This window comes from Streptomyces sp. NPDC031466 (assembly GCF_055581265.1).
In genome coordinates this window covers 464,211-521,292 of record NZ_JBVIJT010000006.1, presented here as the reverse complement: position 1 = coordinate 521,292, position 57,082 = coordinate 464,211, and the positions used below count along the sequence as shown (strand labels likewise).

Annotated in this window: 46 protein-coding genes and 1 tRNA gene (2 of these 47 only partly in view); 17 read left to right on the top strand and 30 right to left on the bottom strand. The window is 72.4% G+C overall.

Going from position 1 to position 57,082, the window contains the following annotated elements:
* From ACZ5GP_RS17570 to ACZ5GP_RS17560, 3 genes are all read right to left on the bottom strand, one after another.
* Positions 1-1,362: the 5' portion of a protein kinase domain-containing protein gene (locus tag ACZ5GP_RS17570; protein ID WP_468751788.1), read on the bottom strand. The gene continues 162 nt to the left of window position 1, outside the view; only the first 1,362 of its 1,524 coding nucleotides appear in the window; the start codon lies at positions 1,360-1,362; the stop codon falls past the left edge of the window.
* A 41-nt stretch (positions 1,363-1,403) separates the two neighbouring features.
* Positions 1,404-1,931 carry a hypothetical protein gene (locus ACZ5GP_RS17565; protein WP_468751685.1) on the bottom strand — a complete coding sequence of 176 codons (528 nt, stop codon included), beginning with the start codon at positions 1,929-1,931 and terminating at the stop codon, positions 1,404-1,406.
* Positions 1,932-2,053: 122 nt separating this feature from the next.
* Complete coding sequence (locus ACZ5GP_RS17560; RefSeq protein ID WP_468751787.1) at positions 2,054-4,108, bottom strand: N-6 DNA methylase; 2,055 nt, start codon at positions 4,106-4,108, stop codon at positions 2,054-2,056.
* A 195-nt stretch (positions 4,109-4,303) separates the two neighbouring features.
* Between ACZ5GP_RS17560 and ACZ5GP_RS17555 the strand changes: the two genes are divergently transcribed.
* Positions 4,304-5,041: a hypothetical protein gene (locus ACZ5GP_RS17555; RefSeq protein ID WP_468751786.1), complete on the top strand. Its 738-nt coding sequence runs from the start codon at positions 4,304-4,306 to the stop codon at positions 5,039-5,041.
* A 31-nt stretch (positions 5,042-5,072) separates the two neighbouring features.
* Here the strand turns inward: ACZ5GP_RS17555 and ACZ5GP_RS17550 are convergent, their stop codons facing one another.
* From ACZ5GP_RS17550 to mfd, 3 genes are all read right to left on the bottom strand, one after another.
* Positions 5,073-5,795: an HNH endonuclease family protein gene (locus ACZ5GP_RS17550; RefSeq protein ID WP_468751684.1), complete on the bottom strand. Its 723-nt coding sequence runs from the start codon at positions 5,793-5,795 to the stop codon at positions 5,073-5,075.
* Complete coding sequence (locus ACZ5GP_RS17545) at positions 5,792-6,493, bottom strand: MOSC domain-containing protein (RefSeq protein ID WP_468751683.1); 702 nt, start codon at positions 6,491-6,493, stop codon at positions 5,792-5,794. The genes ACZ5GP_RS17550 and ACZ5GP_RS17545 overlap by 4 nt, the downstream gene beginning before the upstream one ends.
* A 97-nt stretch (positions 6,494-6,590) precedes the next feature.
* Positions 6,591-10,121, bottom strand: coding sequence for a transcription-repair coupling factor (mfd, locus tag ACZ5GP_RS17540; RefSeq protein WP_468751682.1), 3,531 nt, complete (start codon positions 10,119-10,121; stop codon positions 6,591-6,593).
* 210 nt (positions 10,122-10,331) lie between these two features.
* Here mfd and ACZ5GP_RS17535 point away from each other — a divergent pair, with 210 nt between their 5' ends.
* Positions 10,332-11,792 (top strand): DUF2079 domain-containing protein, encoded by a 1,461-nt coding sequence (locus ACZ5GP_RS17535; protein WP_468751681.1) that lies wholly within the window; start codon positions 10,332-10,334, stop codon positions 11,790-11,792.
* Positions 11,793-11,903: 111 nt separating this feature from the next.
* On the opposite strand, the gene ACZ5GP_RS17530 is transcribed toward ACZ5GP_RS17535, so the two are convergent.
* Entirely contained in the window at positions 11,904-14,486 is a 2,583-nt protein-coding gene (locus tag ACZ5GP_RS17530) for an ABC transporter permease (RefSeq protein ID WP_468751680.1), read from the bottom strand.
* Positions 14,483-15,271, bottom strand: a complete 789-nt coding sequence (locus ACZ5GP_RS17525) for an ABC transporter ATP-binding protein (protein WP_468751679.1) — start codon at positions 15,269-15,271, stop codon at positions 14,483-14,485. Before ACZ5GP_RS17525 ends, ACZ5GP_RS17530 begins: the two co-directional genes overlap by 4 nt.
* Before the next feature lie 330 nt (positions 15,272-15,601).
* Here ACZ5GP_RS17525 and ACZ5GP_RS17520 point away from each other — a divergent pair, with 330 nt between their 5' ends.
* Positions 15,602-17,137 (top strand): MDR family MFS transporter, encoded by a 1,536-nt coding sequence (locus tag ACZ5GP_RS17520; RefSeq protein ID WP_468751785.1) that lies wholly within the window; start codon positions 15,602-15,604, stop codon positions 17,135-17,137.
* Positions 17,138-17,290: 153 nt separating this feature from the next.
* Here ACZ5GP_RS17520 and ACZ5GP_RS17515 read toward each other — a convergent pair whose 3' ends face one another.
* The 3 genes from ACZ5GP_RS17515 to ACZ5GP_RS17505 all read right to left on the bottom strand — a co-directional run bounded on the left by ACZ5GP_RS17515 (position 17,291) and on the right by ACZ5GP_RS17505 (position 22,490).
* Positions 17,291-18,193, bottom strand: a complete 903-nt coding sequence (locus ACZ5GP_RS17515; protein ID WP_468751678.1) for a cellulose-binding protein — start codon at positions 18,191-18,193, stop codon at positions 17,291-17,293.
* Positions 18,194-18,406: 213 nt separating this feature from the next.
* Positions 18,407-21,487, bottom strand: coding sequence for an SUKH-4 family immunity protein (locus ACZ5GP_RS17510; protein WP_468751677.1), 3,081 nt, complete (start codon positions 21,485-21,487; stop codon positions 18,407-18,409).
* 7 nt (positions 21,488-21,494) lie between these two features.
* Positions 21,495-22,490, bottom strand: coding sequence for an SMI1/KNR4 family protein (locus ACZ5GP_RS17505; RefSeq protein ID WP_468751676.1), 996 nt, complete (start codon positions 22,488-22,490; stop codon positions 21,495-21,497).
* A 316-nt stretch (positions 22,491-22,806) separates the two neighbouring features.
* Here ACZ5GP_RS17505 and ACZ5GP_RS17500 point away from each other — a divergent pair, with 316 nt between their 5' ends.
* Together ACZ5GP_RS17500 and ACZ5GP_RS17495 are read left to right on the top strand one after the other, a co-directional pair.
* A complete protein-coding gene (locus ACZ5GP_RS17500) occupies positions 22,807-23,370 on the top strand; it encodes a YwqJ-related putative deaminase (protein WP_468751784.1) in 564 nt (187 codons plus the stop codon).
* Positions 23,371-23,426: 56 nt separating this feature from the next.
* On the top strand, positions 23,427-23,939 hold the full coding sequence (locus ACZ5GP_RS17495) for an SUKH-3 domain-containing protein (protein WP_468751675.1): 513 nt from the start codon (positions 23,427-23,429) through the stop codon (positions 23,937-23,939).
* A gap of 56 nt (positions 23,940-23,995) precedes the next feature.
* Here the strand turns inward: ACZ5GP_RS17495 and ACZ5GP_RS17490 are convergent, their stop codons facing one another.
* Positions 23,996-25,318, bottom strand: coding sequence for a sensor histidine kinase (locus tag ACZ5GP_RS17490; protein WP_468751674.1), 1,323 nt, complete (start codon positions 25,316-25,318; stop codon positions 23,996-23,998).
* Positions 25,319-25,460: 142 nt separating this feature from the next.
* Here ACZ5GP_RS17490 and ACZ5GP_RS17485 point away from each other — a divergent pair.
* The 5 genes from ACZ5GP_RS17485 to pth all read left to right on the top strand — a co-directional run bounded on the left by ACZ5GP_RS17485 (position 25,461) and on the right by pth (position 29,624).
* Positions 25,461-25,532 (top strand) — tRNA-Gln (locus tag ACZ5GP_RS17485).
* A 126-nt stretch (positions 25,533-25,658) separates the two neighbouring features.
* Positions 25,659-27,101 (top strand): bifunctional UDP-N-acetylglucosamine diphosphorylase/glucosamine-1-phosphate N-acetyltransferase GlmU, encoded by a 1,443-nt coding sequence (gene glmU, locus ACZ5GP_RS17480; RefSeq protein ID WP_468751673.1) that lies wholly within the window; start codon positions 25,659-25,661, stop codon positions 27,099-27,101.
* Between the two features lie 116 nt (positions 27,102-27,217).
* On the top strand, positions 27,218-28,192 hold the full coding sequence (locus ACZ5GP_RS17475; RefSeq protein ID WP_127909859.1) for a ribose-phosphate diphosphokinase: 975 nt from the start codon (positions 27,218-27,220) through the stop codon (positions 28,190-28,192).
* A 162-nt stretch (positions 28,193-28,354) separates the two neighbouring features.
* Entirely contained in the window at positions 28,355-28,948 is a 594-nt protein-coding gene (locus ACZ5GP_RS17470) for a 50S ribosomal protein L25/general stress protein Ctc (protein WP_358697380.1), read from the top strand.
* Positions 28,949-29,027: 79 nt separating this feature from the next.
* On the top strand, positions 29,028-29,624 hold the full coding sequence (gene pth / locus ACZ5GP_RS17465) for an aminoacyl-tRNA hydrolase (RefSeq protein ID WP_468751672.1): 597 nt from the start codon (positions 29,028-29,030) through the stop codon (positions 29,622-29,624).
* Between the two features lie 84 nt (positions 29,625-29,708).
* Here pth and ppc read toward each other — a convergent pair whose 3' ends face one another.
* A complete protein-coding gene (gene ppc / locus ACZ5GP_RS17460; RefSeq protein ID WP_468751671.1) occupies positions 29,709-32,453 on the bottom strand; it encodes a phosphoenolpyruvate carboxylase in 2,745 nt (914 codons plus the stop codon).
* Positions 32,454-32,706: 253 nt separating this feature from the next.
* On the opposite strand from ppc, the gene ACZ5GP_RS17455 reads away from it, so the two are divergent.
* Positions 32,707-33,717 (top strand): acyl-CoA desaturase, encoded by a 1,011-nt coding sequence (locus tag ACZ5GP_RS17455; RefSeq protein WP_468751670.1) that lies wholly within the window; start codon positions 32,707-32,709, stop codon positions 33,715-33,717.
* Positions 33,714-34,400, top strand: coding sequence for a TetR/AcrR family transcriptional regulator (locus tag ACZ5GP_RS17450; protein ID WP_468751669.1), 687 nt, complete (start codon positions 33,714-33,716; stop codon positions 34,398-34,400). The genes ACZ5GP_RS17455 and ACZ5GP_RS17450 overlap by 4 nt, the downstream gene beginning before the upstream one ends.
* A gap of 24 nt (positions 34,401-34,424) precedes the next feature.
* Here the strand turns inward: ACZ5GP_RS17450 and ACZ5GP_RS17445 are convergent, their stop codons facing one another.
* Together ACZ5GP_RS17445 and ACZ5GP_RS17440 are read right to left on the bottom strand one after the other, a co-directional pair.
* Positions 34,425-35,045 (bottom strand): Uma2 family endonuclease, encoded by a 621-nt coding sequence (locus ACZ5GP_RS17445; RefSeq protein ID WP_468751668.1) that lies wholly within the window; start codon positions 35,043-35,045, stop codon positions 34,425-34,427.
* Positions 35,046-35,208: 163 nt separating this feature from the next.
* Entirely contained in the window at positions 35,209-36,045 is an 837-nt protein-coding gene (locus ACZ5GP_RS17440; protein ID WP_468751667.1) for a trans-aconitate 2-methyltransferase, read from the bottom strand.
* Positions 36,046-36,162: 117 nt separating this feature from the next.
* On the opposite strand from ACZ5GP_RS17440, the gene tamR reads away from it, so the two are divergent.
* Positions 36,163-36,660 (top strand): MarR family transcriptional regulator TamR, encoded by a 498-nt coding sequence (gene tamR, locus ACZ5GP_RS17435; protein WP_468751666.1) that lies wholly within the window; start codon positions 36,163-36,165, stop codon positions 36,658-36,660.
* On the opposite strand, the gene ACZ5GP_RS17430 is transcribed toward tamR, so the two are convergent.
* Positions 36,619-37,395, bottom strand: coding sequence for a LuxR C-terminal-related transcriptional regulator (locus tag ACZ5GP_RS17430; RefSeq protein ID WP_468751665.1), 777 nt, complete (start codon positions 37,393-37,395; stop codon positions 36,619-36,621). The two genes, tamR and ACZ5GP_RS17430, sit on opposite strands and share 42 nt — an antisense overlap.
* A 271-nt stretch (positions 37,396-37,666) precedes the next feature.
* Between ACZ5GP_RS17430 and ACZ5GP_RS17425 the strand changes: the two genes are divergently transcribed.
* Positions 37,667-38,122 carry a GNAT family N-acetyltransferase gene (locus ACZ5GP_RS17425; RefSeq protein WP_468751664.1) on the top strand — a complete coding sequence of 152 codons (456 nt, stop codon included), beginning with the start codon at positions 37,667-37,669 and terminating at the stop codon, positions 38,120-38,122.
* Here the strand turns inward: ACZ5GP_RS17425 and ACZ5GP_RS17420 are convergent.
* The 4 genes from ACZ5GP_RS17420 to galT form a co-directional block, all read right to left on the bottom strand.
* A complete protein-coding gene (locus tag ACZ5GP_RS17420; protein ID WP_468751663.1) occupies positions 38,103-38,453 on the bottom strand; it encodes a DoxX family protein in 351 nt (116 codons plus the stop codon). The genes ACZ5GP_RS17425 and ACZ5GP_RS17420 overlap by 20 nt on opposite strands.
* A gap of 121 nt (positions 38,454-38,574) precedes the next feature.
* The gene (gene galK, locus ACZ5GP_RS17415; RefSeq protein WP_468751662.1) at positions 38,575-39,729 is read right to left on the bottom strand and encodes a galactokinase; all 1,155 of its coding nucleotides are present in this window, start codon (positions 39,727-39,729) and stop codon (positions 38,575-38,577) included.
* Between the two features lie 3 nt (positions 39,730-39,732).
* On the bottom strand, positions 39,733-40,692 hold the full coding sequence (gene galE, locus ACZ5GP_RS17410) for a UDP-glucose 4-epimerase GalE (protein ID WP_468751661.1): 960 nt from the start codon (positions 40,690-40,692) through the stop codon (positions 39,733-39,735).
* Positions 40,689-41,750, bottom strand: a complete 1,062-nt coding sequence (galT, locus tag ACZ5GP_RS17405; RefSeq protein ID WP_468751660.1) for a galactose-1-phosphate uridylyltransferase — start codon at positions 41,748-41,750, stop codon at positions 40,689-40,691. Before galT ends, galE begins: the two co-directional genes overlap by 4 nt.
* Before the next feature lie 227 nt (positions 41,751-41,977).
* Between galT and ACZ5GP_RS17400 the strand changes: the two genes are divergently transcribed.
* Both ACZ5GP_RS17400 and ACZ5GP_RS17395 read left to right on the top strand, forming a co-directional pair.
* Complete coding sequence (locus tag ACZ5GP_RS17400) at positions 41,978-43,663, top strand: sodium:solute symporter family protein (protein WP_468751659.1); 1,686 nt, start codon at positions 41,978-41,980, stop codon at positions 43,661-43,663.
* 23 nt (positions 43,664-43,686) lie between these two features.
* Positions 43,687-43,971 carry a hypothetical protein gene (locus ACZ5GP_RS17395; RefSeq protein ID WP_468751658.1) on the top strand — a complete coding sequence of 95 codons (285 nt, stop codon included), beginning with the start codon at positions 43,687-43,689 and terminating at the stop codon, positions 43,969-43,971.
* A gap of 22 nt (positions 43,972-43,993) precedes the next feature.
* Here the strand turns inward: ACZ5GP_RS17395 and ACZ5GP_RS17390 are convergent, their stop codons facing one another.
* The 4 genes from ACZ5GP_RS17390 to ACZ5GP_RS17375 all read right to left on the bottom strand — a co-directional run bounded on the left by ACZ5GP_RS17390 (position 43,994) and on the right by ACZ5GP_RS17375 (position 50,638).
* Positions 43,994-44,725, bottom strand: coding sequence for a helix-turn-helix transcriptional regulator (locus ACZ5GP_RS17390; RefSeq protein WP_468751657.1), 732 nt, complete (start codon positions 44,723-44,725; stop codon positions 43,994-43,996).
* Between the two features lie 224 nt (positions 44,726-44,949).
* The gene (locus ACZ5GP_RS17385; protein ID WP_468751656.1) at positions 44,950-46,848 is read right to left on the bottom strand and encodes an outer membrane protein assembly factor BamB family protein; all 1,899 of its coding nucleotides are present in this window, start codon (positions 46,846-46,848) and stop codon (positions 44,950-44,952) included.
* Between the two features lie 61 nt (positions 46,849-46,909).
* Complete coding sequence (locus ACZ5GP_RS17380) at positions 46,910-48,670, bottom strand: outer membrane protein assembly factor BamB family protein (protein ID WP_468751655.1); 1,761 nt, start codon at positions 48,668-48,670, stop codon at positions 46,910-46,912.
* Between the two features lie 156 nt (positions 48,671-48,826).
* Entirely contained in the window at positions 48,827-50,638 is a 1,812-nt protein-coding gene (locus tag ACZ5GP_RS17375; protein ID WP_468751654.1) for an ABC-F family ATP-binding cassette domain-containing protein, read from the bottom strand.
* Positions 50,639-50,807: 169 nt separating this feature from the next.
* Between ACZ5GP_RS17375 and ACZ5GP_RS17370 the strand changes: the two genes are divergently transcribed.
* The gene (locus tag ACZ5GP_RS17370; RefSeq protein WP_468751653.1) at positions 50,808-51,401 is read left to right on the top strand and encodes a Uma2 family endonuclease; all 594 of its coding nucleotides are present in this window, start codon (positions 50,808-50,810) and stop codon (positions 51,399-51,401) included.
* On the opposite strand, the gene ACZ5GP_RS17365 is transcribed toward ACZ5GP_RS17370, so the two are convergent.
* The 6 genes from ACZ5GP_RS17365 to ACZ5GP_RS17340 form a co-directional block, all read right to left on the bottom strand.
* The gene (locus ACZ5GP_RS17365; RefSeq protein ID WP_468751652.1) at positions 51,379-52,731 is read right to left on the bottom strand and encodes an acyltransferase family protein; all 1,353 of its coding nucleotides are present in this window, start codon (positions 52,729-52,731) and stop codon (positions 51,379-51,381) included. The two genes, ACZ5GP_RS17370 and ACZ5GP_RS17365, sit on opposite strands and share 23 nt — an antisense overlap.
* Positions 52,732-52,834: 103 nt before the next feature.
* Positions 52,835-53,728, bottom strand: a complete 894-nt coding sequence (locus ACZ5GP_RS17360; RefSeq protein WP_468751651.1) for a 4-(cytidine 5'-diphospho)-2-C-methyl-D-erythritol kinase — start codon at positions 53,726-53,728, stop codon at positions 52,835-52,837.
* Positions 53,725-54,591, bottom strand: coding sequence for a 16S rRNA (adenine(1518)-N(6)/adenine(1519)-N(6))-dimethyltransferase RsmA (rsmA, locus tag ACZ5GP_RS17355; protein WP_468751650.1), 867 nt, complete (start codon positions 54,589-54,591; stop codon positions 53,725-53,727). The genes ACZ5GP_RS17360 and rsmA overlap by 4 nt, the downstream gene beginning before the upstream one ends.
* 74 nt (positions 54,592-54,665) lie before the next feature.
* A complete protein-coding gene (locus tag ACZ5GP_RS17350) occupies positions 54,666-56,015 on the bottom strand; it encodes a ubiquitin-like domain-containing protein (RefSeq protein ID WP_468751649.1) in 1,350 nt (449 codons plus the stop codon).
* 98 nt (positions 56,016-56,113) lie between these two features.
* Positions 56,114-56,989, bottom strand: coding sequence for a TatD family hydrolase (locus tag ACZ5GP_RS17345; protein WP_468751648.1), 876 nt, complete (start codon positions 56,987-56,989; stop codon positions 56,114-56,116).
* Between the two features lie 38 nt (positions 56,990-57,027).
* Positions 57,028-57,082, bottom strand: partial view of a hypothetical protein gene (locus ACZ5GP_RS17340; RefSeq protein ID WP_468751647.1) — the final stretch only. 353 nt of this gene lie beyond the right edge of the window; 55 of the gene's 408 nt are visible here — the last part of the coding sequence; its start codon lies beyond the right edge, outside the window; it ends in the stop codon at positions 57,028-57,030.

The window sequence follows — 57,082 nt, the reverse complement described above, 5'->3', positions numbered from 1 at the left end:
GCGGATCTCCAGGGACTGGCGCCGGTCGTCGGTCGCGTACTGGTTCTCGTAATAGGGGAGCAGCGCGCGGTACTCGGCGAGGGCCGCGGCCGGTTCACCGAGCTGCTCCAGGCACTGCGCGGCCTCGTAGCGGAACTGGAGCGAGTGCGGGTCGGCGTGGCCGGACTCGGCGGCCCGCTCGTCGGCCAGGCGCCGCAGCTCGGGCAGGGCGCGGCGGTACTGGCCGTCGTCCATGAGCGTGGCGGCGTACTGCTTGCGCAGCGTGCGTACGACGGGTGAGTGCTCGCCGTGTTCGGCGGCCGCGGCCGGCAGGATCGCGCCGAGGATGTCGACGGCCTGGGTGATGTGGCCCTGGCCGAGGAGCCGCTTGACGTCCTCGACGGCCCGGACGACGTCCTGGCGCGGCGGCGCGCCGGGCGGCCGCGGTGGTATGCCGGGGGTGGGCGCGGGCGTCGCGGCGCGGTCCGGCCAGGGCGCGTGCGGGCGCAGGAAGGGCCGGGTGGGGTCGAGGGGGCGGCCCGAGGGGGTGCCGCGGGCGGGCAGCAGCGGCGCCAGTTCCTCGTAGACCTGCTGGGCGCTGCCGGGCCGGTGCTGGGGGTCCTTGGCGAGCAGCCGCAGGACCAGGGCCTCCAGTGCCTCGGGCACCTCGGGGCGCAGCCGGCGCACGGGCAGCGGCGGCTCGTAGAGGTGGCGGTGCAGGACGCCGAGGGCGGTGGAGCCGGCGAAGGGCACCTCGCCGCTGAGGAGTTCGTGCATGAGGACGCCGAGCGCGTAGAGGTCGGTGTACGGGCCGACGGCACCGCCCATCGCCTGCTCGGGCGCCATGTACGCGGGGCTGCCGATCGGCGAGCCGGTGTGGGTGAGGCGGGTGGTGTCGGTGTCCATGACGGAGGCGATGCCGAGGTCCAGGACGCTGATCGTGCCGTCCTGTTTGACCATCACGTTCCGCGGCTTGAGGTCCCGGTGCACGATCGGCACCGCGTGCACGGCGGAGAGCACGGCACACAGCTGCGCGGCGACGGCGACCGTCCACTGCCAGGGGTAGGGGTCGTGTTCGGCGAGGTGGTCGCCGAGGTCCGCGCCGTCGACGTACTGCATGACGAGGAAGAGGGCCCCGTCCTCGGAGGGCTCGCTGCCCGCGTCGTGCACGGTGACCAGGCCGGGGTGGTCGACCTGCGCGGTGACGCGGCACTCGCGCACGAAGCGGCGGCGCAGCTCCTCGGCCTCGGCGCCCGCGACCCGGTCGGGGCGCAGCAGCTTCACGGCGACCCGGCGGTCCAGGCGCTGGTCGTAGGCCGTCCAGACCTGGCCCATGCCGCCCTGGCCGATGAGCGTGGAGAGTTCGTAGCGTCCCGCGACCACCCGGCCGCCGCGGCCGGCGGCCCCTGTCCCCTGCGTCACGGTCAGCGGCCGCCCTGCTGCTTGCGCAGGTAGTCGCTGAGCTCGTCCAGCTCGGCGCGGACCTGGTGGATGCGGACGGGCGCGGGCGACGCGGGCGGGGGCGGGGTGTCCTGGACGGGCGGCGCCTGCGGATAGCCGTACGCGGGCTGGACCGGGGGCGGCGCGTAACCGGTGAAGGCCGGCTGCCGGAGGCGGCCGAAGTGGCGTATCTCCGCGAAGAGGTAGTAGGCGACGGCGGCCATCAGCGTGCAGAGCAGGACAATCATGCCCGCGTTGCCCGGCCCCTGGAACTCGTCCTCGCCGGGGTCCACGCCGATCAGCACGAGCGCGGTGACGTCGAGTGCCGTCGCAAGGGCGAAGACGCCCCAGTCGTGTGCCTTGCGGGTCATGATCGCGAGCCGCAGCAGCGGCGCCCACGCGAGCAGACCGCAGGTCATGACGGCGAGCACGACGAACATCACGCGCAGCGTCAACTGCGAACCCCCCGCCGCGGGCGGCGGTTGCTGCGGCGCGTAGCCGTGGCCGTGCATGGCTGCTCCTGGTACCTGAAGGACGAACGAACGCGGATCGAGCGTATAGGCCGACTCCGGGAAGCGGTCCCGGGTTGTACCGAACCGTTGTCGTACTGCTCACGCGGGTGCAGGGCAGGGCCTCACTCCGGGGGCAGCGCGTCCTCCGTCAGTCCGTCGTGCATGCCGCGCACCAGCCGCTCCCCGAACCGGCCCACGAGGCGCAGCGCGTCCTCGAAGGCGGCCAGTTCGCGGAACCGCTCGCTGTACGCGCGCTGCCCGGCGAGCGGCAGCCGGGGCAGTTGCAGGCGGCGCACGTCGAGCCGGGCGGCGGTGGAGGCGTAGCTGCTGGCACGGCGGTGGCCCGCGGTGCCGCGCAGGAAGCCCGCGAGGAACCACGGGTCGAGGGCGGCCGGGTCGGGGCGCAGCAGGGTGAGGCCGCGGCCGAGCGCCGCGCCCGCGGTGGCCTCGTCGACGACGAGGGCCGCGGCGCCGCCGCCGAAGACGGGGACGACGACGTCGCCGGGCTCGGTGCGCACGACGGTGTCGTCCGGCGTGCCGTCGAGGGCGGCCCCGGAGGGCGCGCCGCCGGTCAGGACGTCGTGGTCGGTGAGCACGGGCGTGCCGGCGCTTCCCGCGCCGGTGCCGGTGTGCAGGGTGAGGGCTCCCGCGCGGGCCAGTTCGCCGACGGTGGTCACCGGTGGGTGCGGGGTGCCCGCCGCCTCCTTCGGGGTGAGCGGCGGAGTGAGGTCCGCGGCGCGGCGCAGTGCCTCGCCGAGGCTCTCCCGCACGGTCGCCAGCTCCGGGGCGTCGCCGCCGGCGGTGGCGGGCGGCAACCGGCGGGCGGGGGCCAGGTCGACCTCGTCGTCGAGGAGTTCGAGGACCGGCACCGAGCGGGCGAGGCCGGGCCGCTCCTCGGCGGTGCCGTGCCGGTCGAAGTGGTGCCAGACGTCGAGCACGGCGTCCCGCACGGCGGGCCAGGGCTGCTTGTCGCGGCCGTCGGCGGCCAGGACCCCGGCGGCCTCCACGAGCAGCAGCTCGGGCGCGGGCCGCGTGGCGGGGCCGGGTCTGCGCAGCACCCAGATGTGCAGGGGGAGGTTGTACGGGGGAGCCGCGCCGGCGGGCAGCGCGATGACCGCGCGCAGGGCGCCGCGGCGCAGCAGGTCGGCGCGGATGCGGCGGCCCGAGCGGCGGGAGGCGGCGGCGGGCGGCATCAGCAGGACGGCGGTGCCGCCGTCGACGAGGCGGGCCAGCGCGTGCTGGACCCAGGCCAGTTCGGATTCGGCGCGGGCCGGGAAGCCGTACTCCCAGCGGGCGTCGTAGGCCAGTTCGTCGTGGCCCCAGTTGCGGTCGTTGAACGGGGGGTGGCAGAGCACGGCGTCGGCCCTGCGGTCGTCATAGGCGTCGGCGCGCAGGGTGTCGGCGGCCATGGTGCGCACGCTCGCGTCGGAGTGCAGGGCGAGGCGCAGGGCGGTGAGGGCGGCGAGTTCGGGCGCGCTGTCCTGCCCGTACAGGTGCCGGCCGGGGCGCTGGGGCACGGCGCGCAGCAGGGCGCCGGCGCCGCAGGCCGGGTCGAGGACGGTGCGGGCGGGGCCGGCGAGTTCGGCCATGAGGGCAGCGGGGCCCGGGGGCGTGAGGGTGTACTGGCGGGGGTTGGCGTCGGTCTGCCGGCCCAGCAGGAACTCGTAGGTCTGCTGGGCTCCCAGTTCGGCGGCGAGTTCGGCGACGGCGCGCAACAGCGGTGCGGAGGGCAGGAGTTCGGTGGGGCCGGGGACGCGGACCGCCCGTTCGCGGCGGGTCCCGAGGCGCGCGGTGACGACGTCTTCGAGTTCGCCGGGCAGCAGCCGCGCCAGCCGTTCGTCCGACACGGCGGCGAGTGCGAGCCAGGCGGGCGGTCTGTCGCGGATCAGGAGCAGGGCGCAGCCCGCGTGCAGGAGCGCGGTGACGGGCCCGGCGGGGTGTCCGGCGAGTTGCTGCCAGACGCGTTCGCGCAGGGGGACCTGGACGAGCTTGCCCTGGGCGCGCAGCCACCGCTCGACGTCGGCGAGGGCGAAGGAGGGGCTGGTCTCCGTGCCGCCGACGGGTTTGGGGAAGTCCCCGTGTCGGCGGCGCCAGTTGCTGACGGCGGCGCGGCCCACCCCGGCCAGCCGGGCGATCCCGGCGGCGGTCACCTCGGTCACGTCGTCCCGCGGCTTCATCCAGCAGCTCCCCTCGTCGCGCGGGGTCAGTCGCGCGCCGTCGAGCATACCCAGACGATCACCGGCACGGACGGTTTCACGACTGTTAACCATCGACCTCCATGGCGCCGTGTTGACTCGGTTCACACGAATCTGTTGTGATGTCTCCATCAACCGACTTCCCCGGGGGGAACTCCCATGCGTCACCACCCGCGTCTGCGCCGTACCGCGATCGCCGCCGTCTGCCTCGCCACCGCCGCCACGGCGGGCCTCACGGCCTGCGGCAGCGAGAACGACAAGGCCGACGCCCCGAAGGGCCCCTTCGCCGGGCTGTCCGGCGGCGAGATCGCCGACAAGGCCGTCAAGGCGACCTCGGGCGCCACGTCCCTGCGCATCAAGGGCGACGTCCCGGACGGCGAGGCCGGTCTGATCTCGCTGGACATGGCCATGGACACCAAGGGCAAGTGCGCGGGCACCATGGGCATGAACAAGGAGGGCTCGATCGAACTGATCGTCCCGGGCAAGACCGTGTACATGAAGTACGACGAGAAGTTCCTGCGCGCGCAGAGCAAGGGAGAGTCCAAGGCCGACGTACAGGCCTCGGTGGACATGCTCGCGAACCGCTGGGTGAAGACGAAGGCGACGAGCGACGACGCGAAGGAGATCGCCGCGTTCTGCGACCTCGACGTCGTCCTCGCCGACTTCAAGGACGTCAGCTCCGACGCCCGCAGGGGCGGGACGACCAAGGTCGACGGCACCCCCGCCATCAAGCTCACGGAGACCGACGGCAAGGAGAAGTACACCCTCTACGTCGCCACCGAGGGCAAGCCCTACCTGCTGCGGATCGACACCCACAAGGGCGGCAAGGTCGACACCCTGCAGTTCACCGACTACGACAAGCCGGTGAAGGCGACGCCGCCCACCGGTGACGTCCTCGACCTCGACAAGCTGTAAGGCCCGCGGCCCGTCACCGGCGGCGTCGCCGTCAGCGGGCGTGGAAGCGGTCCGGGGCCCTCGTCGGGGCCGGACCGGTCGGCAGCTTCTTGTCGGGGCAGGTGGACAGCACCTTCCTCATCGCGTCCCGCTCGGCCGCCGTCACCCACACCCCGTACTTCTTCTTCACCCCGACCTGACCGGCCACGTATGTGCAGCGGTAAGCCTTGTTCGGCGGCAGCCAGGTCGCCGTGTCGCCGTCGCCCTTGCCGCGGTTGGGGCCGGCGTCGACGGCGAGGAGGTTCAGCGGGTCGTTGGCGAAGGCGATGCGCTTGCTCGGCTCCCACCGGGCCGCGCCCTTCTGCCAGGCGTCCGACAGCGCGACCAGGTGGTCGATGTCGACCTGGCTGCGACCGCGCCGGAACGTCACCTCCCGGCCGGTGTAGGGGTCGGGCGCGAGCTTGCCGGCGGCGACCTGGCAGTCCTTCCCCCGGTACACGACGTCCTTCAGGTCCCGCTTGAGTATGTCGTCCCGGGTCGGGCAGCCGTTGGAGTCCGTGTCGGCCCACGCGCTGCCGAACCGGCTCCGGTCGTACCCGGTCTTCGGCGCCCGGCCCTTGACGGTGAGCGTGTCGACGGACGCCAGCGCGGAGCCCGCCCCGGCGTCCGGCCCCGCGGCGCCCCCGCCGCCCTCCCCGATGCCGGCCCCGCAGCCGGTGAGCAGCGCGGGGACGGCGGCCAGCGCGAGCAGCGCGGAGGTCGTACGGCGGTTCATCGGGCGGCCACCTTCGCGCCGAGGGCCAGCGGGGCGGGGGTGAGGACCTCGGCGTACACGCCCGCGCACATGCCGCGGGCCTCGGCGAGAGTCTTCAGGACGCGTTCGTCGGCGGGCAGTCCGCGCTGGGCCTGGGTGACCATGACGCAGCGCTTGACGCGTCCGTCCACGCGCAGCCGCAGCGGCTCCCCCGAGCCGTCGCCGAGGGTGATCTCGCCGCCCACCCAGCTCTCCTCGATCCAGGGTTCGTCCGTCTCGACGACGATGTTCTTGCGCAGCCGCCGTACGTCGAGGGGGACGGCGTCCCCGAGCAGGTCGCCGATCGCGCGCAGCGAGGCGGTGCCGACGAGGGAGACCCCGGCGGCGTCCTGGTGGCCGACCTCGCCCTCACGCGCCAGCTCGACGCCCTCGCCGAACAGTTCGGGGACCCGGGGGTCGCCGGGGCGCAGCGTCGTGCCGTCCGGGGCCGTGACCTCGGGGGTGCCGTCGGCGTCGTACACGGCGCGGTACTTCATGAGGTCCGCGGCGCGGCGGAAGCGCCGGCTGTTCTTGCCGCTGCCCAGCTTGCCGTCCGGGTACCGAAGGGCCCACAACCGGTCGCCGACGACGCCGCGCGCGTCGAGGTCGAGGCGCTCGTGGTCCTCCCCGAGCATCGACTTCACCGGAAAACGGGCCAGACCGACAACCGTGAGCGACACGGCGCTCTCCCTCCCCTGGGCTGATTTCCCGGCCCCCACCGTAGCGGCGGCCGCCACCGTGGCGGCGGCCCGGCCCTCTCCCACCCCCGGACCCGCGCTACGACCCCAGGATCGTCGTCAGGAATTCCCCGACCCACCCGAGGAGTTCGCGGCCGACCAGCGGCTTGCCGCCGACCTTCGCGGTCTTGGGGCGCGGCACCAGGATCTGGTGGGCGTTCGCCCTGATGACCGTGCCCGGGTAGAGGCGCTTGAGCCGCAGCTCCTGGGACTCGCGCAACTCCACCGGCGCGAAGCGGATGTTGTTGCCCTGGAGGACGATCTCGCCGACCTCGCAGGCCCGCGCGAGCATCCGCAGGCCCGCGACGAGCAGGAGGTTCTCCACCGGCTCCGGCAGCTTGCCGTAGCGGTCGGTCAGCTCCTCGCGCACCGCCTTGACGTCCTCCTCCGTGGTGGCGGAGGCGATGGCCCGGTAGGCCTGCAGGCGCAGCCGCTCGCCGGGGGCGTAGTCGTGCGGGACGTGCGCGTCCACCGGCAGCTCGATCTTGACCTCCAGGGGCGGCTCCTCCTCCACCCCGCCCTCCAGCGAGGCGCGGTAGTCGGCCACCGCCTCGCCGACCATGCGGACGTACAGGTCGAAGCCGACGCCCGCGATGTGCCCGGACTGCTCGCCGCCGAGCAGATTTCCGGCGCCGCGGATCTCCAGGTCCTTCATCGCCACATACATGCCCGCGCCCATCTCCGTGTGCTGGGCGATGGTCGCCAGGCGCTCGTGGGCGGTCTCGGTGAGGGGCTTCTCCGGCGGGTAGAGGAAGTAGGCGTAGCCGCGGTCGCGGCCCCGGCCGACGCGGCCGCGCAGCTGGTGGAGCTGGGAGAGGCCGAAGTTGTCGCCGCGCTCCACGATCAGGGTGTTGGCGTTGGAGATGTCGATGCCGGACTCGACGATCGTCGTGGAGACGAGCACGTCGAACTTCTTCTCCCAGAAGTCCACGACGACCTGCTCCAGGGCCTGTTCGCTCATCTGGCCGTGGGCGATCGCGATCCGCGCCTCGGGCACGATGTCGCGCAGCCGGGCCGCCGCGCGGTCGATGGACTCGACGCGGTTGTGGATGTAGAAGACCTGGCCCTCGCGCAGCAGTTCACGGCGGATGGCCGCGCCGATCTGCCTCTCCTCGTAGGGGCCCACGAAGGTCAGGACCGGGTGGCGCTCCTCGGGCGGGGTGGTGATCGTGGACATCTCACGGATGCCGGTGACCGCCATTTCGAGCGTACGGGGGATGGGGGTGGCCGACATGGTGAGCACGTCGACGTTGGCCCGCAGCTTCTTCAGCTGCTCCTTGTGCTCGACGCCGAAGCGCTGCTCCTCGTCGACGATGACCAGGCCGAGGTCCTTGAACTTGGTCTCGGAGGAGAACAGGCGGTGCGTGCCGATGACGATGTCCACCGAGCCGTCGCGCAGCCCCTCCAGGGTCGCCTTGGACTCGGTCTCCGTCTGGAAGCGGCTGAGCGCCTTCACGTTGACGGGGAACTGGGAGTAGCGCTCGGAGAACGTGCCGAAGTGCTGCTGCACCAGGAGCGTGGTGGGCACGAGGACGGCGACCTGCTTGCCGTCCTGCACCGCCTTGAAGGCCGCGCGCACCGCGATCTCCGTCTTGCCATAGCCGACGTCGCCGCAGATCAGGCGGTCCATCGGGACCGTCTTCTCCATGTCCTCCTTGACCTCGGCGATCGTGGTCAGCTGGTCGGGCGTCTCCGCGTACGGGAAGGCGTCCTCCAGCTCGCGCTGCCAGGGCGTGTCGGGGCCGAAGGCGTGGCCGGGCGCGGCCATGCGGGCGGAGTACAGCTTGATGAGGTCGGCGGCGATCTCCTTGACGGCCTTCTTCGCGCGCGCCTTGGTCTTGGTCCAGTCGGCGCCGCCGAGGCGGTGCAGGGTCGGCGCCTCACCGCCGACGTACTTGGTGATCTGCTCCAGCTGGTCGGTGGGGATGTACAGCCGGTCGCCGGGCTGACCGCGCTTGGCGGGGGCGTACTCCACGACGAGGTACTCGCGGGTCGCGCCCTGGACGGTGCGCTGCACCATCTCGATGTAGCGGCCCACGCCGTGCTGCTCGTGGACGATGTAGTCGCCGGCCTCCAGGGTCAGCGGGTCGATCGTCTTGCGGCGGCGCGCGGGCATGCGCCGGCCGTCCTTGCCGGCCGCCTTCTGGCCCGACAGGTCGGTCTCGGTGAGGACGGCGAGCTTGAGCGCGGGGTCGACGAAGCCGAAGTCGATCGAGCCGCAGGAGACGTGCACCAGCGACGGCGTCAGCTCGGTGAGGTCGCCGTCCAGACGGGCCGCGATGCCCTCGCCGCCGAGGACCTCCACGGTGCGGGCGGCGGGGCCGTGGCCCTCGGTGACGTAGACGGTGCGCCAGCCGTCGGCGAGCCAGCCCTTGGTGTCGGCCAGCGCCTTCGCGGTGTCGCCGCGGTAGGACTCCGGGGCGTGCATGCCGAGCTTGAGGGTGTCCGCGTCCAGTTCCTCGTCGGCGGCGAAGGGGCTCACCGACCACCACATCATGCCGAGGTCGCGCGCGTGGTCCCGGACGTCCGCGATGCCCCACAGGGAGGCCGCGCCCACGTCGATCGGCGCCTCGCCGCCACCGGCCGTCGCCGCCCAGCTGGCCTGGAGAAACTCCTGCGAGGTCGCCACCAGGTCGGCCGCGCGCGTGCGCACCCGCTCCGGGTCGCAGACCACCGCCATGCTGTTCTTCGGCATGACGTCGAGCAGCAGCTCCATCTCGTCCACCAGGACCGGGGCGAGGGACTCCATGCCCTCGACGGCGATGCCCTCGGCGATCTTGCCGAGCAGCTCGCCCAGCTCCGGGTGGCGCTCGGCGAGGGCCGCGGCCCGCTGCCGTACGTCGTCGGTGAGCAGCAGCTCACGGCAGGGCGGCGCCCACAGGCCGTGCTCGGCGACCTCCAGGGAACGCTGGTCGGCGACCTTGAAGTAGCGGATCTCCTCGACGTCGTCGCCCCAGAACTCCACGCGCAGCGGGTGTTCCTCGGTCGGCGGGAAGACGTCGAGGATGCCGCCGCGCACGGCGAACTCCCCGCGCTTCTCGACCAGCTCGACCCGCGCGTACGCGGCCGCCGCGAGCGCGCCGACGACCTCGCCCAGGTCAGCGCTCTGCCCGGCGCGCAGGGCCACGGGCTCCAGGTCGCCCAGGCCCTTGACCTGCGGTTGGAGCACCGAGCGGACGGGCGCGACGATGACGGAGACCGGGCCGGTCTCGGGGTCGTCCGGGCGGGGGTGGGCGAGGCGGCGCAGGACCGCGAGGCGGCGGCCGACCGTGTCGGAGCGGGGCGAGAGGCGTTCGTGCGGCAGCGTCTCCCAGGAGGGGTAGTCCACGACGCCGTCCGGCGGCAGGATCGTGCGCAGCGCGGCGGCCAGGTCCTCCGCCTCGCGGCCCGTGGCCGTCACGGCGAGGACGGGGCGGCCGCTCTCGCGGGCCAGCGCCGCCACGGCGAAGGGGCGCGCCGCGGGCGGCCCGACCAGATCGACGTGCGAGCGGTGGCCGTCGGTGGCGGCCTTGACCGCCTCGGCGAGTGCCGCGTCCTTGACGACAGCGTCGAGCAGACCGTGCAGGCTCATGGAAGGCTTTCTCTCGGGCCGGGGGGCCTCCAGCCTACGACTCCGGGTCGGCCGGTGCGGGTCCTCGGCGCGGGGCGCCCGGTGGGGTGGGGCCGTGCCTGGCGCACAATGTTGCGACAACGGGATGGGAAGGCCCCCGCCACGGGGCTCCGCCCCGGACCCCGCTCCTCGAACGCCGGAGGGGCCGAATCTGACCAGGAAGTCACCCCCATGCCCGGAGCACAGCCCGACGCCCCCGCGCAGGAGCGCGGCGACGAGCTCATACCGTCGCGGGACCAGGCCCGTCCCGGCCCCCGCCCAGGGCGGCCCCGCGGCGTCTGGGACCGCGTCCCGCATCTCCTCGCCGCCGCGCTGTTCCTCGCATACGCCGTCGTGTCCGTCGGGCGCTACCGGCGCCTGGAGACCCGCTCCTGGGACCTCGGGATCTTCGAGCAGGCCGTGCGGGCCTACGCGCGTCTCCAGGCGCCGGTCGCCGACCTCAAGGGGCCCGGCGCCAACATCCTCGGCGACCACTTCAGCCCCGTCACCGCGCTCCTCGCGCCCGCCTACCGGCTCTTCCCCTCGCCCGTCACCCTGCTCGTCGCCCAGGCGCTGCTCCTCGCCGTCTCCGCGATCCCCGTCACGCGGGCCGCGACCCGGCTGCTCGGGCGGGTCTCGGGGCTCGCCGTCGGCGTCGCCTACGGCCTGTCCTGGGGCCTCCAGCGCGCCGCCGACTTCGACTTCCACGAGATCTGCTTCGCCGTACCGCTGATCGCGTTCTCCCTGGAGGCCCTGTTGCGGCAGCGGTGGCGGGCCGCGCTGCTGTGGGCGCTGCCGCTGATCGTCGTGAAGGAGGACCTCGGGCTCACGCTCGCCGCGATCGCGCTCGTCGTCGCGTTCCGCGCGCACCGGCGCGGCCACGCGAAGGCGGTGCCCGAGGCCCTCGCCGTCGCCGCCTTCGGCGCGGTCGCCACCCTGGTCACGCTCACCCTGGTCATTCCCGCGTTCAACTCGGGCGGCGCGTACGACTACTGGGACAAGGTCGGGGAGGGCGGCGCGGCCTCCGGGGCGTTCGAGGGGCTCGGCACGAAACTGCGCACCCTCGCCTGGCTGCTGATCCCCACCACCGGGCTGCTCGCCCTGCGCTCGCCGCTGCTGCTGGTCGCGCTGCCCACGCTCGGCTGGCGCTTCCTGTCCGGCGACGACCACTACTGGGGCACCGACTGGCACTACAGCGCCGTCCTGATGCCGGTGCTGCTGCTCGCCCTCGTCGACGCCGTGGACATCTCCCGCCGCAGCGGGCGGCCGTGGCTGCGCCAGTACGCCGACCGGCTGCCGGCCTGTGTCGCGGCCGCCGCGCTCGCCCTGACGACGTCCCTGCCGCTGGCGGGTCTCACCGAGGCGGGCACCTACCGCAAGAGCCGGGAGGTGGTGGCGGTGGAGCGGATGCTGGAGCGGGTGCCGGACAACGCCACCGTGGAGGCGAACATCGGGCCCATCAGCCGGCTCACCTCCCGCGCCCGCGTCTTCTGGGTGGGCGCGGCCCGCCCGGTCGTCCCCCGGTACGTGGCCCTCGACATCCGCTCGGGCTGGACGAAGGACCCGGTCGCGTACGCCGAGAAGCTGCACCCCGGCACCCATTACGTGGCGGAGGACGCCGCGTACGGGTACGTCCTGCTGCGCAGGGTCTGAGGCAAGGACCTCGCGCGGGGCACGGGCGGGGGCGCGGACGGCAGACGGCCCCGGCGGACGCGCGTCGCGCATCCGCCGGGGCCGGTCTCCCCCGCACCCCCGTGGCGGAGGCTATTCGGTGGCGATCGCGTTCAGGACGTTCATCCGGCCGGCCCGGAAGGCCGGGACCAGCGCGGCGAACAGGCCCACGAACGCCGACCCGATGAAGACCGCAATGATCGTCGGCCACGGGATCTCCAGGACCTTCAGCCCCTCCAGGGCGAGGAGCTTCTGGGCCGTCGCCCCCCAGCCCATGCCGAGCCCGAGGCCCAGCAGCGCGCCGAAGAGGGCGATGACCACCGACTCCAGGCGGATCATGCGGCGCAGCTGGCGGCGCGAGAGGCCGATCGCCCGCATCAGGCCGATCTCGCGGGTGCGCTCGACCACCGAGAGGGCCAGGGTGTTCACCACGCCGAGGATGGCGACGATGATCGCGAGGCCGAGCAGGCCGTAGACCATGTTCAACATCTGGCCGACCTGGTTCTTCAGGTCTTCCTTGAAGTCCGTCTGGTCCATGACCTTGTACTGGGGGTAGGTGGCCAGGGACTCCTTCAGGGACTTGTAGGCGGCGTCCTGTCGGCCCTTGTCGGCCGTGGCGAACATGATCGAGTTCTGCGGCATCCGGTCCGCCGGGAGGTACTTCTCCACGGTCGTGATGTTCGTGTACATCGCGCCCTTGTCGACGGAGCCTTCGTCCGAGGTGATCGCCGCGAGCCTCAGCTCGGCCGTCTTCCCGTGCTCGAAGGCGATCTTCAGCTCGTCGCCGACCTTCAGCTTGTACTTCTTCGCGAAGTCGCCGCCGACCGACATGGCGTTCTCGCCGTACGCGGCGGACAGTTCGCCGGCGACCGTCTCGCGGCGCAGGTCCTCGGCGTACGTCGGGTCGGCGGCGCTGAGGCCGATGCCGTCCGCCGTCCTGCCGCCGGGCGTGGTCAGGTCCGCCTCGACCTCCTTGTAGCGGGTGATGTGGCCGATGTGGTCGGCCTTCTCCAGGGCCGCGGCGGCCTTCTCCGTGATGAAGCCGCCGGGCTGGGTGGACTGCACGATGAAGTCCGCGCCGACGGACTTGTCCAGCTCGTCCGTGGCGGAGGCGACCATCGAGGAGCCGACCACCGAGAGGCAGGCGACCAGCGCGAGGCCGATCATCAGGGCCGCGCCGGTGGCGCCGGTGCGGCGCGGGTTGCGCAGGGCGTTGCGTTCGGCCATCCGGCCGACCGGGCCGAAGGCCCGCAGCAGGACCGCGCTGAGGACCCGGACGACACCGGAGGCGAGCACCGGGCCGATGACGACGAAGCCGATGAGGGTCAGGACGACGCCGCCGCCGAGGAAGAGCGAGCCTTCCTTGGCCTCGTCGGCCCGCGCGGCGGTGTAGAGGCCGAGGACGCCGACGCCGGTGAGGGCCAGGCCGATGACGGCGCGCAGCGCGCTCGCCCTGCCGTCGGCCGGGGTGCCCGCGTCGCGCAGGGCGGCCATCGGGGAGACCTTGCCGGCCCGGCGCGCGGGGAGGTAGGCGGCGAGGACGGTGACGACGACGCCGAGGACCATGCCGACCACGGGGGTCGTCCAGTTGACGGTGAGGTCGCCGGTGGACAGTTCCATGCCGATGCCGGACATGAGCTTCATCAGTCCGACGGCGAGGCCGATGCCCGCGCCGACGCCGAGGACGGAGCCGAACACGCCGAGCAGCAGGGCCTCGACGAGCACGGAGCGGTTGACCTGCTTGCGGCTGGAGCCGATGGCGCGCATCAGGCCGATCTCGCGGGTGCGCTGGGCGACCAGCATCGAGAACGTATTGATGATCAAGAAGATGCCGACGAGGAAGGCGATCCCGGCGAAGCCGAGCATCGCGTACTTCATGACGTCCAGGAAGCTGCTGACGGACTTGCGGTTGTCGTCCGCGGTCTCCTTCTGCGTCTTGATGTCGTAGGCGCTCTTGTCCACGGTGGCCGCCACGTTCGCCTTCAGCCGGGTGTCGCTGACGCCTGCGGCGGCGGTGAGGTTGAGGTGGGTGAACCGGCCGGTGGCGCCCAGGAGTTCGCGCTGGGCGGTGGCGGTGTCGAAGTAGACGATCGCGGCGCCGGGGTTGGTGACCTTGAAGGTGGTGATGCCGGAGATCTTCGCGGTGTGCTCGCCGGTGGCGGCGATGGTGCGCAGCTTGTCGCCGATCTTCAGGTCGTGCTTGTCGGCGGTGTCGGCGTCGACCATCATCTCGGTGGGTCCGCGCGGGGCGTGGCCCGAGGTGATGTCCATCGAACGCAGTTCGTTGCGCGTCCAGTTGCCGGCGATGGTCGGGCCGCCGTTGCTCGGGCCCAGGTTCTTGTTGGCGGAGTCGACGACGGTCACGCTCTGGCTGACGACCGCGCCCTCGGCGGCCCGGACGCCGTCGGCCTTCTTCACCTCGGTGAGGACGGAGGCGGCCATCGACTCCGGTCTGCCGCTGCGCGGGGCCTCGTTCGGGTCCTCGGCGGACTTGGGGGAGACCGTGACATCGGCGGACGTCGCCGCGAAGAGCTTGTCGAAGGTGGTGCCCATGGTGTCGGAGAAGACGAGCGTGCCGCACACGAACGCCACCGACAGGACCACGGCCACCGCGGAGAGCGCCATACGGCCCTTGTGCGTGAAGAAGTTGCGCATCGAGGTCTTGAGGACGGTCATGACGTGCGCCCCCGGGCGTCGAAGGACTTCATGCGGTCCAGGACCTGGTCGGCGGTCGGGTGGTGCATCTCGTCCACGATCCGGCCGTCGGCGAGGTACAGCACCCGGTCCGCGTACGAGGCGGCGACCGGGTCGTGCGTGACCATCACGATGGTCTGGCCCAGGTCGGTCACCGAGCGGCGCAGGAAGCCCAACACCTCGGCACCGGCACGGGAGTCGAGGTTCCCGGTCGGCTCGTCACCGAAGATGATCTCCGGCCGGGAGGCGAGCGCGCGGGCCACCGCGACGCGCTGCTGCTGGCCGCCGGACAGCTCGGTCGGGCGGTGCTTGAGCCGCCCGGCGAGGCCCACGGTCTCCACGACCTGGTCGAGCCAGGCACGGTCGGGCTTGCGGCCGGCTATGTCCATGGGGAGCGTGATGTTCTCCAGCGCGTTGAGCGTCGGGAGCAGGTTGAACGCCTGGAAGATGAAGCCGATCCGGTCCCGGCGCAGCTGCGTGAGCTTCTTGTCCTTCAAACCGGTGATCTCGGTCTCGTCCAGGTGGATCTGCCCGGAGGTGACGGTGTCGAGACCGGCGAGGCAGTGCATCAGGGTGGACTTGCCTGAGCCGGAGGGGCCCATGATCGCGGTGAACTGCCCGCGGGCGATGTCCACGTCGATGTGGTCGAGCGCGACCACCCGGGTCTCCCCCGAGCCGTACGCCTTCACGACCTGGCGTGCCCGTGCCGCCACGGCCGTACGCCCTCCAGTGCCCCCGTGCCTGGGTGTGGTCACAGCCGTTGTCACGGTACGTCTCCTATGTCGGTCATGCGGTGTAGCGGATGTCGTGAAGTCTTCGCCGTACGAAGAAGTCTGGCGTCCCCGAGTGGTCCGGCGCGCTGGTGCTCGGCCCCGTCTTTTGCGGGGGAAAACCCCACCCCTGCGGGTGCGGTGCGCCATAAAGCCAATCTAAGGACCGGCCGGGGCCCGCTCATCCTCCGGCAGTACGAACCCTCCCCGGTCCGAAGTACGGAGGTTCCCCTAGGGGATCTCCACCCGCTGGTGGAGATCGACTCAGGGTTCGCTCCACCCTGCCCTCCACCCCCCACGGGTGAGAAGGTGGCCCGCAGCAACTGGGTGCAGGGGGAAGGGATCGCCGTGGACGCGCAGCACGCGATACGCAACCGGGGGGCGGTCGTCGCCGCGCTGATGCTGGCCATGGCGCTGACCGCGGTCGACGCCACCATCGTGTCGACCGCCGTCCCCCAGATCGTGGGCTCGCTCGGCGGCTTCCCGATCTTCTCCTGGCTCTTCTCCGGTTACCTCCTGGCCGCCACGGTCACCCTGCCCGTGTACGGCAAGCTCTCCGACACCTTCGGCCGCAAGCCCGTCCTCCTCACGGGCTGCGTGCTGTTCCTGCTCGGCTCGGCCCTGTGCGCGCTCGCCTGGAACATGGAGTCGCTCATCGCCTTCCGCGTCGTGCAGGGCCTCGGCGGCGGCGCCATCCAGGGCACCGTCCAGACGCTCGCCGCGGACCTGTACCCGTTGAAGGAACGCCCCAGGATCCAGGCGCGGTTGTCGACCGTGTGGGCCGCCTCGTCGGTCGCGGGCCCGGCCCTCGGCGGCGTCATCGCCTCCTCGGCGGACTGGCGCTGGATCTTCCTCGTCAATCTGCCGATCGGGGCGCTCGCCCTCTGGCTGATCGCGCGTCATCTGCACGAGCCGGCCAGGGAGGCGATGGCGCGGGGCCGCGTCGACTGGCCCGGCGCGCTCGCCGTCTTCGCCTGTGGCGGCGTACTGCTGACCGCGCTCGTACAGGGCGGCGTCGCCTGGCCGTGGCTGTCGGCGCCCTCGCTCGCGCTGTTCGCCGCCGGGCTCGCGCTGGTGGCCGTCGTCGTCCTCGTCGAGCGGCGGGCCGCGGAGCCGATCATCCCCGGCTGGGTGTGGCGGCGGCGCACCATCGCGGCGGTGAACCTCGCGCTCGGCGCGCTCGGCCTGCTGATGGTCGCTCCCACCGTCTTCCTGCCCGCCTACGCCCAGTCCGTGCTCGGACTCGCCCCGGTCGCCGCCGGGTTCGTGCTCTCCGTTATGACCCTGAGCTGGCCGGTCTCCGCCGCGTTCAGCCAGCACGTGTACCGCAGGATCGGCTTCCGGGACACCGCGGTCGCCGGCATCCTCGCGGCGGCCCTGATCCTGTGCGCCTTCCCCCTGCTCCCCTACCCCGGCAGCGCCTGGCAGCCCGCCCTGGTCATGCTGCTCCTCGGCGCGGCGCTCGGCCTCTTCCAGCTGCCGCTGATCGTCGGCGTCCAGTCCACCGTCGGCTGGGCCGAGCGCGGCACCGCCACCGCGTCCGTCCTGTTCTGCCGCCAGATCGGCCAGACCCTCGGCGCCGCCCTCTTCGGCGCGGTGGCCAACGGCGTGCTGAGCGCACGGCTGGGCGGCTCCGGCTCGCTCGACTCGGTGGCCCGCGCCCTGGAGGACCCCGGCTCCGTCGCCGACCCGGAGCGGCTGCGCCGGGCGGTGGACGCGGCGGTCGACGCCGTCTACATGGGCGCGGCCTGCGCGGCCGCCCTCGCCCTGCTCGCCCTGCTCCTCGTCGCCCCGCGCCGCTTCCCGGTCCTCAAGGACCCCCGGTCACAAAAGGACCTCCAGCACCGAAGCAGCACGGGGTGAAGGGGCGGGCGGGGGGTTGACCGGGGCGCACGGGCGGGCGCGGGGCGGAGGGGCGAGCAGGGGCGCACGGGCCGGCACGGGGTGGACGGGCGAGCGGGCCGGGCGGCGGAGGCATTCGCCGCCCGGCAACGGGGCGGCCCCGCGCCGGACGGACTACGGCGTCTCCTCCGCCGGGGCCCGCCCCGTGAGGGCCGCGAGACTGCTCCGTACGTGATCCATGTGCGCCCGCACCTCGTCCCACCTCTCCCCGTGCTCCCGCAGCACCCGCTCCGTCTCCCGGATGATCCGCTCCTCCCGCAGCCGCGCCTGGGCGACGATCTCCGCGCCCCGCGCCTGCGCGTCCTCCTCCCCGTGCCGCGCGGCCTCCTCCGTCTCGGCGAAGGCCCGCTTGGCCGCGGCCAGCCGTGCCTCGGCGGCGGCGATCCGCTCCGTGTCCCGCGCGTCCGCCGCCGTCTCCCGCTCGGCGATCTCCCGCTCGGCCGCCTCCCACCGCTCGGCCTGTTCCTTCTCCCGCTCGGCAAGCAGCCCCTCGCACCGCTGCCGCGTCTCCCGCAGCGCGGCCAGCGCCTCGCCGCGCCACTCCTTGACGTCCCGCCGGGCGGAGATCCGGGCGTCGTCGGCCGTGGCCCGGTCCTCCAGGAGCCGCCGCCTGACCCACTCGTCGGCGTCGGCGGTCACCTCGTCGGCGTACGCGCGGGCCGCCTCCCGCACCTCGCGCCCCTCGGCGTCGGCCTCCTCCGTCTCGGCCCGCGCCTGTGCCCGCGCCGCCTCCCCCACGGCGGCCGCCTCCGCCTCCGCGAGCGCCAGGATCTGCCGGGCCCGCTCGCCGAGCGTCTCGTACGTCTGCGGGGCGAGCCGCGACACCGCGTCCCGCAGCTGCTCGGCCCGGGCCTCCATGTCCTTGGCCAGTACGGTCAGCCGGGCGGCGCGCTCCCACGCCTCGTCCCGCTCCTGGGAAAGACCGGCGGCGTACGCCTCCACCTGCCGGGGCCGGTAGCCGCGCCCACGCACGGTGGTGAAGCCGTGCGGCGACGGCGATGCACCGCTGCTGCTCATCCTGGGAACCCCTCTCCGACGTACCTCACGCGTACAGCGCGATTGGCGCACATCTTGATGGATCAAGCGGAAGCGCTCATAACGCGACACTCCGCCCGCTCCACCCGGTCAAGGATGCGGTAATCGCCCCGGAAACCCGAAAGCCCCGGCACGCGAAGGCGCCCGGCCCGTCGTACGGGCCGAGCGCCTTGTGCAGTCTTCGCGCGCCCCGGGCTACAGCAGCCCGTCCCACATCTGTTCCAGGAGCACCGACCACCAGCTCTCCGGTGACGCGAGCGCCGCCGGGTCCAGGGCGGCCAGCTGGTCCTGGAAGTCGACGGTCCAGCGGCCCGCCTGCTCCTGGTTGAGACCGAAGCGCAGTCGCCACATCCGGCCGAGCAGCGCCATGCAGCGCGCGAACTCGGGCAGGCCCGTGTTCACGAACTGCGGCGGCACGGGGGCGCCGCCGGGACCGGCCTCCACCGGCACGGCCACGATGTTCGCCGTGCCGTACTGGACGCAGAGCGCGCGTCCGAAGTCGCTGCCCATCACCAGGTACGAGCCCGCGTCCGACGCCGGCCGCACGCCCCGCTCCTGCGCCAGCTCCGCCAGCGTCGGCACCGGCCGGCCCGGCTGGGCCTGCGCCCAGAAGAACGGCCCGAAGTCGACGGGCAGCCCCGCCACCACGAGGGTGTGCGCCACGATGTCCGGCACGCCCTGCCGGGACACCGCCCGCTGGTCGAAGCGGAAGATGCCCGGGCCGAAGGCCGCGGCCAGCTCCTGCGCGACGCCCTCCGGCGGGATCGCCGGAACGTGCGGCAGCTGCCGCACCGGCGCCCGCACCGGCGCCGGGCGGGCCGGGCCGTCCGCCACCTGGTGCAACTCGCCCTGGTGCGCGAGGAGTTCCCGCATGCCCTGCTGACGGGACGCGTGGTCCCTGCCGTACGGGGCGATGGAGGTGATCCGCGCCTGCGGCCACGTCTCCCGGATCATGCGGGCGCAGTACGCGCCCGGCAGCTCGCAGGACTCCAGTTCGGTGTGGAGTTCGAGCACTTGCTGCGGCGGCACGTTCATGCCGCGCAGCTCGTGCAGGATCTGCCACTCCGGGTGCGGGGTGCCGGGTGCCGAGCGGCGGATGAGCTGCTGCTCGGAGCCGTCGGCCGCGCGATAGCGCAGCACGGCCTGGTAGCCGGGGCCCACGGTGGGCCGGCCGACGGGCGGCTGCGGATAGCCGTACGGCTGTCCGGGCGGCCCGGGCCGTACCGGCGCCGGCGGAGGCGGCATCCCCGGCCCGCCCGGGCCGCCGACGGCGGGCCCGGCGAGCATCGTCGCCGCGTGGTGGACGCCGCCGCCGGGGGGCGGCGGAGTGCCGGGGGCGCCGGGGGGCCCGGGGGGCTGGGGCGCGCCGGGAACTCCGGGCGGCCCGGGGGGCCCGGGCGGCTGGGGAGCGCCGGGCGGCTTGATCCCGCCGGGTCCACCGAGGCTCGGGTCAGCGAACATCGTCGCGGCGTGATGCACACCGCCCGGAGGCGTACCGGGCGGCCCGGGCGGTCCCGGAGGCTGCGGTGCGCCGGGAGCGCCGGGAGCGCCGGGCGGCCCGGGCGGCTGCGGGGCGCCGGGCGGCTTGATCCCGCCGGGTCCACCGAGGCTCGGGTCAGCGAACATCGTCGCGGCATGGTGCACACCGCCCGGAGGCGTACCGGGGGGCTGCGGGGCGGCGGGCGGCTTGGGCCCCTCGGGGCCGAGCGAGGAGACGAGCTGCGTCGGGACGTAGCCGCCGGCGGGAGTACCGGGAGCGCCGGGCCCCGAAGGCGGCGGCGTCGCTCCAGCAGGCCGGGGCTCCTCCTGCGCCGTGCCGGAACCGGCGCCGTCGCCGCCCTGCGGATACCCGTACGCGGAGGCATCCGGCGCGGGCGGCACGGACGAACCCGACGCCGCCTGCGGCCCCTTGCCCCCACCCGCGACCGGCCCCTGCGGGTACCCGTACGCGGAAGCATCCGGCACTCCAGGCGGCGGAGGCGGAAGAGGCGGCCCGGCGGGCCCGTGCGACCCGGCCGGCCCACCCGCACCCTGCGCCGCCGACGAACCCGACCCACCCGCCACCGGGCCCTGCGGATATCCGTACGCCGAAGCATCCGGCACCCCGGGCGGAGGCGGAAGAGGCGGCCCAGCGGGCCCCTGCGACCCGGCCGCCCCACCCGCACCCTGCGCCACCGACGAACTCGACCCACCCGCGACGGGGCCCTGCGGGTACCCGTACGCCGAAGCGTCCGACGGCTGCGGCGGCGCGGCGGCGTCGCCCGTGGCCGGGCTTCGGCCCTGTCCCGGGCCCTGCGGGTATCCGTACGCGGACGCCTCCCCGGGGGACGAGGCGTCCAGCGCCGGGGCGATCGCCGTCGGCGGGAGGTGGCTGCCGCCGTGCATCAGGGCCGTCTTGGCGTCCGGTGCCACGCCCCGCGGCCTGGCCTCGTCCTCGTCCTCGGCTACCAGCGGCGGCGCGAACACCGTCGCGGGCGCCGGTACCGAGAAGTCGTCGCCGGAATCGGCGTTGGTGTCCGTACCGGCCCACGGGGTCGCCCCCATGGGCACGCCCGGCGACGTCACGGGCAGGTCGTCCTGGCGGGCGGGCTCGCTGTCCTCGTCCGGGGCGGCCGCCGCCGGCCACGGCGTGCCGCCCTCCGGCACGGAAGCAGCGGCGGAGGCAGCGGCGGGCGCCGCCTCGGGAGCCGGATGCCCGGCGTCGGCGGGCAGGGAGTCGCCGGACCCGACGTCGCCCGGCGCGGAGCCGGCGGACGCGGAGTCGGAGGCCGCGGAGTCGGAGGTCGCGGAGTCGGAGGTCGCGGAGTCGGAGGTCGCGGAGTCGCCCGGCGCCACCGCCTCGGAGCCGGGGTCCGCGGACGACGCCCCCGCGTCCGACCCGGCCGAGCGCCGGTCGGGGATGCCCATCTTGTCCGCCGCCTCCTGGAGCCACTCCGGCGGAGTCAGCAGGAACGACGTCTGATTGAGGTCGACCCGCGCCGGCGGCGGCACGACCGCGTCCTGCGGCGCCACGTCCGGCAGGCCGTACTCCTCCTCGTACCTGCGGATCACCTCGCCCACGGGAAGCGCGGGCCACAGCGTGGCCTCGCCGCTGTCGCGGGCGATGACGAGCCGCTGGTCGCCGCCGTCGGACACCGGACCGTTCTCCCGGTCCTGCGCCCACACCACGAACCCGAGGTCGAACTCCCGGACCCGCACCTCCCGGTGCTGATGGCCCGGCACATCGCCGTTGATCCACTCTTCGGCGCGCTCCTGCGCCTGCGCGAAGGTCACCATCGCCTAGTCACTCTCCAGCCGAGGACACGGGAACGGCGCGCGCGAAGCCGCCGTCCACCATCAGGTTCGCCACGGTCTCCAGCTCCGGCGGATTGCCCGCGAGCCGCGACAGGAACGCGTCGAAGTCGTCGCCGCACGGCAGCAGCAGCCGCCGCACCCGCTCGGCGGGCGGCCACCCGGCCGCTTCCGAGACGTCCCGCGCGTCGTCGTACGCGCAGAACCACACGGAACCGACCCGCTCGCCCTTCACCTTGACGGCGAGCAGCCCGCCCTGCACGAAGCCGACCCCCAGGTAGTCCTTGGTGAGATGGTCGCGCAGGCACTTGTTGACGTACACCAGGTCGTTGACCGCGGCCACGTCCCGCACCGTGAAGAACGGCTGGTCCACCAGCAGTCCCAGCTCTGCGTCGAGCGCCGCGCCCACCGGCGCGCAGCCGCCCGCCGCCTTGAGGAAGGAGCGGTAGGCACCCGGCAGCCGGTGGCCGAGGTCCTCCTCCACGCCCTGCACCTGCTGTTCGCTCACCGCGACCGCCGCCTTCGGCAGACCGAAGTGTGCGGGCCGCGTCTCCTGGAGCGGGCGCGTGCCCCGCTTGTCGTGGTCCACGGCCGTCGTCGCGATCCCGCCGTGGTGCCGCAGCAGCGCCTTCACCTCGACCGGCACCAGCTCCAGGCGGCGGCCGCCCGGCACGTGGTGCCAGGTCCAGCCGTGCGGGGTGGCCACCGGGGGAATCGTGTCCCACAGCTCGTGGCCCTCCGCCGCGAGCGCCGCGTTCGCCGACACGTAGTCCGTCAGGCGCAGTTCGTCCACGCCGAAACCCTCGGGGGGCTCCGCGATCTCGGCGGCGGCCCGGGCGTAGGGCGAGAAGTCCGGATAGCCCCGCTCGTCCACGCGCACCCCTCTGGGGTGGCGGGCGGCACGGACCGGGTCCGGGAAGTGCACGACCTGCCCGGCGTAGGCCGCGTTCGGCGGCGCGGACTGCTGCCCCAGCCGACCTGTCGTCATGGCGGTTGCCCCCTGCGGCACGGTGAAAAGTTCTGATTCTGCCGATTTCGAGCCGTGGATCCTGGTTCCCTCGGCCCCTGGTACTGCGGATGTCGACACAGCCTATGCGCAAGGGCCGCACCGGTCACCGGGCCTCCGCTTCCATGACCAGCAGCCACCAGGCCGTCACCGTGCGACGAAACCCGGGGCGGGGCAGGCGTGTCGCAGAGCCCCAGCTTCCGCACCACCCGCCCCATTTGACAGGCTGTCCCCCGCGGCGCGGGGGCGTGGCACACCCGCGGGGACGACCGCGAGCAAGGGGGAGGGGCACAGCATGATGCACACGGCACAGAGCGAGACGACCGGCCGCACGCCGGCCACGACCGGACAGGCCACGGCGGAGGCGGTGCCCGGCACCGTCTCCGGCGACCCACGCATCGGCTGGAGCAGCACCGCCGCGCACGCCCCGATCCTGCGCCAGCGCCGCGACGGCATCCTGCCGACGGTGGCCGCCGCGCTCTCCGTACGCGGCCAGACCACCCTCACCTGCACCCCGGGGCGCGGCGAGGAGCCGCCCGCGCTGCACCCGCTCGTCCAGGACTTCCTCGACACCCTCACCAGCGGTCAGCGCGAACGCTTCACCGGCCGCTGCGCGGAGACCATCCTCATCTCCCGGCATCTCACGGCGGCCGACGCGAGCCGCTCCAAGCGGGCCTCGCGCAGACCCATGACCAACGGCGAGGCCCGCAAGGCCCTCAAGCACGCGAAGCTCACCACCCGCCGCATCCGCGAGGACGGCGACCCCCTGCACGGCTCCTTCGCCGAGCTGTGCCGCTCCTGTACCGCCCTCACGGCGCACTTCGGCGTACGAGTGGTGGACCCGACGCCCGCCGACCACTGACCGCCGCCCGTCCTGCCGCCCGCACCTTTGCCCGCCGCCGACCGAACAAGGGCCCCATGCACGCCGACCACACCGCCCCCGCCGCCCGCGCGGGCGCCGCCCCGCTGCCCGTCCCCGTCGACGCCGCCCTGCTCGCGGCCGGCTGGCGCCCCGGGCGCTGGGACATCAAGCAGGCCGAGATCTGGGCCGACGCGCTGCGCCGGCACACCTCACCGGCCGGGCACCGGCACTCCGTCTTCCCGGCCGCCGTGGAGGCCTGGGCCGAATTCGGCGGGCTGCACATCACCCCGCAGGGCCCCGGCCGCCAGATAGCGCCCGCCACCGTGCACCTCGACCCGATGTACGGCCTGCACCTGGCCCGCACCCTCGGCGACCTCGGCCGGGCCCTCGGCACCCAGGTGTGCCCCATCGGCGAGGAGACGGACACCCAGGCGCTACTCGCCATCGACGCCCAGGGCCGGGTCTACAGCCTGGACCACAGCGGTGACTGGTTCCTCGGCGCCCGCCTCGACCAGGCCCTCGCCACGCTCGTCACCGGCGTCCGGCCGACCCGGCTGACGGCGAGCTGACCGGCGTACGCGCGCGGCGAGGTCAGTACGCGCGCCAGGCCGGCACGCGCGCGAGGTCAGCCGGCCGGGGCGGCGGCGGGCAGGACCGCCGAGACACGGAAGCCGCCGCCGTCCGTCGGGCCCGACACGAAGACGCCGCCGAGTCCCGTGACCCGCTCCTTCATGCCCACCAGGCCATTGCCGCCGCTGGGCAGTCGCGCGTCCGTCGAACCGGCCTTCGGCGGCGGCTCGTTCTCCACCTGCATCGCGATCTCCGCCCCGCGGTGCGCGAGCCGTACGTACGTCTTGGCGCCCGCCGCGTGCTTGTGCACGTTCGTCAGCGCCTCCTGGACCACGCGGTACGCGGTCTGCTCCACGTCGGCGGCGTAGTCCCGCGGCTCCCCCTCGACCGTCAGGTCCACCGCCATGCCGGCGGCCCGCGACTGGCCCACCAGTTCCTCCAGCTCCGCGAGGCAGGGCCCGTCCTCGTCCACCGCGCGCGAGGCGGCCACGGCCGCCGCGTACCCCACGGCGGCCAGCGGCACCGGCTCCGCCGGCCGCGCGCCCCTCGTCCCGTCGCCGGTGCGCAGCACGCCGAGCATCTCCCGCAGCTCGGTCAGCGCCTGGCGGCCCATGTCACCGACCAGCGCCGCGTTCTTCACGGCCTTCTCCGGATCCTTGCGCGCCACCGCCTGCAACGCCGCCGCGTGCACCACCATCAGGCTCACCCGGTGCGCCACCACGTCGTGCATCTCGCGGGCGATCCGCGTGCGCTCCTCGCCCCGCGCCCACTCCGCGCGCTCCTCCGCGCGCTCGGCGAGCAGCTGGAGTTCGCGCTCCAGGTCGTCCGCGCGCTCCCGCAGGCTCTCCATCAGCCGCCGCCGCGCCCCCACATACAGTCCGAGCAGCACCGGCGGCGCCGTCACGCCGATCGCCGCGGCGACGGCGAAGAACGGCACGAACTCACTGCCTATGGGCGGGTGCGCCCCTTCCTCCGCCAGGTCCCGGCTCGCCCGCACCAGCGCGACGATGAGCGTCCCCGCCATCGACATGCCCGCGAGCGCGCCGGTGACGCGGCGCGGCAGCTCCGAGGCCGCCAGCGTGTAGAGGCCGACGATCGTCAGCAAGAAACCCATCTGGGCGGGCGTGATGGCGATGGAGACGAGCACCACGGCGACCGGCCAGCGCCGCCGGAACAGCAGCGACGCCCCCGCGAGGGAGCCGAAACAGATCCCCACCGCCGTCGGCAGCCCCGCGTCCCGGGCGAAGGCCACCCCCTCTGCGCCGCACTCCACCGCGGACACCACCGCGAGCCCCACGTCCAACGCGGCCCCGCGCCGCCTCTCCCACCACCACGGCCCGGTCATGGCCGCGGTGTGGTCGTCCCCCGTCATGGTCATGTGTCTCAGCGTACGGGCGTTCCTCGCCGCTTTTCCGGTGAGTTTCCGGTGCCCCCTGGCGTCGCACGCGGGGCCCTCGGTGCGGCATAGTGTTGGGTGCCGATCCGGCGGACCGGGCAGATGTCCGGTCCAGACGGATTGTTCCCCCGTGGTGTAATTGGCAGCACTGTGGCTTTTGGTGCCATCTGTCCGGGTTCGAGTCCTGGCGGGGGAGCCGCACCGTACGGGTCCCGACCTCCGAGGTCGGGACCCGCCGCCGTTTCCACCCCCCTACGCCCCGGTATCCTGCGGATGTCCACCCCACAGAGGCACCAGCCATCCGAAGCCGAAGGGCATCCCCGTGAGCGCAACCCGCCCGGCCGTCATCGTCCTCGCAGCGGGTGAGGGCACCCGTATGAAGTCGGACCTTCCCAAGGTCCTGCACGAGATCTGCGGCCGGTCCCTCATCGGGCACGTGCTCCACGCCGCCTCCGCGCTCTCCCCCGAGCGGCTCGTCACCGTCGTCGGCTTCCAGAGCGAGCAGGTCCGCGAGCACCTCGGCGCCGTCGCGCCGCAGGTCCGCACCGCCTACCAGGCCGAGCAGAACGGCACCGGCCACGCCGTGCGCATCGGCCTGGAGGAGCTGGGCGCGGTCGAGGGCACCGTCGTCGTCGTCTGCGGCGACACCCCGCTGCTGACCGGCGCCACGCTCCAGCAGCTCGCCGCCACCCACACCGCCGACGGCAACGCCGTGACGGTGCTGACCGCCGAGGTGCCGGACGCGACCGGCTACGGCCGCATCGTGCGCGACGGCGAGAGCGGCGCGGTCACCGCGATCGTCGAGCACAAGGACGCCACCGAGGCGCAGCGCGCGATCCGCGAGATCAACTCCGGGGTGTTCGCCTTCGACGGCCGGCTGCTGGCCGAAGCGCTCGGCAAGCTGCGCACGGACAACAGCCAGGGCGAGGAGTACCTGACGGACGTGCTGGGCATCCTGCGCGAGGCCGGCCACCGCGTGGGCGCCTCCGTCGCCGGGGACCACGAGGAGATCGCGGGCATCAACAACCGCGTCCAACTGGCGCAGGCGCGCAAGACGTTGAACGACCGGCTGCTGACGGCGGCCATGCTCGACGGGGTGACCGTCGTCGACCCCGCCGCCACCTGGATCGACGCCACGGTGACCTTCGAGCGGGACGCGGTGCTCCACCCGGGGACCCAGCTCCACGGCGCCACGCACGTGGCCAAGGGCGCCGAGGTGGGCCCCAACACCCGGCTGCGGGACACGACGGTGGGCCCCGGGGCGCGGGTGGACAACAGCGTGGCCGACCGCGCGGAGATCGGGGAGCGGGCGAGCGTCGGCCCGTTCGCGTATCTGCGCCCGGGAACCCGGCTTGGGACCGGTTCAAAGGCGGGTACGTATGTGGAGATGAAGAACGCCACGATCGGCGCCGGTTCGAAGGTGCCGCATCTGTCGTACGTGGGCGACGCGACGATCGGCGAGTTCTCCAACATCGGCGCGGCCAGCGTCTTCGTGAACTACGACGGCGAGGCGAAGCACCACACGACGGTGGGCTCCCACTGCCGCACCGGCTCGGACAACATGTTTGTGGCTCCTGTCACGGTGGGGGACGGCGCCTACACCGCCGCCGGCTCCGTGATCACCAAGGACGTGCCGGCGGGTTCGCTGGCCGTCGCCCGGGGCCAGCAGCGGAATATCGAGGGTTGGGTGGCCCGGAAGCGTCCGGGGAGCGCGGCCGCGAAGGCGGCCGAGGCGGCTGCCCGGGAGGCGGACGGCGCAAGCTGACCGGAAACAGGTGCGTCTGACACGGCGTACCGTGATAGGTGCACACATTCGGCCGACTCGACGCACCGGGACGCGTGAGTACGGCAGCGGGAAGAACTCTCTGAGGAGACAGTGCTGTGACCGGGATCAAGACGACCGGCGAGAAGAAGTTGATGCTCTTCTCCGGCCGCGCCCACCCCGAGTTGGCCGAGGAGGTCGCACACAAGCTGGGTGTCGGCATCGTGCCGACGAAGGCCTTCGATTTCGCCAACGGCGAGATCTACGTCCGCTACCAGGAGTCGGCGCGTGGCGCCGACTGCTTCTTGATCCAGAGCCACACCGCTCCGATCAACAAGTGGATCATGGAGCAGCTCATCATGATCGACGCGCTGAAGCGCGCGTCGGCCCGCTCCATCACCGTCATCGTGCCGTTCTACGGTTACGCGCGCCAGGACAAGAAGCACCGCGGCCGTGAACCCATCTCGGCGCGCCTGATCGCCGACCTGATGAAGACCGCGGGCGCCGACCGCATCCTCACGGTCGACCTGCACACCGACCAGATCCAGGGCTTCTTCGACGGCCCGGTGGATCATCTGTTCGCGCTGCCGATCCTCGCGGACTACGTGGGCGCGAAGGTGGACCGCTCCAAGCTCACGGTCGTCTCGCCGGACGCCGGACGCGTGCGCGTCGCCGACCGCTGGTGCGACCGTCTCGGCGCGCCGCTGGCGATCGTCCACAAGCGCCGCGACAAGGACGTCGCCAACCAGGTGACCGTGCACGAGGTCGTCGGTGAGGTGCAGGGCCGCGTGTGCGTCCTGGTCGACGACATGATCGACACGGGCGGCACGATCTGCGCCGCCGCCGACGCGCTGTTCGCGCACGGCGCGGAGGACGTCATCGTGACGGCGACGCACGGCGTGCTGTCCGGTCCGGCCGCGGACCGCCTGAAGAACTCGAAGGTGAGCGAGTTCGTCTTCACGGACACGCTGCCGACGCCGGGCGAGCTGGAGCTGGACAAGATCACGGTGCTCTCGATCGCGCCGACCATCGCCAACGCGGTGCGCGAGGTCTTCGAGGACGGCTCGGTGACGAGCCTCTTCGAGGAGCAGTAAAGATCCTTTTGGGTGTGGCCTCCCGGCCGAGTAGACTGCTGAAGTTGCTCGGCGAGGGAGGCCACACCTTTGTGTGGCGGTCCGTTATCGACGCGCTCTTCGTAGCAGGCCAGTCGTATGGCCGGGTAACCCCATCCGACACCTGTTGTACGAGGAGTGCACATGTCCGAGGTCAAGATCTCCGCCGAGACCCGCAACGAGTTCGGCAAGGGCGCCTCGCGCCGCATCCGCCGCGAGAACAAGGTTCCCGGCGTGCTCTACGGCCACGGTGCCGACCCGGTCCACCTGACCCTGCCGGGCCACGAGCTGCTGCTCGCCCTGCGCACCCCGAACGTCCTGCTCTCCCTGAACGTGGACGGCAAGACCCAGCTGGCCATCCCGAAGGCCGTGCAGCGCGACGCCCTCCGTCAGGGCATCCTGAAGCACGTCGACCTGCTGCTCGTGCGCAGCGGCGAGAAGGTCACGGTCGAGATCCCGGTCCACACCGAGGGCGAGCTGGCCCCGGGCAGCAACCTCCTGGAGCACGTGCTCAGCACGCTGCCGGTCGAGGCCGAGGCCACGCACATCCCGACCGAGGTCACCGTCTCCATCGCGGGCCTGGAGGCCGGCGCGTCCATCCTCGCCAAGGACATCCCGCTGCCGTCGGGCTCCAAGCTGGCCATCGACGAGGACGCGGTCGTCCTCCAGGTCCTGGCCGCGCAGGCCGAGGAGGCCCCGGCCGAGTCCGCCGAGGGCGACGCGTCCGCCGAGGCCTGATCCTCGCGACGCACATTCGGCACGGCAGCCGCCGCTCCCTCGGGGGCGGCGGCTGCCCGCGTATGAAGGAGACACGCACGTGACGACCGACGCCAACGCGCCCTGGCTGATCGCGGGCCTCGGCAATCCGGGCCCCGAGTACGCCATGAACCGGCACAACGTGGGCTTCATGGTGGCCGACCTGCTCGCGCGGCGCATGGGCGCGAAGTTCAAGCGGGCCGCGAAGGCGCAGGCCCAGGTGGTCGAGGGCCGGATCGGGGCGCCGGGTCCCACGGGCCGCCGGGTGATCCTGGTGAAGCCCATGTCGTACATGAACGTGTCGGGCGGCCCCGTCACGGCGCTGCGCGACTTCTACAAGGTGCCCACCGAGCACGTCGTCGCGGTCCACGACGAGCTGGACATCGACTACGGCACGCTGCGGCTGAAGCTGGGCGGCGGCGACAACGGCCACAACGGCCTGAAGTCGATGACGAAGGCGATGGGCCCCGACTACCACCGGGTGCGGTTCGGCATCGGCCGCCCGCCGGGCCGGATGCAGGTGGCGGACTTCGTCCTGAAGGACTTCTCCTCGACGGAACGCAAGGAACTCGACTACCTGGTGGACCGGGCCGCGGACGCGGCGGAGGCCCTGATCATCGAGGGCCTGGAGCGGGCCCAGAGCACGTACAACTCCTAGAACGGCGAAGGGGGCGCCCCGTCAGGAGCGCCCCCTCCAGGGACGCGGGGGACTGCGCGACCAGCCCCCACGCACCCGCAGGAGTCAGCCGGTGTTCCGCAGCCCGGCCGCGACACCGTTGACGGTGAGAAGCAGCGCCCGCCCGAGCAACGGGTCAGGCTCCTGGCCGGCGGCCGCCGCTTCCCGCTGCCGCTTGAGCAGGGCGACCTGGAGATACGAGATCGGGTCGAGATAGGCGTCGCGGATCGCGAAGGTCTGCTGGAGCGCCGGGTGCGAGTCGAGCAGCTCCTTGCCCCCGGTGATCCGCAGGACTTCACGGACGGTCAGCTCGTGCTCCTCCTGGATCGTCGCGAAGACGTGTTTCAACTCGTCCGGGACGAGCGTGTCGACGTAGTGCCGGGCGATCCGCAGATCCGTCTTGGCCAGCGTCATCTCGACGTTGGAGAGGAAGTTGCGGAAGAAGTGCCAGTGCTCGTGCATCTCGTCGAGCACGGTGTCCAGGCCCGACTCCCGCAGCGCCTTCAGTCCGGAGCCGACACCGAACCAGCCGGGGACGATCTGCCGCGACTGGGTCCAGCCGAAGACCCACGGGATGGCGCGCAGGCCGTCGAGCGAGACGCCCGAGCCGGGGCGGCGCGAGGGCCGGGAGCCCAGGTGCAGGTCGGCGAGCTGGTCGACCGGCGTCGACGCGAGGAAGTACGTCGGCAGGTCCGGGTCCTCGACGAGGCGCCGGTACGCGGAGTGCGCGGCGTCGGAGACGATGTCCATCGCGGCGTCCCAGCGGGCGAGGGCCTCGTCGGACTGGCGCGGCGCGGTGTGCAGGGCGGACGCCTGGAGCGTGGCCGCGACGGTCAGTTCGAGGTTCTCGCGGGCCAGCGACGGCACGAGGTACTTGTCGGAGATGACCTCGCCCTGCTCGGTCACCTTGATCTCGCCCTCCAGGGTGCCCCAGGGCTGGGCGAGGATCGCGTCGTGCGAGGGGCCGCCGCCGCGGCCGACGGTGCCGCCGCGGCCGTGGAAGAGGCGCAGGCGCACGCCGTAGCGGTGGGCGACGTCGCGCAGCCGGCGCTGGGCGCGGTGGATCTCCCACTGGGAGGTGGTGATGCCGCCGAACTTGGAGGAGTCGGAGTAGCCGAGCATGACCTCCTGCACGTCGCCGCGGAGCGCCACCAGCCGCCGGTACGACGGGTCGGCGAGCATCTCGTCCAGGATGACGTCGGCGGCGCGCAGCTCGTCGGTGGTCTCCAGGAGCGGCACGATGCCGATCTTGGCCCAGCCGGCGTGCAGGTCGATCAGGCCGGCCTCGCGGGCGAGGACGGCGGCGGCGAACACGTCGTCGGCGCCCTGGCACATCGAGATGATGTACGACTCGATGACCTCGGGTCCGAAGACCTCCAGGGCCTTCTTGACGGTGAGGAAGACCCCGAGGGTCTTCTCGCCGGCGGCGTCCAGCGGCGCCGGGGACGGCGCGAGCGGGCGGCGCGAGCGCAGCTCCTTGGCGAGCAGCTTCTGGCGGTACTCGCGCGGCATGTCCGCGTACCGCCAGGACTCCTCGCCGAGGCGGTCGAAGAGCTGGCCGAGCGCGTGGTGGTGGGCGTCGGCGTGCTCGCGTACGTCCATGGTGGCGAGCTGGAGGCCGAAGGCGGCCAGGGTGCGGATGGTGCGGTTCATCCGGCCGTCGGCAAACAGGGCGCCCTTGTGCTCGCGCAGGGAGGTCTGGATGAGCGTGAGGTCTTCCAGCAGCTCGCTCGTGCCGAGGTAGTCGCGGCCGGGCACGTGCGCGGTGCCCTTGGCCAGGCGCTGCTTGGTGTTCTCCAGCTTCTGCCGGATGCAGGTCGCCTTGAGCCGGTAGGGCTCCTCGGCGTTGAGCCGCTTGTAGCGGGGGCTGATCTCGGGCAGCCGCTCCAGGTCGCCCTGGAGGGAGGCCTTCAGCTCGTCGGTGGCTCCGGTGTAGCGGATGGAGTTCGACAGGAAGCCGCGCAGCTCGTCGATCATGTCGAGCGCGTCGTTGATGCCGTGCTCGTGCTGGAGGATCAGGACGTCCCAGGTGACGGCGGGCGTCACATTGGGGTTGCCGTCGCGGTCGCCGCCGATCCAGGTGCCGAAGCTGAGGGGGCGGGTGCCCGCGGGCAGCTGGACGCCGACGCGCTCCAGCTCGGCGGTGAGGTCCTCCAGGACGTCACCGACGGCGCCGGCGTGCAGCTCGTCGAGGTAGTAGATGGCGTTGCGGGCCTCGTCGGCGGGCTCCGGGCGCACCACCCGCAGCTCGTCGGTCTGCCAGACGAGGTCGATGTTCTCGGCCAGTCGGGTGTCGTGGCGGCGCCGGTCGGAGTCGATGACCGGGGTCTCCAGGAGCTCGGCGACGCGGCGGAGCTTGTTGAGCACCGAGCGGCGCGCGGCCTCGGTGGGGTGCGCGGTGAAGACGGGCCGCACGTTCAGGTTCTGCACGGTCTGGCGCAGGTGCTCGGGGTCGGCGTCCTTCAGGCGGTCCGCGGTGCGGGCGAGCAGCCCGCCCTCGGCGGCGCGCCGGGCGCGCAGCTCGCGGCCGCGGTGGACCTGCTCGGTGACGTTCGCGAGGTGGAAGTAGGTGGAGAAGGCGCGGACCAGCTTGGCCGCGGTCTCCAGCTCGGTGCCGCCCAGCAGCTTGGCGGCGGCCTCGCCGTCCTCGCGCGTGAGGTGGCGGACCTTCTCGACCAGTTCGAGGAGTTCGGGGCCCTCCTGGCGTACGAGGGTCTCGCCCAGCAGGTCGCCCAGGCGGCGGATGTCGGCGCGCAGCTCGGTGCTGGCTGTACGGGTGGCCTGGCGGCCCTGGTCGTCGGCACTGCTCACAGGTGCGGCTCCTTGCAGTGGTGAAGCACGTCTGGGGTCCCGGTCAAGGATCCGGGGAGGGTTCAGAGCGGACCGCGCTGTCCGACCGGTTCCAAGGATAGATGTCACCGCGTGGCGGGGAAGTTTCGGCCACTTGCCGAGACGCCCCGCGCTGCCATACTTACGTCGCCGTAGGTTACGGAACCGTAGGAAGCGGTACCCGTACCCGTGGACACCCTCCGACCTCGACCCTCGACCCCCAGGGGACCTGCCCATGACCACAGCTTCCGATGCGCCCGCCGAGACCGATGTGATCGACGACGCTTCCACGGCCGGCGCCCCGGCCTCCGCCGCGCCGCTTCCCCCCGCCACGCTGGGCGGCGACCAGAAGCGGTCCGTCGAACAGCTGAGCCTGCTCCTGTTCATCGTCTTCCCGTTCCTCGCCCTGCTCGCGGCGGTGCCGCTGGCCTGGGGGTGGGGAGTGAGCTGGCTGGATCTCGGCCTGCTCGTGTTCATGTACTACCTGGGGTGCCACGGCATCACCATCGGCTTCCACCGCTACTTCACGCACGGCTCCTTCAAGGCGAAGCGCCCGCTGCGGATCGCGCTCGCGGTCGCCGGTTCGATGGCCGTGGAAGGGCCGCTCGTCCGCTGGGTGGCCGACCACCGCAAGCACCACAAGTTCTCCGACGCGGAGGGCGACCCGCACTCGCCCTGGCGGTTCGGTGAGACGGTCCCGGCCCTGATGAAGGGCCTGTGGTGGGCGCACATCGGATGGATGTTCGACGAGGAGCGGACGTCGCAGGAGAAGTACGCGCCGGACCTGCTCAGGGACCCGGCGATCCGCCGCATCTCCCGCATGTTCCTGTTCTGGACGATCGTCTCGCTCGCGATCCCGCCGGTGGTCGGCGGGTTGGTGACGATGTCCTGGTGGGGCGCCTTCACGGCGTTCTTCTGGGGTTCGCTGGTGCGCGTCGCCCTGCTGCACCACGTCACCTGGTCGATCAACTCCATCTGCCACGCGGTCGGCAAGCGCCCCTTCAAGTCCCGGGACCGCTCGGGCAACGTGTGGTGGCTCGCGGTGCTGTCCTGCGGCGAGTCCTGGCACAACCTCCACCACGCCGACCCGACGTCCGCGCGGCACGGTGTGATGAGGGGCCAGCTCGACTCCTCCGCCCGGATCATCCGCTGGTGCGAGCAGCTCGGCTGGGCGTCCGACGTGCGCTGGCCCTCCAAGTCCCGCATCGACGCCCGCCGACAGTCATCGGGCGCTGACGCGGCATGATGGACGACGTGGCGACCGATTCCAGCAATTCCAGTCCTGCCGGCAAAGAGAAGCAGCCCCGGCGCACCCGCCGGACCCGGATGACGGGGGCCGAGCGCCGGGAGCAGTTGCTGGACATCGGCCGCACGCTGTTCGCCTCGAAGGGATTCGAGGGCACGTCGGTGGAGGAGATCGCGGCGAAGGCCGGGGTCTCCAAGCCGGTGGTGTACGAGCACTTCGGCGGCAAGGAGGGGCTGTACGCGGTGGTCGTGGACCGCGAGATGCGCCAGCTCCTGGACATGGTGACGAGCGCGCTCACCGCCGGGCACCCCCGCGAACTCCTCGAACAGGCCGCCTTCGCCCTCCTCGACTACATCGAGACGTACACGGACGGCTTCCGCATCCTGGTCCGCGACTCCCCCGTCGCCCAGTCGACGGGCACCTTCGCCTCGCTCATCTCCGACATCGCCACGCAGGTCGAGGACATCCTGGGCCAGGAGTTCAAGGGCCGCGGCTTCGACCACAAGCTGGCGCCGCTGTACGCGCAGGCGCTGGTCGGCATGGTGGCGCTGACGGGCCAGTGGTGGCTGGACGTCCGCAAACCGAAGAAGGCCGAGGTGGCGGCGCACCTGGTCAACCTGGCCTGGCACGGCCTGGACGGCCTGGAACCGAAGCCGCGCCTGATAGGCCACCGCAAGAGCTGACGGCCCCCGGGAACGGGGGCGCGGTCAGCTGCGCGTGATGTCCTCGCCGATGACGAACCCCTTGGCGGGACCGCTCGGGATGACCGCGTCGGTGCCGTAGGGCACCCGGTGCTCGTCCTCGTAGGACGCCTTCTTCGGGTTGGGCGAACTCAGCACGAGGACGGCGCCGTCCTCGTCGAAGTCGTCGACGATCACGTAGACGGGGATGCCCGCGCGGGCGTACTCGCGGCGCTTGCGGACCCGGTCCCGCTCGATGTTGCGGCGCCCGGGCGAGACGACCTCGACGACCAGAGCGACTCCGGCGGCGTCGACGCCGAGGTCTTCTTCGTCGGGGATCTCGTCGAGGTCCTCGGGGGCCACGAAGAGGTCGGGAATCCAGACCTTGCTCCGGTGGATGAGGTTGCCGTCCTGATAAGGCGCGAGATTGCTGCCGTCCATATGGCCCTCAAGGGCCCGGCGCAGGCGGTTGATCAGCACCGTATGACGACGGCGACCGGTAGGCGACACCTCGATGGCTCCCTCGATGATCTCGGCGCGGTAGCCCTCGGGGAGATCCATGGCCTTCCACGCCTGCCACAGGACCTCGTCCAAGTCGGATACCGGGTTGTCCACCACGGGAGTCACCTCATGTGCGAGAGCGGTCATCGTGCAGCACCTCCTCCATCAGTGTGGGCGCGGGCGCCACTGCGGCACAAGCGACACCGCGACGCTATGGCGCATGGCGCGCTGTCACCCGTAGAGCCCTGGGCCTTCACCCAAAAGTGCGAGGTCAGGCCAGAGATTGCCGCTTGCCGCGACGCCGTGAGCGTCAGGCATCCCCCCTGCGCGCCACCGCGAACACCCGCCGGAAGGGGAAGACCGTGCCGTGGTCCCCGGCGGGGTATGCCTCCCGCAGGAGCGTCCCGTACTCCGTGAGGAACGCCTCCCGCGCCTCGGCGTCGTCCCCGAGCGCGGTGAGGACGGGGACGAGGCCCGTGCCCTTGACCCAGTCCAGGACGGGGTCCGGGCCCTTCAGGACGTGCAGGTACGTCGTCTCCCAGGCGTCGACCTCGCAGCCGAGCCCCGTGAGCCGCTCCAGGTAGGCCTCGGGCGTCAGGACGGCGTCCGCGTGCCGCAGCCGCCCGCCGAGCCGCTCCCGCCAGCTCCCGGACTCGGCCAGCTCCCGCATCAGGACGTGGCTCGGGGCGTCGAAGTTGCCGGGCACCTGGAAGGCGAACGTGCCGCCGGGGGTGAGCGCGGCGATCCAGGCGGGGAAGGAGTCCGGGTGGCCCGGCACCCACTGGAGGGTGGCGTTGGAGAGGATCAGGTCGTACGTCTCCGGGGCCGGGGCCCACTCCGTCGCGTCGGCGGCGGCGAAGTCCAGGCGTCCGCCGCCGTCCGTGGGGCCGGCGAGCCGCTCGGCCTCGGCCAGCATCTGCGGGGAGTTGTCCAGGCCGGTGAGGTGCGCGTCGGGCCACCGCCGCGCGAGCAGCCGGGTGAGGGTGCCGGGCCCGCAGCCGAGGTCGGCCACGCGGGGCGGGCGGCCCTCGGCGGCGGGCAGCTCGGGCACGCGGTCAAGGAGGTCGAGGAAGGGCCGGGCCCGATGGTCGCCGTGGCGCAGATACTGGCGCGGATCCCAGGTGGCGGCGGGTGTGGCGGCCGGCATGGCGGACCTCCTCGGAGTCGGGGGCGTTCGTGTGCACGCCCTTCCCGCGTCATCCTCACCCTTGAGAATCTTGACGTCAAGAGACTTCACGTCGACAGACCCCCTACACTGATCGTCATGGAGGACGAGGTCGATCGGCTGGTCGCGGCGTGGCGCAGAGAGCGCCCGGACCTCGACGTGGAACCACTTGAGGTGCTCAGCCGCGTGAGCAGGCTGGCGCGGCACCTCGACCGGGCCCGCAGGCTGGCGTTCGCCGAGCACCATCTGGAGCCGTGGGAGTTCGACGTCCTGACGTCGCTGCGGCGCGCGGGCGCGCCCTACCAGCTCTCCCCCGGCCAGCTCCTGACGCAGACCCTGGTGACGTCCGGCACGATGACCAACCGCATCGACCGCCTCGCGAAGAAGGGCCTCGTCGAGCGGCTGCCCGACCCGAGCGACCGGCGCGGCGTGCTCGTGCGGCTGACCGCCGAGGGCAGGGACCGCGCGGACCAGGCCCTGGCCGGCCTGCTGGCGCAGGAGCGGGCGATCCTCGCGGAGCTGTCCCGCGCCCAGCGGGGTGAACTGGCCGGACTGCTACGCCAGTTGACCGCCCCGTTCGACAACATCCCCGGCTAGGTCGACCGGCCCGACGCCCGCGCGCCGGGCGAGCGCGACGGCCGCGAGCGTGGAGTGCACGCCGAGCTTTCCCAGCACGTTCTGCATGTGGGTGCGCACGGTGTGCGGGGAGAGGAAGAGGCGCTCGGCGACGGCCTTCCTGCCCAGGCCCGCCACCATGCAGCGCAGCACCTCGCGCTCGCGCGGGGTCAGGGACTCCACCAGGCGCTCGGACTCGGTGCGGTGCTTGCGGGCGGCGGTCAGTTCGCGCAGGACGCCGGTGAGCAGGGCGGGCGGCAGATGCGTCTCGTCCCGCAGCACACCCCGGATGACCGTCAGGAGCCGGGAGAGCGAGCAGTCCTTGGCGACCCAGCCGCAGGCGCCCGCCTGCAGCGCGAGGGCCGCGCGGCGCGGATCGTCCTTCTCGGCGAGCACCACGGTCCGCACGGCAGGCTGGCCGGAACGGACGCCCGCGACCAGGGAGATCCCGTCGACGAGCCCCTCGGCGTTGCCCTCCTGGACGGGGACCGCCGGCCTGGCGCCCTGGAGGGCGCTCGCGGTGGCGCCCAGGTCGGCGTCGACCAGCAGCACGTCGTACCGCCGGCCTTCGGCGACCGCCCGCTCCAGGCAGCGCAGCGCGGCGGGCCCGCTCCCGGCGGCGGACACCTCCACGTCGGCCTCGGCCGCCAGCGCGGCGGCCAGCGACTCGGCGAAGATGCGATGGTCGTCCACGACCAGTACTCGGATGCGAACCACGAAAACCCCCTTCCCCGCGCTCCCGCAAGGAGCAGGGGATACCCCCGTCGAATACGTCGGAGAACGATCGGAGCGGGTACGGCGCCCGGAAACAGGGGTCGTCACAGTGGCACGGCCGCCGCCGCGCGGTCACCGCCTCCCCCATGCCGGGCGTCGCACCCGACCGTCTCGCCCCCTGATCGGCGCCGGCCCCCACCGGCACTGCCCTTCAGAGTAGGGCCGCACGCCTGGAGCGGAAGGTGATTTGCAGAACTGATTGCCCGGCGCGTTTATGGTGAGCCGTATGTTTCGTATGGAGACAGGAGTCGACAAAGAGCGGCTTGCTCTGCTTCGTTCGCGGCTCGCCGCGACGAACACGGCGGCGTCCCCGGCGATCCGCGCCCTGCGCGGCACGGTCGACGACGAGGAAGTCCCCCTGGCCCTCTGGGCGTTGGACGCGTCGGGCGGCCTCGCGGCCGGTCTGGCCGCGTACACCTGGGCCCGCTGGCTCCACGTCGACCTCCTGTGGGTCGACGACCGCCACCGCGGGGCGGGCCTCGGCTCCCGGCTGCTCGCCGAGGCGGAGCGCGTGGCCCGCGAGGAGCGGGGCTGCCTCAACTCCCGCGTGGAGACCTGGGACTTCCAGGCACCGGGCTTCTACCGCAATCAGGGGTACGACCTGGTGTGCGTGATCCCCGACTACCCCGAGGGCGTCAAGGAGTTCACGCTCACCAAGCGGCTGGGGTGAGCACCAGGGCGCCGACGACCGGCGCCGCGTAGATCAGGGGGAAGGGGATGTGCGCGTACCAGCGGGCCCGCACCACGGCGACGACGGCCCCGGTGAAGTACAGCACCAGGGCGATCGCGGCGGCGACCCCGACGAACGGCACGAACAGGCCGGCCACCAGGCCCGCGGCGCCCGCGGCCTTGGCGGTGCCGAGCCAGGGCAGCCACGACATGGGGATGCCGTAGTCGGCCATGGGGCCGACGACCCACTTCGAGCGCAGGAAGACCGAGGAGGCCGAGAAACCGGTCGTCGCGGCGGCCAGCAGAGTGATGACGACGTGTGCGGTGGACATCGAAGAGGCTCCTCATCGGGCAGTCGCCGGTGCGCCCTCGCGCCCCGGCCGGGGTCGTTCACTGCCATGACGAACCGCTTCGCGAAAGTGTGACCGCGCGGCGGGACCTGTTCGCGGCCGCCTACTTCTCCCGGCGCGCCCCCGCCGACGCCACCGCCGGGAAGATGCGCGGTGCCGTGAGGCCGGCCGAGGTGAAGGCGGTGCGGATCTCCTCTGTCACCGCGTCGGTGCCGGCGCTCTCCACCAGGACGATCGCGGAGCCGCCGAAGCCGCCGCCGGTCATCCGGGCGCCGAGCGCGCCCGCCGTGTTCGCGGTGCTCACCACCAGGTCCAGTTCCGGGCAGGAGATGCGCAGGTCGTCGCGGAGCGAGGCGTGTCCTTCGGTGAGGACGGGGCCGATCGCGCGGACGTCACCGGCGTCCAGGAGGCCGATGACCCGCTCGACGCGGTGGTTGTCGCGGACGATGTGGCGGACGTAGCGGCGGACCTTCTCGTCCGTGAGCCGCTCCAGGGCGGCGGGGAGGTCCTCGTACGCGATGTCGCGCAGGTGGCCGACGCCGAGGGCCGCGGCGCCCGCCTCGCACCCGGCGCGGCGCTCCGCGTAGGCGCCGTCGCCGAGAGCGTGCTTGACGCGGGTGTCCACGACGAGCAGCCGCAGCCCCTCGGCCGCGAGGTCGAAGGGGACCTGGCGCAGGGACAGATCGCGGCAGTCCAGGTGCAGGGCGTGGCCCTCGGCGCCGCACGCCGACGCCATCTGGTCCATGACACCGCAGGGCACGCCGACGAAGGCGTTCTCGGCGCGCTGGGCGAGGACGGCCAGTTCGGGCCGGGTGAGCCCGAGCCCGAGCAGCTCGTCGAGGGCGAGCGCGGTGACGACTTCCAGGGCGGCCGACGAGGAGAGGCCGGCGCCGGTCGGGACCGTCGAGGCCAGGTGCAGGTCCGCGCCCGTGACGGCGTGCCCGGCCTCCCGCAGGGCCCAGACGACCCCGGCGGGGTAGGCGGCCCAGCCTCCGTCGGACAGTGGGGTCAGCTCGTCGACGCGCAGTTCGGCGAGCGGGGCGTCGATGTCCGCGGAGTGCAGCCGCAGGACGCCGTCGGTGCGCGGGGAGACGGCGGCGACGGCGGTGTGCGGGAGGGCGAGCGGCAGCACGAAGCCCTCGTTGAAGTCCGTGTACTCGCCGATGAGGTTGACGCGGCCGGGGGCCGACCAGACGCCGTCCGGCGCGTACCCGTACAACTTCTCGAACTGCGCGCCGACTTCGGCTGCCGTGGCCATCAACTACCCCTTTCGCCGGGCGAACGCCCAGGCGTCGGCGACGATGCCCGCGAGGTCCGGGCGGGACGGGTGCCAGCCGAGCTTCTCGCGTGCGGTGGCGGCGGAGGCGACGAGCACCGCCGGGTCGCCGTCGCGGCGCGGGGCCATCACCTCGGGGATGGGGTGCCCGGTGACCTGGCGGACGGTCTCGATGACCTGGCGCACGGAGAACCCGTTGCCGTTGCCGAGGTTGCAGATCAGGTGCTCGCCGGGGGTGGCGGCCCCGACGGCGAGGAGGTGGGCCTCGGCGAGGTCGGCGACGTGGATGTAGTCGCGTACGCAGGTGCCGTCGTCGGTGGGGTAGTCGTCGCCGTAGACGCTGATCGCCTCGCGCCTGCCCTGGGCGACCTGGAGGACCAGCGGGATGAGGTGCGACTCGGGGTCGTGGCGCTCGCCGTACTGCCCGTAGGCGCCCGCGACGTTGAAGTAGCGCAGCGAGACGGCGGCCAGCCCGTGGGCGGTGGCCTCGCCGGTGATCATGTGGTCGACGGCGAGCTTCGAGGCGCCGTAGGGCGAGGTGGGGGCGGTCGGGTCGCTCTCCGTGATGGGAGTGCTCACCGGTTCGCCGTAGGTCGCGGCGGTGGAGGAGAAGACGAGCCTGCGCACGTCCGCGTCGCGCATGGCGGCGAGCAGGGCCATGGTGCCGCCGACGTTGTTGTCCCAGTACTTCTCGGGCTTGGCGACGGACTCGCCGACCTGTGAGAAGGCGGCGAAGTGCAGGACGGCGTCGAAGGAGGGGTCCAGCCATTTGGCGGCGTCGCGGATGTCGCCCTCGATGAAGGCGGCGCCCGCGGGCACGCCCTCGCGGAAGCCGGTCGAGAGGTTGTCGAGGACGCTCACCTCGTGGCCGGCCTCGATCAGGTGCTGGGCCACCACGCTTCCGACATAGCCCGCTCCGCCGGTGACCAGGTACTTACCGCTCATGAAGTCGCTACCTCTCGCAGTCGCTCGGCCGCGGTTTCCGGCGGCACGTCGTTGATGAACACGCTCATGCCGGATTCGGAACCCGCGAGGAACTTCAGCTTGCCCGAAGTGCGGCGGATCGTGAAAAGTTCGAGGTGGAGGGCGAAGTCGTCCCGGTTGATGCCGTCATGTCCCTCCAGGCCGGCGAAGGGCGCCTGGTGCCACGCGGCAATGTAGGGGGTGGCCGGCTGCCCCTCGCCGAAGATCCGGTCGAAGCGGCGCAGCAGTTCCAGATAGATCCGCGGGAACTCCGCGCGCGCCTCCTCGCCGAGCGCGAGCAGGTCGGGCACCCGGCGCCTGGGGTAGAGGTGCACCTCGTAGGGCCAGTGCGCGGCGTACGGCACGAAGGCCACCCAGTGCTCGCCCGCCAGGACGACCCGTTCGCCCGCGCTCTCCTCGGCGAGGATGTCGTCGAAGAGGTTGCGGCCGCCGGACGCCTCCTTGAAGGCGGCGAGCGAGCGCAGCATCAGGTCGGTGCGGGGCGTGACGAACGGATAGGCGTAGATCTGGCCGTGCGGGTGGCCGAGGGTCACGCCGATCTCGGCGCCGCGGTTCTCGAAGCAGAACACCTGCGCCACGGAGGGCAGCTGGGACAGTTCGGCGGTCCGGTCGACCCAGGCCTCCAGGACGAGTGCGGCCTGCTCGGGCGTGAGGTCGGCGAAGGACGAGTCGTGGTCGGAGGTGAAGCACACCACCTCGCAGCGGCCCGCGTCGCCCGCGAGCGAGGGGAAGCGGTTCTCGAAGACCACCACGTCGTACGAGGAGTCGGGGATCTCGCTGAGCCGGTCCCCGGCGCTGGGGCACAGGGGGCACTCGTCGGCCGGCGGGTGGTAGGTGCGGCCCTGGCGGTGGGAGGCGATGGCCACCGCGTCGCCCAGCAGGCGGTCCGCGCGGATCTCCGACGTGGTGGAGACGGGCCCGAGCGGGCGCCGGTCGACGGCCTCGCGGACCGTGTCGTCGCGCACGTCGTAGTAGACGAGCTCACGACCGTCGGCGAGACGGGTCGAGGTCTTCTTCACGTCCGGGCTCCTCACCACCACCTACCCAACAGAACCGAACATAACAAAGCACAAGGCAACAGCTTCGTCAATGCCGGTCACCCACTGTGCGGGCCCTGTGCCCCCAAGGGGCACCGAAAGCGCTGTCAATCACAATCAAACAAAGAACACCAACAGAACTGTTCAGTTATCGAGGCAAGGGGCGTAGGTTCCGTCTGATCCGTTCGCGCAACGAAGCGAGTTCACCCATGCAGTCCCCCACACAAACCCTGGCCGAGGGACTTCGGCTGCCCACCAACGGCCTCGACTACGCGATCCTCGCGATCTACTTCGCCGTGGTCCTCGGCATCGGCTTCGCCGCCCGGCGCTCCGTGCGGACCAGCCTCGACTTCTTCCTCTCGGGCCGCTCCCTGCCCGCCTGGGTCACCGGTCTCGCCTTCGTCGCCGCGAACCTCGGCGCCACCGAGATCCTCGGCATGGCCGCCACCGGCGCCCAGTACGGCGTCGCCGTCGTCCACTGGTACTGGATCGGCGCCATCCCGGCCATGGTCTTCCTCGGCCTGGTCATGATGCCCTTCTACTACCGCAGCAAGGTCCGCTCCGTCCCGGAGTTCCTGCTCCAGCGCTTCGACAGGTCGGCGCACCTGCTCAGCTCGGCGCTCTTCGCCTTCGCGGCGATACTCATCGCGGGCGTCAACCTCTACGCCCTGTCGATCGTCGTCGAGGCGCTGCTGGGCTGGCCGCAGTGGGTGGCGATCGTCGTCGCCGGCCTGTTCGTGCTCGCGTACATCACCATCGGCGGCCTCTCCTCGGCGATCTACAACGAGGTGCTCCAGTTCTTCGTGATCCTCGCCGCGCTCATCCCGATCTGCGTCATCGGCCTGAAGAAGGTCGGCGGCTGGGACGGCCTGAGCGGCTCCATCGAGAAGCAGCACGGCGACGACTTCCTCACCGCCTGGGGCGGCACCGGCATCGGCGACGCCAACCCGCTCGGCGCCAACTGGCTGACGATCATCCTCGGCCTCGGCTTCGTGCTCTCCTTCGGCTACTGGACGACCAACTTCGCCGAGGTGCAGCGCGCGTTGTCCGCGAAGAACCTCTCCGCCGCCCAGCGCACCCCGCTGATCGCCGCCTTCCCGAAGATCTTCATCGTCTTCCTGGTGATGATCCCGGGCCTGATCGCCGCCGTCCTGGTCCCGAAGATCGGCACGCCGGGCTCCGACCTGACGTACAACGACGCGATCCCCTACCTGATGCAGGAACTGCTGCCCAACGGCGTCCTCGGCATCGCGGTCACCGGTCTGCTCGCCGCGTTCATGGCGGGCATGGCGGCGAACGTCTCCTCCTTCAACACCGTCTTCACCTACGACATCTGGGCGAAGTACGTGATCAAGGACCGCGAGGACGGCTACTACCTGACATTCGGCCGGCTCATCACGGCGATCGGAGTGCTCGCCTCGATCGGCACGGCGTTCATCGCCTCGTCGTTCTCCAACATCATGGGCTACCTCCAGACCCTGTTCTCCTTCTTCAACGTCCCGATGTTCGTCGTCTTCATCATCGGCATGTTCTGGAAGCGGGCCTCGATGAAGTCCGGCGTGTGGGGTCTGGTCGCGGGCACGACCGCCGCGATGGTCAACTACTTCTGGATCTACAAGCAGGGCGTCGTCGACATCCCGACCGACCAGGGCGCCAACTTCGTCTCGGCCATCGTCGGCTTCGTCGCCGGCGCGCTCGTCATGGTCGTCGTCACCCTGTTCACCGCGCCCAGGCCGGAGGCCGAACTGGCCGGTCTGGTCTACGGAACGGCCTCCCCGGGCCTGGAGGACGAGGGTGCCGAGGCCGGTGACGACGCCTGGTACCGCAAGCCGGCGCTGCTCGGCTGGGGCGCCGTCGTCCTCGCCGCCGCCTGCTACCTGCCGTACTCGCTCTAGCCCCGATCGGAGGACCGCACACCATGTCAGAACTGCACGACGAAGTCTCCGACCTCGAGCGCAAGTCCGCGACAGCCGCCCGCCTCTTCGACATCCGGCGCATCATCGGCGGCCTGTTCGTCGTCTACGGGATCATCGTGACGATCGCCGGGATCACCGCGTCCGACGCCGACCTGAAGAAGGCCGAGAACATCAACATCAACCTGTGGACGGGCCTCGGCATGCTCGCCCTCGGGCTCTTCTTCCTCGGCTGGCTGTGGCTGCGCCCCATGGCGGCGCCCGCCGGGACACCGGCCGACGACGCGTAACGCCCGCCCGCGGGGCCCGGGTTCACCGCGGTGGCCCGGGCCCCAGCCGCGTGTCCGCGCCCTCGGCGGGCTCCGCGTGCGCCGAGGCGGGGCGCTCGGCGCGGTCCAGCAGGCCCGTGCGCGCCGCGAGCGCGGCGGCCTCCAGGCGCGAGCCGACCCCCAGCTTCATCAGCACCCGCTGCACGTGGGTGCGCGCCGTGCTCGGCGCTATCCCCATCCCGGCCGCGATCAGCCGGGTGTCGTCGCCGTCCGCCACCCGCACCAGGACCTCGACCTCGCGGGGCGTGAGCATCTGCAACAGGCGCTGCCCCTCGTCGTCGGGCTGCGCGGCCGGGTTCAGCAGCTCGCTGAAGGCCCCTTGCAGCAGCTGCGGCGCGACGGCGGCCTCCCCGGCGCGCGCCTTCATGATGGCGCGCTCCACTCCTTCGATGCGCTCGTCGTGGCGTACGTACCCGGAGGCGCCGGCGGCGAAGGCGGCGGCTATCCCGCGCGGATTCGGCACCGGTCCGAGCACCAGGACCGCCACCTGCGGGCGCTCCCGCTTGATCTTGACCACGGGATCGAACATGCCCGGCTCCGCGGGCGTGGCCGTGCCGAGGAGACAGACCTCCGGCGCCCGGCTGATGACCAGCTCCGCCGCGCCCGCCGGGGGCGCGGCGGCGGCGAGCACCCGGTGCCCGCGCAACTTCAGCGCCGAGGCGAGCGCCTCGGCGAGCAGCCGGTGATCGTCGACCACCATGAGCCGCACACCCATAGAAACCCCCCAGTTCCCGCAGGCCCCCCGGCCCTTCATCTCCCGGAAGCTACACGCTTGTTCGACGTTGCGCGCCCCCTACCCGCCAGATGCGGCCCGGAATGCCGAAAGCCGTGCCCTTCAGGGGCGACGGGGAGTACAGGGCGGCGCGACGACGACGGCGGCCGCCCCCTCGTGCGTCGAGGAGACGGCCGCCGTCTGGTGGCGCGGGAGCGGGGCGGGGACTACTTCGCGACGAAGCCGAGCGCGACGTACTCCTTGTCGCCCTTCGTGTAGGGCCTGCTCAGCAGCTTCTTGCCGAGGAACAGGCGGCCTTCGGAGTACAGCAGTTCGTTCGACTTGGGGACCATGCCGCTGATCGCGTCGGTGACCGCCTCGGAGGAGGGGGTCTCCAGGAGCTTGGTCTCCTTCATCGTCTTGCCGTCGAGCGAGACGACCTGGGCGCCCTTCTGGTAGCCGTGCGCCTTGTACGCGAGGACGTTGCCGCCGTCCATGCGGATCGGGAAGATCTCGCCGTTGTCGCCGGCGACGGCGCGGTCACTGGTGGGCTTTCCGGTGGCCAGCGAGAAGGAGACGATCTCGTTGGTGCGGTTGTAGCTCTCGCCGCTGCCGTCGTGCTGGCGGGTCGGGACGTACAGCCGGTCGTTGCCGACGGTGATCGACGTGCAGTCGTTGACCATGTTGACGCCGCAGTCGTGGTCGTACTTGCCCTCCTCCAGCGAGATCTTCGCCCGCAGCTTGCCGTTGGCGCCGAGGGAGAAGACGTCGGTGGCGCCGCTCGCCGTGATCTCGGTGGTGTCCTGGCCGAAGACGACCGGGTTCGTCGAGATGATCTTGGCGTTGTCGATGCCGTCGGCCAGCGGGTACGTCCACTTGGCCGTGCCGGTCTTCGGGTCCAGGAGCTGGACCTTCAGCTTCTCGTCGCCGTACGTGCCGCATTTGCGGACCGCGACCAGCTGGTCACCGCCGGCGTAGCCGACGTCCTCGCACTTGCCGACCTTCGGCTTCCACAGGGACTTGCCGCTCACGTCCCAGGCGGCGCCGCCGCTGCTGGTGCCCGCGCCGGCGGCGATCGTGGTGCCGGAGATGGTGACCTCCTTGAAGGTCGCCTTCATGCCGCTGGTCTCGACGGTCTCCGTCCAGAGCTTCTTGCCGGACTTCAGGTCGACCGCGGAGACGTTGGTGCAGCTCTCGTAGTCACCCTTCTTGTTCCGCTTGGCCTCCTCGGTGACGACCGCGGCGATGCCGTCCTCGGTCATCTCCCGCGACATCGCGCAGGTCTGGCCGGAGAGCGGGATCGACCACTTCTCCTTGCCGGTGTCCGGGTCGTAGCCGTTCAGCTCGTTGACGCCCGACTTGACGTAGGTGTCGTCGGTCAGCAGCGAGCCGGGGGCCTGCCAGATCTGGTCCTTGGGGACCTCCGGCTGGGGCAATTGCAGGGCGACCTTGGCGGTGGGGTCGGCCGGGGCCTTCTCCTTGGCCGGGCCGCCGTTCGGAACGTCGGCGCCCTTGCCGCCCTTGCCCTTCTTGCCGCCCTTGCCGTCGGACTCCTGCGCGGTGTTTTTGGAGTCGTCGTCCTTGTTGGCGGCGTACAGCACGCCGCCGCCGACGATCAGCGCGATGGCGACGACCGCCGCGACGATGATCGCCATCTGCCCGCTGAACTTCTTGCCGCCGCCGGGACCGGAGCCGCCGGGCTGCGGCTGCATCGGCATGGTGGGCGGCTGCTGGTAGCCCTGCTGGTACGGCGACTGCTGGTACGCGGTCTGCTGGTACTGCGGCTGGGCGGGCTGGGTCGGATACCCGTAGCCCTGCGGTGCCTGCGGTGCCTGCGGTGCCTGAGGCGCTTGCGGGTAGCCGTAATTGGGCTGGCCGGCCGGGGGCGCCGGCGGGCCCTGCGGCGGCGGTCCGGCGGGCGCCGGGGGTGCGGCGGGCGGCGGCGTCTGAGGGGCCGGGGGCTGCTGCGGGTAGCCGTAGGAGGGCTCCGGGGCCTTGCCGAAGCCGACGGGCGGAGGGTCCTGCGGGGCTCCGAAACCACCGGCCGGCGGTTCCTGGGGCGGGCCGAAGCCGCCCTGCGGGGGCTCGTTCGGCGGCTGCTGCGGGGGCTGGGGCGGCTGGGTCATGACGTGGTGTATTCCTTGGGGACGCGGAGGGAGGAGAGGGTGAACCGGGCTGAGGGCGCGCTCACTTGCCGTAGGCGAGCATCAGCTTCGCCGGGCCCGAGGTGCTGCCCGTGAGACTGGTGGTGGAGATGTAGAACCGCCCGTCCACGTAGTCGACGTCCTTCGAGTAGAAGCCGCTCTCGATCTGCGCGGTGCCCTGCGGATGCCGCAGAAGGGTGCTCGGCTTGTGCGAGCCCGAGGTGGCGATGGAGACGACCCGGCCGCCGGAGCTGTACGACGGCTCGACGTAGGCGATCAGCTCGCCGTCCGCGAGCTTCAGCGGGTACATCCGATCGTCCAGCGGCGACTTGACGCGCCAGGCCTCCTTGCCGGTGGCCAGGCTGATGGCGACGATCTCGTTGGCGCCCTTGTCGTCGGTCGGCAGATAGAGGTTCTCGTCGTCGTTGGCCACGCCCAGGCAGCCACCCAGTTCACGGTCGAGGATCGAAGTGCCGCAGTCCGGCGCGAAGTTGTCGTCCACGTCGACCTCGGAACGCGTCTCGGCACTGTTCTCCTTCAGCACCGAGATGTTCCACTTCTTCTTGTCCTCGTTGCGGAGGTAGACGATCGTCGGGCTCGTCCCGTAGATCTTGCCGACGCGCCAGCCCTTGGGGAACTTCTTGGTCCACAGGGCCTTGCCGGTCTTCGGGTCGAGCTGCTGGAGCTCGTCGTGCTCCTGGGGGGTGCTCGCGCCGCAGGACAGCGCCATCAGGAGCTTGCCGTCCCCGCCGGTGAACCCGCTGGGGAAGCAGGTGCCCTCCTCCTTCTTGTCCGCCACGTAGAGCTTCTTGCCGTCGCTCATGCGCAGGGCGGTGCCGGACTGGTCGCGGCCGACCATCAGCACGTCGCCGACGAGGACGAGGTGGCTCTGCATGGAGAAGTCGAACATGCCCTCCTCCTTGACCGGCCTGCCCCAGCCCTTGTCACCGGTCTTCAGGTCGATGACCTGGAGCTGGTTGCACTTGGCGCTGCTCTTGGCACTGTCCTTGTAGGCGACGACGATCTTGCCGTCGTCGGTGGCCGTCTGGGTCGCCGCGCAGATCTTCTGCGGGAACTCGATGGCCGGCCACGCCGTTTTGCCGGTCCGCGCGTCGTAGGCGAAGAGCTGCTTGTAGGCGGCCTTGACCGCGGTGTCGCCCTGGATCCACATGCCCGGGCCGTCGGCACCGGAGCCGGGCACCTTGGGCGCCTCCTTGTACCAGAGGACCTTCGCCTCGCCCGGCTTGCGGCCTTCGTTGAGGTCTTCCTTGCCCTCGTTGCCGTCGCCGTCGCCGGTACCGGGGTTGACGGGCGCGGAGAGGGTCGGCTTCGGGTCCTTGTTCTTCGCCTCGGACTTCTTCTTCTCGCCGTCGTCGTCACCGCCGACGACGGCCCAGGTGACACCGCCGGCGACGAGCAGCGCGGCCACGGCCGCGGCGGCGATCACCAGGAGCTTGTTGCGCTTGCCGTTGCCACCGCCGGGGCCGCCCGGTCCGGCCGGGAACTGCGGTTGCGTGGGCGGCTGCTGGGGGTAGCCGTACGAGGGCGGGGCGCCGTAAGGGCCGGGCTGCTGGGGCTGACCGTAGGGGCCGGGCTGCGGAGGCGGGCTGTAGGGGCCGGGCTGCGGAGGCTGACCGTAGGGGCCGGGCGCGGCGGGCTGGGTCGGCTGCGCGTACGGATTGTCGGCCGCGGGCGGCGGGGTCTGCGGATAGCCGTACCCCGGCTGCGCGGGCGGCTGCCCCGGTGGCGGATCCTGCGGAGCTCCGAAACCGCCGTACGGCGGCTGGTTGGGCGGCTGAGTCATCAGCGCTTCCCCCTTCACTGATTTTCGGCACGCCAAATGGTGCTCAGGTCAGCCTTTCTATCACCCTGAACCCGTTCGAGACGGGGCCGGTCCAGCCCCTGTTCCCAAGGGAGGACCGGCCCGTGATGCGTCCGTTACGCGAGCTGCACGGGAGCTCTACGCATCCTCCGCCAGCTCCAACCAGCGCATCTCCAACGCCTCGCGCTCGCCCGCGAGTTCGCGCAGCTCGCCGTCCAGTTTCGCCACTTTCTCGAAGTCCGTGGCGTTATCGGCGATTTGCGTGTGCAGCTTGGTCTCCTTCTCGGAGAGCTTGTCCAGCTGCCGCTCGATCTTCTGCAGTTCCTTCTTCGCCGCGCGGGCGTCGGCGGCGGAGACACCCTTCGGCGCGCTCTGTGCGGAGGCGGGCGCCGGCGCCGAGGCGGGGGCGGCCTCGGTCATCCGCCGACGCCGCTCCAGGTACTCCTCGATACCGCGCGGCAGCATCCGCATGGTCGCGTCGCCGAGGAGCGCGAACACCTTGTCCGTCGTCCGCTCCACGAAGAACCGGTCGTGGGAGATCACGACCATGGAGCCCGGCCATCCGTCGAGCACGTCCTCGAGCTGCGTCAGCGTCTCGATGTCGAGGTCGTTGGTCGGCTCGTCCAGGAAGAGGACGTTCGGCTCGTCCATCAGCAGCCGCAGCAGCTGCAGCCTGCGCCGCTCACCACCGGAGAGGTCACCGACCGGCGTCCACTGCTTCTCCTTGTTGAACCCGAACGTCTCGCAGAGCTGCCCGGCGGTCATCTCCCGGCCCTTGCCGAGGTCGACGCGCTCGCGCACCTGCTGCACCGCTTCGAGGACCCGCAGGGTCGGCTTCAGCTCGGCGACCTCCTGCGAGAGGTAGGCCAGCTTCACCGTCCTGCCCACGACGATCTTCCCGGCCACGGGCTGTACGTCGCCCTGGCTGCGGGCGGCGTCGGCCATGGCCCGCAGCAGCGAGGTCTTGCCCGCGCCGTTCACCCCGACCAGGCCGATGCGGTCGCCGGGGCCGAGCTGCCAGGTCAGGTGCTTGAGCAGCAGCTTCGGTCCGGCCTGGACGGAGACGTCCTCCAGGTCGAAGACGGTCTTGCCGAGCCGCGTCGTCGCGAACTTCATCAGCTCGCTGGTGTCGCGCGGCGGCGGTACGTCCGCGATGAGTTCGTTGGCCGCCTCGATGCGGAACTTCGGCTTGCTGGTGCGGGCCGGGGCGCCGCGCCGCAGCCAGGCCAGCTCCTTGCGCATCAGGTTCTGCCGCTTGCTCTCCTCGGTGGCGGCGATGCGCTCACGCTCCGCGCGGGCGAAGACGTAGTCGGAGTAGCCGCCCTCGTACTCGAAGACGGAACCCTTCTGCACGTCCCACATGCGGGTGCACACCTGGTCCAGGAACCACCGGTCGTGCGTGACGCAGACCAGCGCCGAGCGGCGGGTGCGCAGGTGCTCGGCCAGCCACGAGATGCCCTCCACGTCGAGGTGGTTGGTCGGCTCGTCGAGGACGATCAGGTCCTGCTCGGCGATGAGCAGCTTGGCCAGCGCGATGCGGCGCCGCTCGCCGCCGGAGAGCGGGCCGATCACGGTGTCCAGGCCCTGCGGGAAACCGGCCAGGTCGAGCCCGCCGAACAGGCCGGTCAGCACGTCCCTGATCTTGGCGCTGCCCGCCCACTCGTGGTCGGCGAGATCGCCGATGACCTCGTGCCGGACGGTGGCGGCCGGGTCCAGCGAGTCGTGCTGGGTCAGCACGCCGAGCCGCAGCCCGCCGTTGTGCGTGACGCGGCCGGTGTCGGCGTCCTCCAGCTTGGCGAGCATCCGGATCAGGGTGGTCTTCCCGTCGCCGTTGCGCCCGACGACACCGATCCGGTCCCCCTCGGACACGCCGAGTGAGACGCCGTCGAGCAGGGCACGGGTGCCGTACACCTTGCTGACTGCCTCGACATTGACCAGATTGACGGCCATTTCTCTCCTGACAGGGGGGATCGATCGACTCTCCAGCGTAGTCGCCCCCGGGGGTCGGAACGCCGGTCGCATATGGGTACCGACTCGCTCACTCTTTGTGATGACGGACCCGGAATGCGGCGGCTACGGTGGGAGGGCAGGCCGAAGAATCCCGTCCATGGGAGGAACCATGACCGCCGAGTCCGTTGAGCAGCACGGGCGCTGGCCGGTGCCGCCGCCGACCGGCTACTCCGTGGACGACCTGTTCACGCTGCCCGATCTCCCGCCGCACACTGAGCTCATCGACGGGAGCCTGATCTTCGTGAGTCCGCAGAGCTACCTCCATCTCCTGTCGATCAAGCTCCTGGAGCGCGGTCTTGAGCAGACCCTGCCGTCGGAGTTGAAGGTCGTACGCGAGATGAACGTAGTGATCGACAAGCACAACGCCCCTGAATCCGACCTCATCGTGGTCCGTGCCTGCGCCATCACCGATGACCGTCTGAGCCGCTTCCCGGTGCAGGACGTGCTCTTGGCCGTCGAGGTCGTGTCCCCGGAATCGGAGTCCCGCGACCGCACGACCAAGCCCCAGAAGTACGCCACGGCCGGGGTCCCGAACTTCTGGCGCGTCGAACAGAGCGGGACCGGCCGTAGGCCCGTCATCCACGTCTACGAACTCGACCAGGTGACCAACGCGTACGTCCACGTGGGCATCCACCGCGACCAGATCAAGGTCAGCGAGCCCTACGACATCGACATCGACCTCACCGCCATCGACGTGCTCTGACCCGGCCTCCCGCCCGCTCCACCAGCAGCCACCCCGCCAGTGCCATCGCCACCGCCGCCGGTGCCGTGACGTGGACGGCGATCAGCATCGCCGTACGTCCCTCCAGCAGGCCCCCGAAGCCGACCATCGACAGGCCGAGCACCCCGAACAGGCAGAGCGTGACGCCGAGGGCCGCCGCCGGGCCCGAGGCCGCTCGCGGCAGGACCTGTTCCCGCGCCGCCGGGCGTTCGAAGCGGCGGAAGGCCGCCACCAGCGCCGCCGTCAGGGCCGCGGCCGCCGCGAGCCGCGGCGGCACCTGCGCCCACCACGCGGCGCTCGCGGGCTCCGGGAGCGGGACGTCGAGGGCGAGCAGCAGGCCGAAGACCCCGAGCATCGCCGTCAGGTGCCACAGGAACGCCGTCATGGAGACGCCGTTGGCCGCCACCACGCCGCGCCACACGCGGGGCCGGGTCAGCCACCGCGTCGCCGGGGCACGCAGCAGTTCGACCGCGCCGACCAGCCACAGGCCGTGGCAGAGCAGGGCGAAGGTGGGCGGAGCCATGTTGGAGACGCGCTCGCCGGGCATGCCGACCATGGAGAGCGGATACGGGCCGAGGGCCACCAGCAGCGCGGCGCCCGCCAGGCCGGCACCCGCGAGGGCGGACGGCATCCGCAGCCTGCCGTCCGCGCGCAGGAAGCCGAGCTGGTGCACGGCGAGCCAGACGAAGGCGAAGTTCAGGAACGCGACGTAGGGGACGCCGAACGCGAACCTCGCCACGTCCACCGCGCCCGCCGCCGCCACGAGCGCGCCGAACGCGCCCCAGCCCCACCGCTCGTGCAGCCGCAGCAGGGGCGGGGTGCAGGCGACCATCGCCAGGTAGACGCCGATGAACCACAGCGGCTGGGCGACGAGGCGCAGGGCGACGTCGAGCAGCCCGCCGCCCCGGCCGCCCAGTTGCAGGGCCATCGCGAGGGCGCCCCACACGCCTATGAAGACCATGGTGGGCCGCAGCAACCGCTGGAGCCGGGCGCGCAGGAAGGCGGAGTAGACGGAGCCGCCCCCGGACGCCTCGGCCCTGCGGCTCAGGGAGCGGTACGACAGCGCGTGCGAGAAGCCGCCGACGAAGAAGAACACCGGCATGATCTGCAGCGCCCAGGTGAGGAGTTGCAGCCGCGGTACGACGGCCAGGAGGTTGCCGACCTCGGCGCGGCCGTCGTCGCCGACGGTCACGGCCGCCATCAGCCAGTGCCCGGCGACGACCGTGCCGAGCGAGGCGACCCGCAGCAGGTCGATGTACCGGTCACGCCCGGCGGGCGTCCCGGCGGCCAGTTCGCGGACGCTTGATCCCATGGAGCTCGATGCCATGGACGTACGGTCGCGCGCGAGCGGTGTCCGGCATCAGCGTGCCCGTACTCAGATCCGCGGGTGAGTACCTGCGCGCAGGCGGCGCCCGCTAGACCGTCCGGGCTCCCTGGGCCGGGGAGGTGGCGACGCGGGCCGTGCGGCAGGTCCCGGAGGCCGTCAGCGCGTCGGCTACCTTGCGCGCGGCGGCGGCGTCGGCCGTGAGGAACGCCGTCGTCGGGCCGGAACCGGAGACCAGCGCGGCCAGGGCGCCCGCCGCCGTGCCGGCCGCGAGGGTGTCGCGCAGCCGGGGGAAGAGGGAGAGCGCCGCGGGCTGGAGGTCGTTGGTGACGGCGGCGGCGAGGGCCTCGGCGTCGCCCTCGCGCAGGGCGTCCAGGAGCGCGGGGGACGCCTTCGGGGCGGGCGCGTCGGGGGTGAGCCGGTCGAACTCGCGGTAGACGGCGGGCGTGGAGAGCCCGCCGTCGGCGACGGCGAAGACCCAGTGGAAGGTGCCGCCGACCTCCAGCGGCGCGAGCCGCTCGCCCCGCCCGGTGCCGAGCGCGGCCCCGCCCACCAGGCTGAACGGCACGTCGCTGCCCAACTCGGCGCAGAGGTCGAGCAGTTCGGCGCGGGTGGCGCGCGTGCCCCACAGCGCGTCGCACGCCACGAGCGCGGCGGCGCCGTCCGCGCTGCCGCCCGCCATGCCACCGGCGACGGGGATGTCCTTGGCGATGTGCAGGTGGACGTCGGGCGCGATGCCGTGCCGGGCGGCGAGCAGTTCGGCGGCGCGGGCGGCGAGGTTCGTGCGGTCCAGGGGCACCTGGTCGGACCCGGGGCCCTCGCAGGTCACCCGCAGCTCGTCGGCGGGCGTCGCCGTGACCTCGTCGTGGAGGCCGACGGCGAGGAAGACGTTGGCGAGGTCGTGGAAGCCGTCGGGGCGGGCGGGGCCCACCGCGAGCTGGACGTTGACCTTCGCGGGGACCCGCACGGTCACTGCCGCGCTCACGCGCCCGCCCCCTTGTGCTCGGCGACGCGGGCGAACTCCTCGACGGTCAGGGCCTCGCCGCGGGCCTGCGGGGAAATTCCGGCGGCGACCAGCGCGGCCTCCGCGGCGGCCGCGGAACCGGCCCAGCCGGACAGGGCGGCCCGCAGGGTCTTCCTGCGCTGGGCGAAGGCGGCGTCCACGACCGCGAACACCTCGCGCCGGGAAGCGGTGGTCTTCACCGGCTCGGCGCGGCGCACCAGCGAGACGAGGCCGGAGTCGACGTTCGGGGCGGGCCAGAAGACGTTCCGCCCGATGGACCCGGCGCGCTTGACGTCCGCGTACCAGTTGGCCTTCACCGACGGCACGCCGTACACCTTCGAGCCGGGGGCGGCGGCCAGCCGGTCGGCGACCTCCGCCTGCACCATCACGAGGGTGCGCTCGATGGTCGGGAAGCATTCGAGCATGTGCAGCAGGACGGGCACGGCGACGTTGTACGGCAGGTTCGCGACGAGCGCGGTCGGCGCCGGGCCCGGCAGCTCGCGCACCAGCATCGCGTCGCTGTGCACCAGCGCGAAGGAGTCGGCCTTGTGCGGGAGGCGGGCCCCGATGGTCGCGGGCAGGGCCCCGGCGAGCACGTCGTCGATCTCGACCGCGGTGACGTGGGCCGCGCTCTCCAGGAGGGCCAGGGTCAGCGACCCGAGGCCCGGGCCGACCTCGACGACGACGTCGTCCGGGCCGACCTCCGCGGTGCGGACGATGCGCCGGACGGTGTTGGCGTCGATGACGAAGTTCTGGCCGCGCTGCTTGGTGGGGCGTACGCCCAGGGCGGCGGCCAGTTCGCGGATGTCGGCGGGGCCGAGGAGGGTGCCGTGCTCAGTGCTCACCGCACCAGGTTACGGGGCCCGGCCCCTGGGCCTCCCGCGGCGCCCTGTCCCGCGTCCGGAAGCGGCGAAGGGCCTCAGCCGTGCAGGCGGCGACCGCAGTGGGGCCAGGGGCTCGCGCCCCGCTGGATGTAGAGCTTCTTCGCGCGGAAGGTCTGTTCCGCGGCGGAGGCGTTCTGGGGGCGGCCCGTGCCGCCGAGGGCCTGCCAGGTCCTGGTGTCGAACTGGTAGAGCCCGCCGTAGGTCCCCGAGGGGTCGACCGCCCCCGGGCGGCCGCCCGACTCGCAGTGCGCGAGCGCGTCCCAGTCGAGGTGGTCCGCCCCGGCGACGGAGGACGGCCGCGGCTTGGTGCCGACCCGCACGATCCGGTTGTGGGGTTCGCGCACCACCTCGGAGCTGATCCGGCGCGGTCTCTGCTTGACGCCGTTGACGGAACGCAGCGCGTAGGTGACGCGCCGGGCGCCGGTCCGGCCCGCCTGGGCGACGACCTCCGTGCCCCGGAACAGCGTCGCGTCCCGCGTCCTCTCCACGGCGAAGGGGATCACCTCCTCCCGCACCTCCTTGGACCCCCTGATCCGCATGACGGTGACGGTCATCCCGTCGCGCGGGAAACTGCCGGGCGCCACCGAGGTGGTGTCCTGCCCGCGCAGTGTGATCCCGGCCTCCGCGACGGCGTCCCGCACGGTGGCCGCGTTCGTACGGATGGTCCGCTCCCGCCCGTCCGCCATGATCGTGACGGTGCGTTCCGTGCGGACGGCGAGGTCGAGTCCGGCGCGGCCGATGCGCCGGCTCCGCGAGGCCGACAGGTGCGCGCCCTGCGCGCGGACGCCGAGCTGGCGCAGGGCTCCCTCGACGGTGCGGGCCGTGGTCCACACCTCGCGGCGCTCGCCGTCGAGGAGGAGTCTGACGGGTCTGCCGTAACGTACGGCGATCTCGTCGCCGCTGGTCAGGGCCGTGTCCACGGCGGGTGCGACGAGGTCGTGGGCGCCGACGGCGACGCCTTCGTCGGCGAGCAGCTCACCGACGTCGTCGGCGAAGGTGTGCAGGGTGCGCGGCTTGCCGTCGACGCTGAGCCGCACGGCCTTGTCGTCGGCGACGAACGCGGAGGTGCCGCCCGCGAGGAAGGCCACGACGAGCGCCTGGGGCACCAGGCGCCGCAGCGCCTCGCCCCGCTCGGAGACCTGGCGGCGGCCGGGGCGCTGGGGGCCGTCGGAGGCCCGGGGCGCCTTGCGCCGGCGGGCGGCGCGGCGCGCCTCGGCCCGTCCGCCGACGGAGACGACCGTGGCCTGCAGCGGGATGTCGCCGCCGCTCCCGGCCTCGTGGCGGGCGTGGGCCCGGCCGTCCGGCACGGTCGGCTCGTACGAAGGGTCATAGGGCGCTTCGTACGTCTCGTGGGGCTCGTACGTCCCGTACTGCGATGTGCTCACGATGACGCTCCAGAGGTCCGGACCGGGCGGTCAGAACCTAGCGGAGCGGTCGTCACTCTCCAAAGCGGGACGGCTACGCTGTGTCGCGGCGTTATCGGTCAGTAATCGAAGGCGCGCGCGGTGTTCGCGGCGAGCGCCTCGGCCAGGGCGTCCTCGGCGATGCCGCGGACCTCGGCCATGGCGCGCACCGTGACCGGAATGAGATAGGGCGCGTTGGGCCGTCCGCGATAAGGGGCGGGCGTCAGGAACGGCGCGTCCGTCTCCACGAGGAGGAGGTCGAGCGGCGCGACGGCCAGGGCGTCCCGCAGCCCCTGCGCGTTCTTGAAGGTGACGTTGCCGGCGAACGACATGAAGTAGCCGTTCTCCGCGCAGATCCGGGCCATCGCCGCGTCACCGGAGTAGCAGTGGAAGACGGTGCGCTCGGGGGCGCCCTCCTCCTTCAGGACGCGCAGCACGTCCTCGTGGGCCTCGCGGTCGTGGATGACGAGGGCCTTGCCGTGCCGCTTGGCGATCTCGATGTGGGCGCGGAAGGACCGCTCCTGGGCGGCCATGCCCTCGGGCCCGGTGCGGTAGTGGTCGAGGCCAGTCTCGCCGACCCCCTTGACGTGCTCCAGGGCGGCGAGCCGGTCGATCTCGGCGAGCGCCTCGTCCAGCGCGCCGTCACCGCCCGCCGCGCGCTCCCCCTGCCGGGACCAGCCGTCGGGGTCGCCGAGGACGATGCGGGGCGCTTCGTTCGGGTGCAGGGCGACGGTGGCGTGCACCCGCTCGTGCTCGGCCGCGGTACGGGCCGCCCACTGGGATCCCCGCACGTCGCAGCCGACCTGGACGAGCGTGGTGACGCCCACGGACGCGGCCTTGGCGAGGGCTTCCGCCACCGTGCCCGTCTGCATGTCGAGGTGGGTGTGGGAGTCGGCGACCGCCACCCGCAGCGGTTCGGGCAGGGGCGGCGGCGCGTCGGCGTTCTTCGAAGGCATGCCCCGATCCTACGAAGCCACCCTGTCGGCCTGTCGCCCTAGCGACCCTTGCGGTGCTGGAAGGGGTGCAGCAGGTCGGACAGGTGCCAGTGG

Bases quoted from the DNA above. Each gene is read 5' to 3' on its own strand.
- ACZ5GP_RS17565 (WP_468751685.1), bottom strand. From the start codon at position 1,931: ATGCACGGCCACGGCTACGCGCCGCAGCAACCGCCGCCCGCGGCGGGG.
- ACZ5GP_RS17560 (WP_468751787.1), bottom strand. From the start codon at position 4,108: ATGAAGCCGCGGGACGACGTGACCGAGGTGACCGCCGCCGGGATCGCC.
- ACZ5GP_RS17550 (WP_468751684.1), bottom strand. From the start codon at position 5,795: ATGAACCGCCGTACGACCTCCGCGCTGCTCGCGCTGGCCGCCGTCCCC.
- mfd (WP_468751682.1), bottom strand. From the start codon at position 10,121: ATGAGCCTGCACGGTCTGCTCGACGCTGTCGTCAAGGACGCGGCACTC.
- ACZ5GP_RS17535 (WP_468751681.1), top strand. From the start codon at position 10,332: ATGCCCGGAGCACAGCCCGACGCCCCCGCGCAGGAGCGCGGCGACGAG.
- ACZ5GP_RS17530 (WP_468751680.1), bottom strand. From the start codon at position 14,486: ATGACCGTCCTCAAGACCTCGATGCGCAACTTCTTCACGCACAAGGGC.
- ACZ5GP_RS17515 (WP_468751678.1), bottom strand. From the start codon at position 18,193: ATGAGCAGCAGCGGTGCATCGCCGTCGCCGCACGGCTTCACCACCGTG.
- ACZ5GP_RS17510 (WP_468751677.1), bottom strand. From the start codon at position 21,487: ATGGTGACCTTCGCGCAGGCGCAGGAGCGCGCCGAAGAGTGGATCAAC.
- ACZ5GP_RS17505 (WP_468751676.1), bottom strand. From the start codon at position 22,490: ATGACGACAGGTCGGCTGGGGCAGCAGTCCGCGCCGCCGAACGCGGCC.
- ACZ5GP_RS17500 (WP_468751784.1), top strand. From the start codon at position 22,807: ATGCACACGGCACAGAGCGAGACGACCGGCCGCACGCCGGCCACGACC.
- ACZ5GP_RS17495 (WP_468751675.1), top strand. From the start codon at position 23,427: ATGCACGCCGACCACACCGCCCCCGCCGCCCGCGCGGGCGCCGCCCCG.
- ACZ5GP_RS17490 (WP_468751674.1), bottom strand. From the start codon at position 25,318: ATGACCATGACGGGGGACGACCACACCGCGGCCATGACCGGGCCGTGG.
- ACZ5GP_RS17470 (WP_358697380.1), top strand. From the start codon at position 28,355: ATGTCCGAGGTCAAGATCTCCGCCGAGACCCGCAACGAGTTCGGCAAG.
- ACZ5GP_RS17455 (WP_468751670.1), top strand. From the start codon at position 32,707: ATGACCACAGCTTCCGATGCGCCCGCCGAGACCGATGTGATCGACGAC.
- ACZ5GP_RS17450 (WP_468751669.1), top strand. From the start codon at position 33,714: ATGATGGACGACGTGGCGACCGATTCCAGCAATTCCAGTCCTGCCGGC.
- ACZ5GP_RS17445 (WP_468751668.1), bottom strand. From the start codon at position 35,045: ATGACCGCTCTCGCACATGAGGTGACTCCCGTGGTGGACAACCCGGTA.
- ACZ5GP_RS17440 (WP_468751667.1), bottom strand. From the start codon at position 36,045: ATGCCGGCCGCCACACCCGCCGCCACCTGGGATCCGCGCCAGTATCTG.
- tamR (WP_468751666.1), top strand. From the start codon at position 36,163: ATGGAGGACGAGGTCGATCGGCTGGTCGCGGCGTGGCGCAGAGAGCGC.
- ACZ5GP_RS17425 (WP_468751664.1), top strand. From the start codon at position 37,667: ATGGTGAGCCGTATGTTTCGTATGGAGACAGGAGTCGACAAAGAGCGG.
- ACZ5GP_RS17420 (WP_468751663.1), bottom strand. From the start codon at position 38,453: ATGTCCACCGCACACGTCGTCATCACTCTGCTGGCCGCCGCGACGACC.
- galK (WP_468751662.1), bottom strand. From the start codon at position 39,729: ATGGCCACGGCAGCCGAAGTCGGCGCGCAGTTCGAGAAGTTGTACGGG.
- galE (WP_468751661.1), bottom strand. From the start codon at position 40,692: ATGAGCGGTAAGTACCTGGTCACCGGCGGAGCGGGCTATGTCGGAAGC.
- ACZ5GP_RS17400 (WP_468751659.1), top strand. From the start codon at position 41,978: ATGCAGTCCCCCACACAAACCCTGGCCGAGGGACTTCGGCTGCCCACC.
- ACZ5GP_RS17395 (WP_468751658.1), top strand. From the start codon at position 43,687: ATGTCAGAACTGCACGACGAAGTCTCCGACCTCGAGCGCAAGTCCGCG.
- ACZ5GP_RS17390 (WP_468751657.1), bottom strand. From the start codon at position 44,725: ATGGGTGTGCGGCTCATGGTGGTCGACGATCACCGGCTGCTCGCCGAG.
- ACZ5GP_RS17385 (WP_468751656.1), bottom strand. From the start codon at position 46,848: ATGACCCAGCCGCCCCAGCCCCCGCAGCAGCCGCCGAACGAGCCCCCG.
- ACZ5GP_RS17380 (WP_468751655.1), bottom strand. From the start codon at position 48,670: ATGACTCAGCCGCCCAACCAGCCGCCGTACGGCGGTTTCGGAGCTCCG.
- ACZ5GP_RS17375 (WP_468751654.1), bottom strand. From the start codon at position 50,638: ATGGCCGTCAATCTGGTCAATGTCGAGGCAGTCAGCAAGGTGTACGGC.
- ACZ5GP_RS17370 (WP_468751653.1), top strand. From the start codon at position 50,808: ATGACCGCCGAGTCCGTTGAGCAGCACGGGCGCTGGCCGGTGCCGCCG.
- ACZ5GP_RS17365 (WP_468751652.1), bottom strand. From the start codon at position 52,731: ATGGGATCAAGCGTCCGCGAACTGGCCGCCGGGACGCCCGCCGGGCGT.
- ACZ5GP_RS17345 (WP_468751648.1), bottom strand. From the start codon at position 56,989: ATGCCTTCGAAGAACGCCGACGCGCCGCCGCCCCTGCCCGAACCGCTG.